The sequence below is a fragment of the Pseudomonas sp. NBB genome (assembly GCF_032701105.1).
GTDB classification, from domain to species: domain Bacteria; phylum Pseudomonadota; class Gammaproteobacteria; order Pseudomonadales; family Pseudomonadaceae; genus Aquipseudomonas; species Aquipseudomonas asiatica.
In genome coordinates this window covers 2780764-2837064 of the sequence record NZ_CP103994.1, presented here as the reverse complement: position 1 = coordinate 2837064, position 56301 = coordinate 2780764, and the positions used below count along the sequence as shown (strand labels likewise).

At 63.3% G+C, this 56301-nt stretch carries 57 protein-coding genes and 1 pseudogene (1 of these 58 only partly in view); 18 read left to right on the top strand and 40 right to left on the bottom strand.

The genetic code is table 11. From position 1 onward, the window contains the following. The 3 genes from NY023_RS13325 to NY023_RS13315 form a co-directional block, all read right to left on the bottom strand. On the bottom strand, window positions 1-591 hold the 5' portion of the coding sequence (locus NY023_RS13325) for an EamA family transporter (RefSeq protein ID WP_023663280.1). The gene continues 294 nt to the left of window position 1, outside the view; 591 of the gene's 885 nt are visible here — the first part of the coding sequence; its start codon is at window positions 589-591; its stop codon lies beyond the left edge, outside the window. A gap of 146 nt (window positions 592-737) precedes the next feature. Then, window positions 738-1493: a class II aldolase/adducin family protein gene (locus tag NY023_RS13320; protein WP_038410432.1), complete on the bottom strand. Its 756-nt coding sequence runs from the start codon at window positions 1491-1493 to the stop codon at window positions 738-740. A gap of 23 nt (window positions 1494-1516) precedes the next feature. Beyond that, window positions 1517-2560 (bottom strand): ABC transporter substrate-binding protein, encoded by a 1044-nt coding sequence (locus NY023_RS13315; RefSeq protein WP_013972470.1) that lies wholly within the window; start codon window positions 2558-2560, stop codon window positions 1517-1519. Between the two features lie 176 nt (window positions 2561-2736). Between NY023_RS13315 and NY023_RS13310 the strand changes: the two genes are divergently transcribed. The 3 genes from NY023_RS13310 (at window position 2737) to NY023_RS13300 (ending at window position 6600) form a co-directional block, all read left to right on the top strand. Beyond that, entirely contained in the window at window positions 2737-4689 is a 1953-nt protein-coding gene (locus NY023_RS13310) for an FAD-dependent oxidoreductase (protein ID WP_013972469.1), read from the top strand. Between the two features lie 39 nt (window positions 4690-4728). After that, the gene (locus NY023_RS13305; RefSeq protein ID WP_013972468.1) at window positions 4729-5328 is read left to right on the top strand and encodes a helix-turn-helix domain-containing protein; all 600 of its coding nucleotides are present in this window, start codon (window positions 4729-4731) and stop codon (window positions 5326-5328) included. 69 nt (window positions 5329-5397) lie between these two features. Further along, a complete protein-coding gene (locus NY023_RS13300) occupies window positions 5398-6600 on the top strand; it encodes an NAD(P)/FAD-dependent oxidoreductase (RefSeq protein ID WP_013972467.1) in 1203 nt (400 codons plus the stop codon). Between the two features lie 165 nt (window positions 6601-6765). On the opposite strand, the gene NY023_RS13295 is transcribed toward NY023_RS13300, so the two are convergent. Then, window positions 6766-7377 carry an FMN-dependent NADH-azoreductase gene (locus tag NY023_RS13295; RefSeq protein ID WP_003258995.1) on the bottom strand — a complete coding sequence of 204 codons (612 nt, stop codon included), beginning with the start codon at window positions 7375-7377 and terminating at the stop codon, window positions 6766-6768. Between the two features lie 133 nt (window positions 7378-7510). On the opposite strand from NY023_RS13295, the gene NY023_RS13290 reads away from it, so the two are divergent. Together NY023_RS13290 and NY023_RS13285 are read left to right on the top strand one after the other, a co-directional pair. After that, on the top strand, window positions 7511-8413 hold the full coding sequence (locus NY023_RS13290; RefSeq protein ID WP_013972466.1) for a LysR substrate-binding domain-containing protein: 903 nt from the start codon (window positions 7511-7513) through the stop codon (window positions 8411-8413). Next, on the top strand, window positions 8406-8765 hold the full coding sequence (locus NY023_RS13285; RefSeq protein WP_044047029.1) for an MmcQ/YjbR family DNA-binding protein: 360 nt from the start codon (window positions 8406-8408) through the stop codon (window positions 8763-8765). The genes NY023_RS13290 and NY023_RS13285 overlap by 8 nt, the downstream gene beginning before the upstream one ends. Window positions 8766-8886: 121 nt before the next feature. Here the strand turns inward: NY023_RS13285 and NY023_RS13280 are convergent, their stop codons facing one another. After that, window positions 8887-9300, bottom strand: coding sequence for a DUF1294 domain-containing protein (locus tag NY023_RS13280; RefSeq protein WP_044047028.1), 414 nt, complete (start codon window positions 9298-9300; stop codon window positions 8887-8889). After that, the gene (locus NY023_RS13275; RefSeq protein ID WP_003258998.1) at window positions 9293-10123 is read right to left on the bottom strand and encodes an undecaprenyl-diphosphate phosphatase; all 831 of its coding nucleotides are present in this window, start codon (window positions 10121-10123) and stop codon (window positions 9293-9295) included. Before NY023_RS13275 ends, NY023_RS13280 begins: the two co-directional genes overlap by 8 nt. Before the next feature lie 299 nt (window positions 10124-10422). Here NY023_RS13275 and mcpP point away from each other — a divergent pair. The 12 genes and pseudogenes from mcpP to NY023_RS13220 all read left to right on the top strand — a co-directional run. After that, window positions 10423-11136: pseudogene (gene mcpP / locus NY023_RS27740) on the top strand (methyl-accepting chemotaxis protein McpP); the annotation flags it as partial. A gap of 186 nt (window positions 11137-11322) precedes the next feature. Then, entirely contained in the window at window positions 11323-12057 is a 735-nt protein-coding gene (locus tag NY023_RS27735) for a methyl-accepting chemotaxis protein (protein WP_404940922.1), read from the top strand. A 295-nt stretch (window positions 12058-12352) separates the two neighbouring features. Beyond that, window positions 12353-12919: a nicotinamide riboside transporter PnuC gene (gene pnuC, locus NY023_RS13265; protein ID WP_013972462.1), complete on the top strand. Its 567-nt coding sequence runs from the start codon at window positions 12353-12355 to the stop codon at window positions 12917-12919. Further along, entirely contained in the window at window positions 12916-13485 is a 570-nt protein-coding gene (locus NY023_RS13260) for an AAA family ATPase (RefSeq protein WP_013972461.1), read from the top strand. Before pnuC ends, NY023_RS13260 begins: the two co-directional genes overlap by 4 nt. Before the next feature lie 298 nt (window positions 13486-13783). Next, window positions 13784-14218 (top strand): hypothetical protein, encoded by a 435-nt coding sequence (locus NY023_RS13255; protein ID WP_013972460.1) that lies wholly within the window; start codon window positions 13784-13786, stop codon window positions 14216-14218. 1 nt (window position 14219) lies between these two features. Continuing rightward, the gene (locus NY023_RS13250) at window positions 14220-14798 is read left to right on the top strand and encodes a hypothetical protein (protein WP_013972459.1); all 579 of its coding nucleotides are present in this window, start codon (window positions 14220-14222) and stop codon (window positions 14796-14798) included. A 48-nt stretch (window positions 14799-14846) separates the two neighbouring features. After that, window positions 14847-16298: a hypothetical protein gene (locus NY023_RS13245; RefSeq protein ID WP_024087028.1), complete on the top strand. Its 1452-nt coding sequence runs from the start codon at window positions 14847-14849 to the stop codon at window positions 16296-16298. Between the two features lie 62 nt (window positions 16299-16360). Next, on the top strand, window positions 16361-17041 hold the full coding sequence (locus NY023_RS13240; RefSeq protein ID WP_013972457.1) for a C39 family peptidase: 681 nt from the start codon (window positions 16361-16363) through the stop codon (window positions 17039-17041). Between the two features lie 46 nt (window positions 17042-17087). Next, complete coding sequence (locus tag NY023_RS13235) at window positions 17088-17840, top strand: hypothetical protein (protein ID WP_013972456.1); 753 nt, start codon at window positions 17088-17090, stop codon at window positions 17838-17840. Between the two features lie 46 nt (window positions 17841-17886). Then, window positions 17887-19167, top strand: a complete 1281-nt coding sequence (locus NY023_RS13230) for a transporter (RefSeq protein ID WP_039612958.1) — start codon at window positions 17887-17889, stop codon at window positions 19165-19167. A 135-nt stretch (window positions 19168-19302) separates the two neighbouring features. Further along, complete coding sequence (locus tag NY023_RS13225) at window positions 19303-21504, top strand: LTA synthase family protein (protein WP_013972454.1); 2202 nt, start codon at window positions 19303-19305, stop codon at window positions 21502-21504. A gap of 94 nt (window positions 21505-21598) precedes the next feature. Beyond that, window positions 21599-22327, top strand: a complete 729-nt coding sequence (locus NY023_RS13220; protein ID WP_044047027.1) for a DUF899 domain-containing protein — start codon at window positions 21599-21601, stop codon at window positions 22325-22327. 145 nt (window positions 22328-22472) lie between these two features. Here the strand turns inward: NY023_RS13220 and ureG are convergent, their stop codons facing one another. The 9 genes from ureG to xerC form a co-directional block, all read right to left on the bottom strand. Further along, entirely contained in the window at window positions 22473-23096 is a 624-nt protein-coding gene (ureG, locus tag NY023_RS13215) for an urease accessory protein UreG (protein WP_010953755.1), read from the bottom strand. A gap of 11 nt (window positions 23097-23107) precedes the next feature. Beyond that, complete coding sequence (locus NY023_RS13210) at window positions 23108-23782, bottom strand: urease accessory protein UreF (protein ID WP_013972452.1); 675 nt, start codon at window positions 23780-23782, stop codon at window positions 23108-23110. After that, entirely contained in the window at window positions 23782-24327 is a 546-nt protein-coding gene (locus NY023_RS13205; RefSeq protein WP_013972451.1) for a HupE/UreJ family protein, read from the bottom strand. Before NY023_RS13205 ends, NY023_RS13210 begins: the two co-directional genes overlap by 1 nt. Before the next feature lie 17 nt (window positions 24328-24344). Continuing rightward, window positions 24345-24848, bottom strand: coding sequence for an urease accessory protein UreE (gene ureE / locus NY023_RS13200; RefSeq protein ID WP_013972450.1), 504 nt, complete (start codon window positions 24846-24848; stop codon window positions 24345-24347). 10 nt (window positions 24849-24858) lie between these two features. Continuing rightward, a complete protein-coding gene (ureC, locus tag NY023_RS13195; RefSeq protein WP_013972449.1) occupies window positions 24859-26562 on the bottom strand; it encodes an urease subunit alpha in 1704 nt (567 codons plus the stop codon). Next, complete coding sequence (locus tag NY023_RS13190) at window positions 26559-26876, bottom strand: urease subunit beta (RefSeq protein ID WP_015270155.1); 318 nt, start codon at window positions 26874-26876, stop codon at window positions 26559-26561. Before NY023_RS13190 ends, ureC begins: the two co-directional genes overlap by 4 nt. A gap of 19 nt (window positions 26877-26895) precedes the next feature. Beyond that, window positions 26896-27198, bottom strand: coding sequence for an urease subunit gamma (locus tag NY023_RS13185; RefSeq protein ID WP_003256923.1), 303 nt, complete (start codon window positions 27196-27198; stop codon window positions 26896-26898). A gap of 9 nt (window positions 27199-27207) precedes the next feature. Beyond that, window positions 27208-28041 (bottom strand): urease accessory protein UreD, encoded by an 834-nt coding sequence (locus NY023_RS13180; RefSeq protein ID WP_013972447.1) that lies wholly within the window; start codon window positions 28039-28041, stop codon window positions 27208-27210. Window positions 28042-28434: 393 nt separating this feature from the next. Next, window positions 28435-29349, bottom strand: coding sequence for a tyrosine recombinase XerC (gene xerC / locus NY023_RS13175; protein ID WP_013972446.1), 915 nt, complete (start codon window positions 29347-29349; stop codon window positions 28435-28437). Window positions 29350-29563: 214 nt separating this feature from the next. Here xerC and NY023_RS13170 point away from each other — a divergent pair, with 214 nt between their 5' ends. Next, on the top strand, window positions 29564-30745 hold the full coding sequence (locus tag NY023_RS13170; RefSeq protein ID WP_038409578.1) for an NnrS family protein: 1182 nt from the start codon (window positions 29564-29566) through the stop codon (window positions 30743-30745). Window positions 30746-30794: 49 nt separating this feature from the next. Here NY023_RS13170 and NY023_RS13165 read toward each other — a convergent pair whose 3' ends face one another. The 25 genes from NY023_RS13165 to NY023_RS13045 all read right to left on the bottom strand — a co-directional run bounded on the left by NY023_RS13165 (window position 30795) and on the right by NY023_RS13045 (window position 56266). Further along, complete coding sequence (locus NY023_RS13165; RefSeq protein WP_013972444.1) at window positions 30795-33056, bottom strand: ATP-dependent DNA helicase; 2262 nt, start codon at window positions 33054-33056, stop codon at window positions 30795-30797. Further along, window positions 33053-34702, bottom strand: a complete 1650-nt coding sequence (locus NY023_RS13160) for a VRR-NUC domain-containing protein (RefSeq protein WP_013972443.1) — start codon at window positions 34700-34702, stop codon at window positions 33053-33055. Before NY023_RS13160 ends, NY023_RS13165 begins: the two co-directional genes overlap by 4 nt. A 145-nt stretch (window positions 34703-34847) precedes the next feature. Further along, a complete protein-coding gene (locus NY023_RS13155; protein WP_013972442.1) occupies window positions 34848-36155 on the bottom strand; it encodes an MFS transporter in 1308 nt (435 codons plus the stop codon). Window positions 36156-36253: 98 nt separating this feature from the next. Further along, complete coding sequence (locus NY023_RS13150) at window positions 36254-37471, bottom strand: fumarylacetoacetate hydrolase family protein (protein ID WP_013972441.1); 1218 nt, start codon at window positions 37469-37471, stop codon at window positions 36254-36256. A 20-nt stretch (window positions 37472-37491) separates the two neighbouring features. Continuing rightward, on the bottom strand, window positions 37492-38550 hold the full coding sequence (locus NY023_RS13145; RefSeq protein ID WP_013972440.1) for an Ldh family oxidoreductase: 1059 nt from the start codon (window positions 38548-38550) through the stop codon (window positions 37492-37494). 34 nt (window positions 38551-38584) lie between these two features. Further along, window positions 38585-40126 carry a UxaA family hydrolase gene (locus tag NY023_RS13140; RefSeq protein WP_013972439.1) on the bottom strand — a complete coding sequence of 514 codons (1542 nt, stop codon included), beginning with the start codon at window positions 40124-40126 and terminating at the stop codon, window positions 38585-38587. Between the two features lie 304 nt (window positions 40127-40430). Next, the gene (locus NY023_RS13135; protein ID WP_049798447.1) at window positions 40431-41417 is read right to left on the bottom strand and encodes a LysR family transcriptional regulator; all 987 of its coding nucleotides are present in this window, start codon (window positions 41415-41417) and stop codon (window positions 40431-40433) included. Between the two features lie 112 nt (window positions 41418-41529). Further along, window positions 41530-41736, bottom strand: coding sequence for a hypothetical protein (locus NY023_RS13130; protein ID WP_013972437.1), 207 nt, complete (start codon window positions 41734-41736; stop codon window positions 41530-41532). Beyond that, window positions 41726-42034: a hypothetical protein gene (locus NY023_RS13125; protein ID WP_044047026.1), complete on the bottom strand. Its 309-nt coding sequence runs from the start codon at window positions 42032-42034 to the stop codon at window positions 41726-41728. The genes NY023_RS13130 and NY023_RS13125 overlap by 11 nt, the downstream gene beginning before the upstream one ends. Before the next feature lie 121 nt (window positions 42035-42155). Continuing rightward, window positions 42156-42362, bottom strand: a complete 207-nt coding sequence (locus NY023_RS13120; protein WP_044047025.1) for a hypothetical protein — start codon at window positions 42360-42362, stop codon at window positions 42156-42158. A gap of 24 nt (window positions 42363-42386) precedes the next feature. Further along, on the bottom strand, window positions 42387-42599 hold the full coding sequence (locus tag NY023_RS13115) for a hypothetical protein (RefSeq protein WP_080563780.1): 213 nt from the start codon (window positions 42597-42599) through the stop codon (window positions 42387-42389). 235 nt (window positions 42600-42834) lie between these two features. Next, window positions 42835-43347 (bottom strand): DUF2514 family protein, encoded by a 513-nt coding sequence (locus NY023_RS13110; protein WP_013972433.1) that lies wholly within the window; start codon window positions 43345-43347, stop codon window positions 42835-42837. Beyond that, the gene (locus tag NY023_RS13105) at window positions 43344-43784 is read right to left on the bottom strand and encodes a structural protein P5 (protein WP_044047024.1); all 441 of its coding nucleotides are present in this window, start codon (window positions 43782-43784) and stop codon (window positions 43344-43346) included. The genes NY023_RS13110 and NY023_RS13105 overlap by 4 nt, the downstream gene beginning before the upstream one ends. 340 nt (window positions 43785-44124) lie before the next feature. Next, a complete protein-coding gene (locus NY023_RS13100) occupies window positions 44125-44901 on the bottom strand; it encodes a hypothetical protein (RefSeq protein WP_148265642.1) in 777 nt (258 codons plus the stop codon). Window positions 44902-44905: 4 nt separating this feature from the next. After that, window positions 44906-47110 (bottom strand): hypothetical protein, encoded by a 2205-nt coding sequence (locus NY023_RS13095; RefSeq protein ID WP_013972430.1) that lies wholly within the window; start codon window positions 47108-47110, stop codon window positions 44906-44908. 56 nt (window positions 47111-47166) lie between these two features. Further along, a complete protein-coding gene (locus NY023_RS13090) occupies window positions 47167-50226 on the bottom strand; it encodes a host specificity factor TipJ family phage tail protein (protein WP_013972429.1) in 3060 nt (1019 codons plus the stop codon). After that, the gene (locus NY023_RS13085) at window positions 50192-50599 is read right to left on the bottom strand and encodes a hypothetical protein (protein WP_044047023.1); all 408 of its coding nucleotides are present in this window, start codon (window positions 50597-50599) and stop codon (window positions 50192-50194) included. Before NY023_RS13085 ends, NY023_RS13090 begins: the two co-directional genes overlap by 35 nt. 2 nt (window positions 50600-50601) lie before the next feature. After that, a complete protein-coding gene (locus NY023_RS13080) occupies window positions 50602-51081 on the bottom strand; it encodes a DUF1833 family protein (protein WP_013972428.1) in 480 nt (159 codons plus the stop codon). Next, entirely contained in the window at window positions 51078-51530 is a 453-nt protein-coding gene (locus tag NY023_RS13075; protein ID WP_044047022.1) for a hypothetical protein, read from the bottom strand. Before NY023_RS13075 ends, NY023_RS13080 begins: the two co-directional genes overlap by 4 nt. A 26-nt stretch (window positions 51531-51556) precedes the next feature. Next, complete coding sequence (locus NY023_RS13070; protein ID WP_172402806.1) at window positions 51557-51703, bottom strand: hypothetical protein; 147 nt, start codon at window positions 51701-51703, stop codon at window positions 51557-51559. A 74-nt stretch (window positions 51704-51777) separates the two neighbouring features. After that, complete coding sequence (locus tag NY023_RS13065) at window positions 51778-52089, bottom strand: hypothetical protein (protein WP_044047021.1); 312 nt, start codon at window positions 52087-52089, stop codon at window positions 51778-51780. After that, window positions 52086-54995 carry a phage tail length tape measure family protein gene (locus tag NY023_RS13060; RefSeq protein ID WP_044047020.1) on the bottom strand — a complete coding sequence of 970 codons (2910 nt, stop codon included), beginning with the start codon at window positions 54993-54995 and terminating at the stop codon, window positions 52086-52088. The genes NY023_RS13065 and NY023_RS13060 overlap by 4 nt, the downstream gene beginning before the upstream one ends. Before the next feature lie 56 nt (window positions 54996-55051). Beyond that, window positions 55052-55381 (bottom strand): superinfection immunity protein, encoded by a 330-nt coding sequence (locus NY023_RS13055; RefSeq protein WP_044047019.1) that lies wholly within the window; start codon window positions 55379-55381, stop codon window positions 55052-55054. 55 nt (window positions 55382-55436) lie between these two features. Next, window positions 55437-55613 carry a hypothetical protein gene (locus NY023_RS13050; protein WP_013972424.1) on the bottom strand — a complete coding sequence of 59 codons (177 nt, stop codon included), beginning with the start codon at window positions 55611-55613 and terminating at the stop codon, window positions 55437-55439. A gap of 167 nt (window positions 55614-55780) precedes the next feature. Further along, window positions 55781-56266 (bottom strand): hypothetical protein, encoded by a 486-nt coding sequence (locus NY023_RS13045; RefSeq protein WP_013972423.1) that lies wholly within the window; start codon window positions 56264-56266, stop codon window positions 55781-55783. Between the last annotated feature and the right edge of the window lie 35 nt (window positions 56267-56301).

The following is a 56301-nucleotide window of genomic DNA, read 5'->3' as shown; positions in this document are numbered from 1 at the left end:
GCCGATGCGCTCCGGCCCCTCCAGCCACCAGGACAACGCAAGGAACGGCAGTGGCGGGATCAGCCCGCCCCAGATAACCAGCGCCACCAGGTCAACCGAGCCAAAGCGCCGGGTGATGATGTTGCCCATGCCCCACATGGCGCCGGCACACAGGGTCAGTACCAGCGCCAACATCGGTACATGGCCGCCGTCTTCGCTGCCGATAAGCGCCAGGCCGCTGGCGGCCACCAGCAGCCCCAGTACGCTGGCCAGGCGCAGCCGCTCGCCGAGGAACAACGCGGCGAAGCCGAGGGTGAAGAACGCCTGCGATTGCAGGATCAGCGAGGCCAGCCCTGGCGGCATGCCGCTGTACATGGCCTGGAACAGGAAAGCGAACTGGCCCAACGAAATGGTCGCGCCGTAGGCGATCAGCCAGCGCCAGGGCAACTTCGGCCGCTTGACCAGCAAGATCGCCGGGAACGCCACCAACAAGAAGCGCAATGCCCCCAGCAACATCGGCGGCAAGCCATCGAGGCCAACCTTGATGACCACGAAGTTGACTCCCCAGGCGACAATCACCACCAGGGCGATGAGCAGATCCTTGAGTGGCATTGCGACATCCTTCTTCAAGCTTTCTAGACATATTTCGTTACAGCATAAGGCTATTCCTTTGACAGGGACCAGCACAGTTGCGGCCCAGAGGTGCGCAACAGTGACTGTTATCGTGCAAGGGTTGCCGAGGTGATTGGTGGAGCGCGTCAGCTCCGGTATCCAGGTGCAACCTTTTCCAGCATCCGCAACAATGCCGCCCATGCCAGCTGCAACGCATCCGGATCCGCCAGCTCGCCCTGCTTCAACCCCCGTCCCGGATCATTGAACTGCCGCTCGGTATGCCGACACACTTCGGCCGGCGGCAAAATCACCTGCCCCGCACTCTGCGCCGCCAACTGGATCTCGCAGGCCTTTTCCAGGTAGTACATGCGCAGGAATGCTTCGGCCACGCTGCGCCCGGTAGTCAGCAGGCCATGGTTGCGCAGAATCATCACTGGCTTGTCGCCCAAGTCGGCTACCAGCCTTCGCTGCTCATCCATGTCCAGCGCAATCCCTTCATAGGCGTGGTATGCCACCTTGCCATAAAACTCCATGGACATCTGGTTGAGCGGTAGCAGCCCACATTCCAGCGCCGCCACCGCACAACCTGCCCGGGTGTGGGTGTGCAACACACAATGGGCATCCTCGCGGGCAGCATGGATGGCGCTGTGGATGACGAAACCGGCCGGGTTGACCGGGTGCGGCGCCGCTTCAACCGGCCGGCCCTGCAGGTCGATCTTCACCAGGCTGGAGGCCGTGATCTCATCGAACAGCAAGCCGTACGGATTGATCAGGAAGTGGTGCTCCGGCCCCGGCAGGCGCAGGGAAATATGGGTGAATATCAGGTCGCTCATGCGGAAATGGGCGATCAGCCGATAGCAGGCGGCCAGCTCCTGGCGCAGGCTTTGTTCCGTTGTGGTCATCATCGTTATACCTTTGCAGTACGCTATTTGCTGGCCCACGCATTGAAGCGCTGTTCCAGCTCTTCGCCATGGTCGACCCAGAATTCCACATTCATCGCCAACGCCCCCTGCAGGTTCTGCGGCGAAGTAGGCACCCAGCTGGCCAGGGACGAGTCTAGCTTCGCCGCCGCCTGGGTGTTGGTCGGCCCATAGGGAATCTGCTGCACATAACGCACCTGGGTGTCCGGCTGGTTGGCGTAGGCAATCAGCCGCTTGGCCTGGTCGACATGCCGCGAGCCTTTGATGATCGCCCAGTAATCCATGCCATAAAGGCTGCCAGGCCAGACCACCGCCAGCGGGCTGCCCTGCTGGGCCGCCACGGCGATGCGCCCGCTATAGGTCGAGGTCATCACCACATCTCCCGCCGCCAGCCACTGGGCAGGTTGGGCGCCGGCGTCCCACCACTGGATATACGGCTTGAGCTCGCTGAGCTTGGCAAAGGCACGCTCGACCCCTGCCGGGGTGGCCAGAACCTGGTACACATCCTCGACCTTCACCCCATCTGCCATCAGGGCGAACTCCAGGTTGTACACCGCACGCTTGCGCAGGCCGCGCTTGCCCGGGTACTTGTTCACGTCCCAGAAGTCGGCCCACGATGCAGGCGCCTGCGCCAGCTTGCTGCGGTCATAGGCAATGGCCACGCTCCATACCAGCGCGGCCGAGCCGCAGGCCTGTGCGGCATCGGCAATCAGTTCATCCGCATGGCCCATGCGCTGCCAGTCCAGCTGCTCGTAGATGCCCTCGTCGCAGCCACGCATCAGGTCAGGCCCTTCGATCTGCACCACATCCCAGTCGACATTGCCGGTGTCGGCCATTACCTGGATCCGTGCCATCTCGCCGTTGTACTCGCTCTGGATCAGCTTGCTGCCATCCTGGGCACTGAACGGTTTGAAGATCGCCTCGTCCTGAGCTTTCTGGCCGGCACCACCATAGCCGACCACCACCATCTGCGGTGCCGCTTGCGCACTGCCCAGGCCCATGGCCAGCAACGCTGCGCAAAGGCTGCTTACACGTGGGAATACCTGCATCGTAGTTGCCTCCTGCCGGTGCCCGAGGGGCCCGTTTTCTTGTTGTTGTGAGGTCACGCCCTCGCCACGAGGGTGAGAAAAACCTAGTCGCCGATCAGTAAAAAAACAAGTTGATTTTTTACTGGCGCTACACTTTTATAAAAAAACAAGAACAACATCGCACCGGAGCCGCCTGTATGCAGACCGCCTTCCCTCATCTGTTCGAAGCCTTGCAGATCCGCGGCAAACGCTTGAAGAACCGCATCATGTCCACCGGACACGACACCTGCCTGCCTACCGACAACCTGGTCAACGACAAGCTCATCGCCTACCAGCGCGCCCGCGCCGCCGGTGGCGTCGGCCTGATCGTGCTGCAGGTGGCCGGGGTGCATGACAGTGCTCGCTACACCTCGCATGTGCTGATGGCCACCGACGATGCCTGCATCGACGGCTACCGCCAGCTTGCCGAGGCCTGCCATGAGCATGGCACCGTGGTGCTGTCGCAACTGTTCCACCCCGGGCGGGAGATCATGGAGTCGGCGGACGGCTTGCTGGCGGTGGCCTACTCGGCGTCCGCGGTACCCAATGAACGCTTCCGGGTGATGCCGCGCGCGCTGGACCAGGCGATGATCGACGAGATCGTCCAGGGCTATGCCAGCGCTGCCCGCCGCCTGCACCAGGCCGGGCTGGATGGCGTTGAAGTGGTGGCCAGCCATGGCTACCTGCCTGCGCAGTTCCTCAACCCGCGGGTAAACCAGCGCTCGGATGGCTACAACGGTGAGCTGGAGCAGCGCCTGCGGTTCCTGCGCGAAGTGCTGGCCGCCGTCCGCGCGGCTACCGACGAGCAGTTCATCATCGGCCTGCGCATCAGTGCCGACGAGCGCGACAGCCAGGGGCTGAGCGAGGACGAATCGCTGGCCGCAGCGGTTGCCTTGCAAGGCCAGCTCGACTACCTGCACATCGTTGCCGGCACGTCGGCGTCCCTCGGCGGCGCCGTGCATATCGTGCCGCCGATGGCCATTCAACCGGCCTACCTGGCCCGTGAGGCCGGCACCTTCAAACAACACCTGGGCATCCCGCTGTTCGTCACCGGGCGTATCAACCAGCCCCAGGAAGCCGAACTGATCCTGGCCCGTGGCCAGGCCGACGTCTGCGGCATGACCCGCGCGCTTATATGCGACCCGCAGATGCCCAACAAGACCGAGCATGGCCAGGTCGAGGACGTACGTGCCTGTATCGCCTGCAACCAGGCCTGCATCGGCCATTTCCACCGCGGCCTGCCCATTTCCTGCATCCAGCGACCGGAGACTGGCCGCGAGTTGCAGTACGAGCAACTGCCACCCACCACCCGCCCCAAGCGCATCCTCGTGGCCGGTGGCGGGCCCGCAGGCATGAAAGCCGCCGCCGTGGCCGCTGCGCGCGGGCATCAGGTCACGCTGTACGAGGCTGGCCCGCAGCTCGGTGGCCAGGTGCTGCTGGCCCAGTTGCTGCCACGGCGCAGCGAGTTCGGTGGCGCCAGCACCAACTTGCAACGGGAAATGGCCCTGGCGGGCGTGGAAGTGGTGCGCAACACCCGGGTCGACCGCGCACTGGTCGAACGGGAACGCCCCGACCTGGTGATCGCCGCCACCGGTGCCACCCCCTACTGGCCGGCCTTCGAGCGCACCGGTGATCTACAGGTGGTGGATGCCTGGCAAATACTGCGCAGTGAAGCAAAACCGGGCCGCTCGGTACTGGTGATCGACTGGCGCTGCGACTGGATCGGCCCCGGCATCGCCGAACGCCTGGTACGCGACGGCCACCAAGTGCAGCTGGCGGTCAATGGCACCCATTGCGGCGAAAGCCTGCCGCTGTACGTGCGCGACCAACTGGCCGGCGAGCTGCATCGCCTGGGTATTCCCATCACACCGTATGCCCGCCTGTATGGCTGCGACGACAACACGGTGTACCTGCAGCACACCGCCAGCGGCGAGCCGATGATCTTCGAAGGAATCGACACCCTGGTACTGTGCCAGGGCCATCAACCGGAAGACCGCCTGGCAACGGAGCTGGCCGGCCTGGTCGAGGTGCGCCGCATTGGCGACTGCCTGGCGCCGCGTACCGCCGAAGAAGCGATTCACGATGGCCTGACGGTTGCCTGGGCGCTCTGAGGCTGTACATACTGCGGCTTTTACGATGGACCGACATGCATGAGCCAACTCCCCCAGCCCCCCGCCAGCGAAGCCGGGGGCGCCGCGCCGCAGTTTCTCGGCAGCCGCATTCGCGGCCTGCGCAAGCGCCGTGGCATGACCCTGGCGGAGCTGGCCGCGCACAGTGAGCTGACCGCCGGCTACATCAGCCAGCTGGAGCGCAACCTCTCCTATCCATCGATTCCGGCGCTGTTCAACATCGCCCGCAGCCTGGGGGTGACCATCCAGTGGTTCTTCGCCAGCGAAGCCATCACTGCGCCCGAAGACCAGGGCTATGTGGTACGACGCAACAGCCGCCTGAGCGTGCATTACGAAGACGGTATCGTCGATCAACTGCTCACGCCCCAGCCCAACCGTCAGCTGGAAATCCTGCATTCGCGCTTCCCTCCGGGCAGCTACAGCCAACAGAGCTACAGCCACGACGGTGAAGAGGCCGGCTACATACTCAACGGCAGCTTCGAGCTGTGGGTGGGCGAGCGGCATTTCCAGCTGGGTGAAGGGGACAGTTTCAGCTTCTCGAGCCAGGAACCGCACCGCTACGGCAACCCCGGTGAAGTCGATGCCGTGGTGATCTGGGTGATCACGCCGCCAACATTCTGAAGCATGCTCGCTCCCCAATATCCAGCAACAGGGTCTACCTTGTTAACCGAACTTTAGAGGAGCACAACCATGAAGCAGATCCTGATCATAGGCGCGGGCTTTGCCGGCCTGTGGAGCGCGCTCAGCGCCGCCCGCCAGCTTGACCTCCATGGCCGCAAGGATGTCGAGGTCACCTTGCTTGCACCCCAGGCCGAGCTGCATGTGCGCCCGCGCTTCTACGAACCCGACGTACATACCATGGCCGCGCCGTTGCAGGAGCTGTTCGATGCCGCCAACGTCCGCTTCGTGCAGGGCACGGCCTTTCATATAGATGAAGCGGCCCGCCGTGTGGGCTATCGCACCCGCAGCGGAACCCAATGCACCCTGCCCTACGACCGCCTGATCATGGCCTGCGGCAGCGTGCTCAACCGGCCCGACATGGTCGGCATCGAGCATGTGTTCGATGTCGACAAGCTCGACAGCGCCGCGCGCCTGGAAACCCACCTGAAGTCACTGGCCAACCTGCCCGACACACCGGCGCGCAATACCGTGGTGGTGGCCGGTGGAGGTTTTACCGGCATCGAGACCGCCACCGAACTGCCGGCCCGCCTGCGCGAAATCCTCGGCGAGGACGCGGCATTGCGCGTGGTGGTGGTCGACCGTGGCGCGAGGATTGGCGTGGCCCTGGGTGACGGCATACGCCCCGCCATCGAGCAGGCCTCAGAGGCCCTGGGCGTGGAGTGGATCTGTGGCGCCACGGTAGCCTCGGTCGATTCTGCCGGCGTGGTGCTGGACAACGGCCAGCGCATCGACGCCAGCACGGTGATCTGGACCGTGGGCTTCAAGGCCAACCCGCTCACCGAACAGATCAGTGGCGAGCGCGACCGCCAGGGCCGCTTGCATGTCGATGGCAATCTCAAGGTGAAAGGCAATGATGCCGTGTACGCGGCGGGTGATGTGGCCTACGCCGCCTGCGACGAGGCTGGCAATCATGCGGTGATGTCCTGCCAGCATGCGATTCCGCTGGGGCGTCATGCGGGCAACAATGCGGCGGCCGAGCTGATTGGCGTGGCACCGAAGACCTACAGCCAGCCCAAGTACGTGACCTGCCTGGACCTTGGGGCCTGGGGGGCGGTGTATACCGAAGGGTGGGAACGCACGGTGTCGCCACCGGAGGACAAGGCCGAAGCCAAGGTGTTGAAGGCGCAGATCAATACAGTGTGGATCTATCCGCCGGCGGCCGAACGTGCTGCGGCGCTAGCAGCGGCTGACCCGGCTATTCCAGTGGCCTGAGGTTGATTGTGGGAGCGGCCTTGTGTCGCGAAAGGGCCGCGTAGCGGCCCCAGGATGTCAGCGTTTACACCGAGATCTCTGGGGCCGCTTTGCGGCCCTTTCGCGACACAAGGCCGCTCCCACAGAGTTCGCGCAAGCCTTTGAAGCTTGCGCAAGACAGCAGGATCAGGCAGCAGCAAACAGCTCGTTGGCAATCTGCGCCTGGGCAGCATCGATCGCCTGGCTGCGGTGCTCAGGGCCATAAGCCAGGCCATGGGCGCGGACGATTTCCAGGTCGGTGATGCCGATGAAGCCCAGGAATACCTTGAGGAAGTCCTCATGCCCGGCGCCAGTCGGCTGGCCAGCGTGCAGGCCACCGGCGGTGGACACCAGCACTACCTTCTTGTTGCCGCACAGGCCTTCCGGGCCGGCTTCGGTGTAGCGGAAAGTCTTGCCGGCGACGGCAACGCGGTCGATCCAGGCCTTGAGCTGGGTCGGCACGGTGAAGTTGTACATCGGCGCACCAATCACCACGGCATCGGCAGCCAGGAACTCTTCCAGGGTTTCCGCGCTCAGCTTGGCTTCGAAGGCCTGGGCTGCGTCGCGCATGTCTTCCGGGGTGCCAGCCGCTACCAGGGTAGCCGCGGAGAAGTGGGCGATGGCGTCAGCGGCCAGGTCGCGGTACACCACTTCCACGCTCGGGTCGGCGGCTTTCCAGGCTTCGACCACTTCACGGCTCAATTGGCGGGAGGCGGAATTGTCGCCCAGGATGCTCGAATCGATGTGCAACAGTTTCATGGGATTCTCCTGTGAATGAAGACCGCGACATTGGGCGATCACGATGGGGAGAATCCTACCGACATCAACAATGGCTGATAAGGCAGCAAAAATGCGTTAGTTTGTCCTGCTGGTGGAACAGTGAGACATTCCCATGCAAGACCTCAACGACCTTTTCTACTTCGCCCGAGTAGTCGAAGCCGGCGGTTTCGCCGCAGCCGGCCGCCAGCTGGGCATCCCCAAATCGCGCCTTTCGCGGCGTATCGCCGAGCTAGAAGAACGCCTGGGCACGCGCCTGCTGCAACGCACTACACGGCAACTGAAGCTCACCGCAGTGGGCGAGCGCTACCTGCACCACTGCCAGGCCATGCTGCTGGAAGCCGAAGCCGCCGACGAAGCCGTGGCCAGCATGAGCAGCGAACCGCGCGGGCGCTTGCGGGTGTCGTGCCCGGTGGCATTGGCCCACGCCTTTCTGCCGGATGTGATCAGCCGCTTTCTCGCGCAGTACCCGCTGGTGCAACTGGACATGGTGCTGCTCAACCGCCGGGTCGACCTGATTTCCGAAGGAATCGATGTGGCCCTGCGCGTACGCGACCTGGGCGATGAAGACCCGGCCCTGGTCACCCGCCGCCTGCGCCAGGCGCAGATGCAACTGGTTGCAGCGCCCGGTTTCGCCGACCACATCCGCGAACCGGGCCAACTGGCATCATTGCCGGTGCTGGGCGCTGCCGAGGCGGACCGGCTGGTACACTTCCGCCTGTTCGGCCCCCACGGCAAACAGCAGGAAATCGCCCTGGAACCGCGCCTTGCCATTGATGATTTCGTAGTACGTAATGCTGCTGTACGGGCAGGCCTCGGGTTTACCGCGCTGCCCAGCATGTTCTGTGAAGAAGAACTGGCGCGCGGCGAACTGGTGCGCCTGCTGCCGGACTGGTCGCTGCCGGGTGGCTACCTGCAGGCGGTGTACCCGCACCGGCGCGGCTTGCTGCCTGCGGTACGGGTATGGATCGACCACCTGGCGGCGTCGTTCGAGGCCTGTGGAGAAAAGTATGTCTGAGCGAAACATGAGCGAAGCCCAGGTGGCAGCGTTCTGCCTGAGCCTGCCGGGTGCACGGGAAGACTACAAATGGGGCGGCATCCGGGTGTTCTCCGTGGCAGGCAACAAGATGTTCGCGGTGCTCGACCTGGCGGGTGCGGGGTTATCGTTCAAAGTGGCCGACGAACTGTTTCTTGGCTACTGCGACCGCCCGGGGGTGCGGCCTGCGCCGTATCTGGCACGGGCGCGGTGGATCAGCATGGCATCACCCTACCCGCTGGGGCGTGATGAACTGTGTGATCTGTTGCAACGCTCGCACCAGCTGGTGGTGCGGCGGTTGCCAAAGCGGTTGCAGGTGGGATTGCTATTGTGAATTCCCTGTGCAGGCCCTTTCGCGGGTAAACCCGCTCCCACAGGGTTCTCCACTGGTCTGAAGTCTTGTGCTGTACCTGTAGGAGCGGGTTTACCCGCGAAAGGGCCGGCACAATCACATATCAACTGAAGGGCAGATACCGCCCGCCAAGAAACAGCCAGTCCGCCCAGAACACCTGGTGCACCAGCACAATCCCCCAGAACACCAGCTGGTACGACACCTTGCGGGTCTTGTGTCGATACATCTGCTGCGCCAGCAGTGCACCAGGCCAGCCGCCCAGCAGCTCACTGGCATGCAGCACCTTCTCGGGCGTACGCCAGGCCTGGGTACGCGCCTGCTGTTTATCCTGCCAATACAGCAGCAGGCTGATCAGGCTCATTGCCGGGTACAACGCCAGCGGCCACCAGGCTTGGTCGACCCAGGCCATGCGCGCCGCGCCCAGGGCGGGCAGCAGGCACAGCAGGCCCAACAGCAGCAGCTTCAGGCGCACATTACGTACGCCCTCTACCCTTTGCCCCCGTGCCACCTCAGCCATGGGCCGTCGCCCAGTCGACCCAGCCGAACTGCCAGGTCGCCAGAATCAGCAGGCCAAAGGCAATGCGATACCAGGCGAACGCCGCGTAGCTGTGGTTGGCAATGAACTTGAGCAGGCCACGCACGGCAATCATGGCAAAGATGAACGAGGTCACGAAGCCGATGGCAAATACCGGCAGGTCGCCGGGCTGGAACAGGTCGCGGTACTTGTAGCCCGAATACACCGCCGCACCGACCATGGTCGGCATCGCCAGGAAGAACGAGAACTCGGTCGCCGCCTTGCGCGACAGGCCGAACAGCAGGCCACCGATAATCGTCGAACCGGAGCGTGAAGTGCCCGGGATCATCGCCAGGCACTGGATGAAGCCGATCTTCAGCGCGTGGCTCCAGCGCATGTCGTCCACGTGGTCCACCTCCACACGGTGCTCGCGGCGCTCGGCCCAGAGCATGATCACCCCGCCCACCACCAACGCAGCCGCCACGGTGATCGGGTTGAACAGGTATTCGTGGATCAGGTCGGCGAACAGCACGCCCAGCACCACTGCCGGCAGGAACGCCAGCAACAGGTTACCGGTGAAACGCCGCGCCGTGGGCTGGCTGGTCAGGCCGAAGACCACGTCGAAGATCTTGCCGCGAAACTCCCACACCACCGCCAGGATCGCCGCCAGCTGAATGATGATGTTGAAAGCCATGGCCCGTTCGCCACCAAACCCGATCAGGTCGGCGACGATGATCTGGTGACCGGTACTGGAGATTGGCAGAAACTCCGTCAGCCCTTCGACCACGCCTAAGATGATTGCCTGGAAGGCAGTCCAAAAATCCATCGTTCCCCCGATAGAGCACTGCTCGTTGCAGGCCCCTTGTTCTTGATTTGCTTGAAATTGCCGCGCGCGGCCCGGCTGTTTTACAGCGACTGTTGGGCGTAATGCCAGTAGAAAAGTTCACGCCGCCTAAAGGTTTCATCTTGCGCGGCCGAAATCCTAGCAGAGCGCCTTCGCAATCACCTTGTACAAACTGCTGCAGACTATTGAATGGATAGCACTTAGCCATTAGTCGTGTGGGGGCCTCGCGCAAAGCATGCTTGGATGCGCCTGAATAAAAAGAACAATGCGGGAGCTGTGGTATGAAAACCCTGAGATCGATGTCTATCAGCCGCCGTCTGTGGCTGATCCTTTTGGTGGCGGTGGCCATGCTGGTGGTATTGGGCCTGCTGATGCTGCGCCAGATCCACGGTGACCTGTACCAGGCCAAAGCGGAGAAAACCCGCCACGTGGTGCAGACCGCAGCCGGTGTGCTGGCCTATTACCAAGGGCTGGAGGCAGCCGGCACGCTCAGCCGTGAAGCGGCCCAGCAACAGGCGCTGCAAGTGGTGCGGGCGCTGCGCTACGACCACGATGACTACTTCTGGATCAACGACCTGGGGCCGAAGATGATCATGCATCCGGCCAACCCCAAGCTCGACGGCCAGGACCTGTCGGCCATCCGCGACCCCGACGGCTTTGCCGTGTTCAACGAGATGGTCGCCCTGGCTCGGCAGCAGGACGCCGGGCCGGTCAACTACCGCTGGCCCAAGCCCGGTGCCAGCGAGCCGGTGGCCAAGACGTCCTACATCCAGCTGTTCAAGCCCTGGGGCTGGATCATCGGCTCAGGCGTGTACGTCGATGACGTGCAGGCCGAATTCACCCGCCAGTTGCGCGACGCCTCGCTGGTGGGCGTGGCCATCGCCCTGCTGATGGCGCTGGTGGTCATGCTGATTGCGCGCAGCATCGCCCGCCCGTTGCAGGAAGCAGTGCAGGCCATGGGCAACATCGCCAGTGGAGAAAGCGACCTGACTCGACGCCTGGATACTCACGGCCGTGACGAAATCACCCACCTGGGCGAGCACTTCAACCGCTTCAATGGCAAGCTGCAAGGCGTGGTCGGCCAGTTACAAGGCGCGGCCCATGCCCTGGCCCGGTCCGCCGGGCATGTCGGCGACAACGCCGGTGCCGCGCAGCAGCACAGCGCCCAACAGTCGCTGCAGATGGACCAGGTGGCCACTGCGGTCAACGAAGTGACTTACGCCGTGCAAGACGTGGCCAAGACCGCCGAGCAGGCCGCTGGTGAAATGCGTACCGCGCAACAGCAAGTGGCACACGGCCAGGAGGCCATTCACGGCAGCCTGGCGCAGATCGACCGGCTGTCGCTGACCATCGACCAGGCCGTGCAGGTGATCCGTGAACTGGCCGGGCACAGCACGCGCATCGGTGGTGTACTGGATGTGATCCGCTCCATCGCCGAACAGACCAACCTGCTGGCGTTGAATGCGGCCATCGAGGCGGCGCGGGCCGGAGAGCAGGGCCGTGGCTTTGCCGTGGTCGCCGACGAGGTGCGCCTGTTGGCCCAGCGCACGGCGCAGTCGACTGCCGAGATCCATACCATGATCGAGCACCTGCAAAGCCAGTCGGACGCTGCGGTCAAAGCCATCGACACCAGCAGCGAGGCCTCGCGCCAGACGGTCGAGCAGGCCCGCGAGGCCGGTGCCAGCCTGGATGCCATCAACCAATCACTGAACAACCTCACGGCGTTGAATGCCTCCATCGCCAGCGCCACCTTGCAGCAGTCGCACGTGGTAGAAGAGATCAACCGCAACGTGCTGGATACTGCCGGGTTGTCTCAGCAGACCGCCGATGCGGCGCGGCAGTCCAGCGATGCCGGGATGGCGCTGGGGCAGCTGAGCGAAGAGCTGGAGCAGTTGTTGCGGCAGTTCCGCGTATAAGGCCAAGCCCCAGTGGGAGATGGCCAAGCCCTTTGGGCTGCGCTGTCGCCTAGATAACTGAAATTGCAAGCAATCCGCGTACCCTGTGGGAGCGGCTTTAGCCGCGAAGAACCCAGCGCAGTGCTTGGCACCGGCTGCGCCGGTGTTCGCGGCTAAAGCCGCTCCCACAGGATCCCTGCTGACTCAAAGTTATGTGCAGTCCTATGGGAGTGGCCCCAAAGGCCCCAACGCCCTACACCTTCTTTGGCCGACCAGCTACAATCGCGCCCCTCCTCGTAGTCTCCAAGGATCGCCGATGTCCGGCCTTGAACTCATCGCCGCCGTCCTCGGCGTCACCGCTGTCTGGCTCACGGTCAAGCAGAACGCCTGGTGCTGGCCCATTGGTCTGGTCATGGTGCTGATCTATGGCTGGCTGTTCTACGAGGTGAAGCTGTACTCCGGCATGTTGCTGCAACTGGCCTATGCCATCCTGCAGGTCTACGGCTGGTGGCAATGGAAGCGCCCGGGCCATGCTGAAGACGCCCGCCAGGTCACCCGCCTGCAGCGCCCGGCATTGCTCGTCGGTTTGGCCGGCGGGGTGCTGTTGAGCGCCACCTTGGGCGCGGCGATGGCAACCTGGACCGACGCCGCCCTGCCCTGGCTGGACGCCACCCTGACCGGCTTCAGCCTGGTGGCACAACTGTGGATGGCGCAGAAGCGCCTGCAGTGCTGGCCGCTGTGGGTAGTGGTAGATATCGTCTACGTGGGCCAGTACCTGCACCAGCAGTTGTACTTCACCGCCGGTTTCTTCGCCGTGCTCACACTGATTGCCGTGCGCGGCTGGCTGGAATGGCGCCGTGACCCGGCGTTGGTGCAGCCATGAGCGCGGCACAATCCATGAAAGTACTGGTGCTGTGCGGCCCGGAATCCAGCGGCAAGAGCTGGCTGAGCGGTGTGATCCAGGCGCATTTCGGCGGCGTGGTGGTGGCCGAATACGTGCGCCACTTCATCGATCAGGAACGCCGCGACACCTGCTATGCCGATATCCCTGCCATCGCTCGTGGTCAGCTGGCCTGGGAAGACCAGGCCCGTGAGCAGGCACCGTCGCTACTGATTCTCGACACTCACCTGCTCAGCAACATGCTCTGGAGCCACGCCCTGTTCGGCGACTGCCCGGCCTGGCTGGAACAGTCGTTGCTGGCGCGGCATTACCACCTGCACCTGCTGCTGAGCCCGCAAGGCGTGGATTGGGTTGCCGATGGCCAGCGCAGCCAGCCCGAACTGCGCGACCGCCAGCGCTTTTTCGACGACAGCCTGCACTGGCTGCAACGGCATGAGCAAGCGTACAAAATAATTGAGGGCAATTGGCCACAACGCCAGTTGCTGGCACTGCAAACAGTCGCTAAGCTCATTGATAGCAATACGCCATCCTGCCCCACCGAGTGTTAACCCACTGACACACCCTTGTGGGGCGAAGCCCCTGAAAACATGAGGTCTTGCGGGGCGTCGAAAGTAATGTCAAGGCGCTGAAACACTCTTGCAAAAACCCTTCCAATCAAGGCCAGCACTGACTTTGCCTGCACCACTCGCGGCTGCCTGTTTCAGCCCTGAGACAGAATATGCCGCAGCTTGTCATGGTGCCTACCTTAACCTTTTGATCTGAAACCGCTTCTCGAAAGCGGCACACCTTCTGCTCCGTCGTTCACATCGCTGAACAGGGCCAGCGCTCATTGAAGGAGTTGCCGTCGTGAGGAAAACTGACAAACGCCTTTATCACCTGCTGCTGATGGGCTATGTGCTGGGTTCGTTGAGCCTGACGGCCCAGGCCGACAACGGCATCATCGTGATAACCCGTGATGTGCAGACACGCAACGCTATGGTCCCGCCGTTAAGACCCGACCCCAACCCCACCACCGTCAATGCCAATCCTTCCGCTCACATCCTCAAGCAAACCAACGAACTGAGTGATGGCGACTTCGCCAACATCAGCAGCGGTGCGGGCATCAGCACCCTGATTACCCAGCAGACCAACAACCTGGGCGGCAACCTCAATAACCAATCCCAACTGCCCAACCTGGCCGGTGGCCGCGGTACAGGCTCGGGAAATGGCATCTCGAACATGGTCAACTCGAGTGTGCAGCGCGGCCTGGCGCCGCTGCAGATCCTGACCGGAGGCAAGTGAGATGAAGCACACGCTGCTGATCCTGGTCACGCTGTGCAGTACATCGGCCTTCGCGCAATCCCCGGTCCCCGTGATCAACAACGCCGACATCGACAGCTCGGGCAGCCGTTACCAGGGCAACCTGTCGGTCAACCAGGCAGCCGGCGACCTACAGCAACAGGCCAACGCGCGCGCCTTCGCCGCAGGGCCCGAGGCTGGCGCCACCACGCAGATCCGCCAACGGCTGAACGCCCCCGCAACTTCCGCGATGGACGCGCGCTCGACCATACAGGGCGACGCCTTCAGCAACGGTAGCGGCGCCCTGGGGGTCAACCAGAGCGCCGGCGCCAACACCCAGCAAGCGAACGCACTGAGCATCAGTCTCGGTGCCCAGCCGCAAAGCATCGACGACAGCGTCCTCATGCAACAGAACGTGGCGCTGCTCAACAACTCCGGTCCGATTGACACTTCAACTGGCAATCGCCAGGTCACCACCAGTGACCAGGCCTTCACCGGTAGCCGTGGAGTGATTCAGTTGAACCAGAGTGCCGGGGTGGGAAACCGAATGGCCAACACCTTGAGCATCCGGGTCGCGGATTGACCCATCCAGTTAAGAACAACACTTAACCTAAAAGTACGGAGAATCACCATGAAACCCTCGATGGCAATCAAGCCTCTGGTTTTCGCAATTGCTGCGGTCATGGCTGTTGCTGTACAAGCTGATCAGAACGACCGGCGTGGCGGGCACCACAATGGTCACCACAATAACGGGCATCACACCCCTCCTCCCACCCGGATCCCTGTTTATGCCACAGCCAACGCCATGGACAGCCAACGCAGCACGGGTAACACCATCACCAACCAAGGCACCATCAACGAAGCCGAAATGAGCAGCTCGGCCACAGGTGCAAGCGGCAACGTGGGTGTCAACGTGGCAGCCGGTAACGGCAACCAGCAGGACAATGCTGCGGCTATTGCCAATGCATCGTCCGAGTCCAGCCTGGACAACAGCTTCGTGTTCGGCACCGCCGAAGCCACCGCTGACGTTCGCCAGTTCAGCAACAACAACCGTGTCGACAACTGGTCCACCCAGAACTCGGCAGTCATGGCCGGCTCGGCCGATGGTGCGGAGGGTAACGTCGGCATCAACATCGCTGGCGGCGACCTGAACCAGCAGAAGAACACCATGGCCATCGCCAACACCGGTGCCCCGCTGGGCAATGCCACTGCCACCGCCTCTGCCGACCAGAACGGCCCAGGCCTGACGGTGAACAACGGCGCCGACCGCACCTACCGGGTGGATACGCTGACCATCACCACCACCAAGAGCGGTTCCAGCTCGCGTGAGGGCACGTTCAATTCGACCGACGACCGCAGCTCGTCATCGAGCTTCAGCGTGGCCGGCTCGCGAAGTGCCAGCTCCAGTGGCTCCAGTGGCTGGAACTCCAGCGGTTCGAGCAGCATGAACGCCAGTGGTTCGCACAGTTCCACTGCCAGCGGCTCCAACAGCTGGAACGCCAGTGGTTCGATGGCCGGCAACGCCAGTTCGTCCAGCAGTGCCAGCCTGAGCGCCTCCTTGGCCGCGGCAGCCGATGCGACCCGCACCACGACCACCGATTACGGCCGTCACGAGCGCACTCGCACCGACAGCTTCGATGCCTCGCTCAATGCATCGCTCAATGTGGATGTCGACCACTCGCGGGAAAGCTCTTACGACAAGTCGTTCGAGAAGGCATTCGACTCGTCGTATGACAAGGCTCGCCAATCGAGCTACGAGAAGTCTCGCGACTCCTCGTATGAGAAGGCTCACGAGTCGTCCTATGCCAATGCATCGGAATCGGCGTTTGAAAAGTCTGGCGAGAAATCGTCTCAATCGTCGAACGACGTGTCGAAGAGCTACAGCGAAAGCAGTGCCTACGACTTGAGCAATACCGTGTCCTTCCAAGTGCTGACCCCTACCGGATGGGCAAACCCTGTTACCAACACTGCAACCCTTAGTGGTTCGGTGAATGGCGGCAGTGGCAACCTGGGCGTGAACGTGGCAGCCGGTGTGGGCAACCAGCAGAGCAACTCGCTGGCCATCTCCAACACCTCGTTCTGATCGCTGTGCTTGAGGCCCCCTTCGGGGGGCCTTTCTTCAACAGAACCGGAAGGCATCCGATCATGCGCATCATTGCCCTGGCGTTTTTGCTGTGCCTGGCCAGCATGAGCGAAGCTGCACAAATGCCGCTGTCCGTCCTGCCGGGCGGCGCTGTGGTGTTCAAGCCCATCCAGAGCATACGCGAGCGCAAGTTCGCCGACCTGGTGCAACAGAAAACCGACTTCAGCTGCGGCGCCGCCGCGCTGGCCACCATCCTGCGCCAGGCCTACTGGCTGGATGTGGACGAGCAACAGATCATCGAAGGCATGCTGGCCCACGCCGACCAGGACCTGGTGCGCACGCAAGGCTTCTCGATGCTCGACATGAAACGCTACGTGGAAAGCCTGGGGATGCGTGCCCGCGGCTACCGGGTGGCACCCGAGACCCTGCACAGCGTGCGCATCCCGGTCGTGGTGCTGATGGACGTGCGCGGCTACAAGCACTTCGTGGTCATGCAGAAGGTCGACAAGGGTTGGGTGTATATCGGTGACCCGGTACTGGGCCACAAGCGCTACAAGGTCGAAGATTTTCTCAAGGGCTGGAACGGCATCATCTTCGCCGTCATCGGCCAAGGCTACGACAAGAACAACATCCTGCTCGACCCGCCCCTGCCGCTGACCGCCAAGGGCCGGGTGAACAACTTCACCCCGGTGCAGGATGCAGAGCTGCTGGACTTCGGTTTCATCAAAAGCGACTTCTTCTAACGACTCTTGCAACGACAAGGAGCACGAGGCTCCGGGGAGCACCCCAATGAAGAACCCATTCTGGCTCGCGATCGCATGCCTGGCTGTCAGCCTTCCCACCCATGCCGAAACGTTCAAGCCCATCGAGCTGAAGGACCATGAGTTGGCGACCCTGCGTGGCCGCTACGTGATGCCGGGGCGGATCGTGAGTTTCGGCATTGTCATGTCCAGCACCTGGCAGAATGCCAAAGGGGACGTGATCGGTGCCACGAGCACGATGCAGATTCAGCAGTCGACCATCAAACCGCAATTCTATGTGTCGTTGATCGACGAAAGCGGCACTGGCACAGCGTCAGCTGGATCCACCGCACCAGGTACCGGCACCGTCACGGGCGGTGCCGGCCTCAACACCACAGAGGGTGTTACCCAGGTGGTACGCGCCGCTGGCGACAACAACACCGCCTACAACGATGTCGCCATCAATGTCTCCAAGGCCAACCAGGCGCCCACCGCGCAGCCACAGGGCCAGGCACTGGCCAACGGCCAGACGCTGACGGGCGAAAACGGCGCAGGTGCGCTGAGTGTGTCTGCCAGCGGCGTAGGGGTGCGGTTCAATATCAATGCCAGCAACAACCAGGGCAGCAGCGTACAGCGCCTGGCGCAGGGTGGCCTGATGCAGAACTCGACGCTGCTGGGCAATGGCAACCGGGTGAACAACGTCACCACGCTCAATGTGGTGATGCGTGAAAGCGTGCCTACAGCCGCGTCGCTGAACGGTAGCCTCGATCAGCTCAAAGGTCTTCGCACATTCGGATACTGATCTACGCTGAGTCTCATCAAAAGTAGTCGGCAGGGACGGCAATTCCATGCACCGATCTTTATCGCTCAAAGCTTTTGTGTGTTTGACCACTTTGGCCCCGGCCACATTGCTCTACGCCGCCTCCGACCCACAGGTTGAGGCTCTCAAGCAGGAACTGATGGAACTGAAACGTCGCTACGAAGCCCAGCAGCAAGCGCTGATGGTGCTGGAGCAGCGCGTACGCCAGGTCGAGGAAACCCCGGCAGCACCACCGCCCAAACGCTTGGTCAGGTCCCCGGCCGAAGGGGTCAAGGGCGCACAGACGGTGGCATCGGGTGCACCGGGCACCACCGGCAGCTCCTATGGTCAGGCGCTGACCGCCGACGCCGAACCGGCACAGAGCGTGTCCAACCTGTATGACGAGGCCAGCGGCTTCTTCGGCGGCGGCAAGTTCAGCTTCGAGACCGGTGTCACCTATACCCACTACGATACTCGGGCGCTGGTGCTCAACGGCTTCCTGGCACTGGACTCGATCTTCCTCGGCAGTATCAACCTTGACCGGGTGAAGGCAGATAACTGGACCCTGGACATGACTGCCCGCTACAACCTCGCCCAGCGTTGGCAGTTCGACATCAACGTCCCGGTGGTGTACCGCGAATCCACCTATTCTTCCGGCGGTGCGGGGGGAGCCGGAGCGACCACCTCGGACGAAACCGTAACCCGCGACCCGGAAATTGGCGACGTCAACGTCGGCGTCGCCTACAAGTTCCTCGACGAAGACGAGACCTGGCCTGACGCCGTCGCTACCTTGCGTATAAAGGCACCGACCGGCAAAGACCCGTATGGCATCAAACTGCGCCAGGTCGAGGGCAACGACAACCTGTCGGTACCGGAAAGCCTGCCGACCGGCAACGGCGTCTGGTCTATCACGCCGGGCATCTCGCTGGTCAAGACGTTCGACCCGGCCGTGCTGTTCGGCAGCCTGTCGTACACCTACAACATGGAAGACTCGTTCAGCGACATCAGCCCACAGGTCAACAGCAAGGTGCCCGGCGACGTGAAGCTGGGCGACTCCTGGCAGATCGGCGGCGGTATCGCCTTTGCCCTGAACGAGAAGATGAGCATGTCGTTCTCGGTGTCCGACCAGTTCGCCCGCAAGAGCAAGATAAAGCCGGATGGCGGTGACTGGCAGTCGATTTCCAACAGCGACTACAACGCAGCCAACTTCAACATCGGCATGACCTTCGCCGCCACCGACAACCTGACCATCGTGCCCAACCTGTCCATTGGTCTGACCGATGACGCGCCCGACTTTTCCTTCAGCCTGAAATTCCCCTACTACTTCTGATACTTGCCCTCGGCCGGGCCCGCGCGAAGGGGCCCGGCTTTGGTTACCAGTCTTGTCCCGGACCGCCTTCCATGCCACGGCCTGTTATCATCAAGCACAGTTGCATGACGATTTAATGGCAAAAGGGATGTTTTCGTGAAGAACCTGTCAGACCACCCACGTACCCGGCTTGTCGCCCTGGCGACCCTGGTACTGGTGATCCCACTGGGTACGCGCGCCATGCTGGGTTGGTCCAACCCGCTCGGTTACCTGTCCGACCTCGCACTCGGCAGCCTGCTGGTCTTGCTGCTGCACCGTCGGCCGTGGTGGTTGGCGCTCCCCGTATTGCTGGCCTGGGCGGCCCTCTGGGTGGCTTCGGCCGAACTGGTCAGCGCGGTCGGCCGTTTGCCCACCAGCGCTGACCTGACATACCTGCTCGACCCGCAGTTCATGGAAAACTCGACCGGTGGCGGCCTGGCACATGCCTGGCTGCCCTGGATCATGGGCACCGGCCTGCTGGGCTGGCTGGCCATCGCCTGGCGCAGCCGTAGCCAACGCAGCCAACCGCTGCCACGCAAGGCCTGGGCCATTCCGCTGCTGCTGTTTGGCGCCCATTGGGGCAGCCAGCAACTGGTACCTTCCGACGCCGACCAATGGCGGCAATACAACCTCACCCACCAGTTGCTTTCGGCCGGGGCCGGCAACCTGCAGCGCCAGGTCGAAGGCTGGATGGGCCGCACACAAACCTTCACCCCTCTGGCCAGTACCGGCCTGACCCAGTCCGACCTGCATGGCCAGCGGCTGCTCGCCGGGCCAGGCAACGCCCGCAACCTGCTGATCATCACCGTGGAAGGCATCCCCGGGGCCTACCTGCGGCCCAACCGCCAGGCCCTGCACAGCCGCTTCGACGAAGAGCTGATGCCAAAGCTCAGCCAGTGGGCCGAGCGCGGCATGAACACCCCGGACTACGTGCTGCATACCCACCAGACCATCCGTGGCCTTTACGCGATGCTCTGCGGTGACTATGACAAGCTGGCCAACGGCACGCCCAAGGGCATGGAACTGCTGACCCAGAACGAACGCAACCAGGCCTGCCTGCCAGCGCAGTTGCGCCAGGCCGGTTTCACTACCCACTACCTGCAGGGTGCCGGCCTGCGCTTCATGGCCAAGGACCGCATCATGCCGCACATCGGCTTTGACTCGGTGCACGGCCAGGAGTGGTTCCGCAACAAGAACTACCTGGACTTCCCCTGGGGCAAGGATGATCGCTCCTTCTTCGAGGGTGCGCTGGACTACGTCGGCCAGCTGCAAAAGCAGGACAAGCCATGGATGCTGACCCTGCTCACCGTGGGCACCCACCAGCCCTACTCGGCGCCGTTCGAGTACATGGAGCGCTACGACACGCCGAAACAGGCGGCAGTCGCCTACCTGGACGATGCACTCGGTGCATTTCTCGACAACCTCGAACGCCAGGGCGTACTCAAGGACACCCTGGTGGTAGTGACTTCCGACGAGTCCCACGGTATCGACGGTGTGCGCCTGGCCTCGTCCTGGGGCTTCAACCTCACCCTGGCGCCGGAGCAGGCGCAGTTGCCACGGATCAAGCGGGGCACCTACGGCCATATCGACCTGGCCACCTCGCTGCTCGACTACTTTGCGCTGCCCATCCCCATGGCGCTCGGCGGTCGCTCGCTGTACCGCGATTACGACAGCGGTCGTGAAATGATCTCCTACACCAACGGCATGCTGCGCTATCACGACGGCCGGGGTGTGTTCACCGAGTGCGACTTCCAGCAGCGCTGCCGGCGTTACGCCAGCGAGGGCTTCATCGCCGACCAGGCACGTTACCTTGGCCCCGGCGACAACCTGCTGGGCCAGCAGATCGGTGCCCTCGCCGGGGTGCTCGACCAGTCCCTGCTGCAGACACCGCTCAACCTGCGTTACCAGTTCGGCGGCCCATCGCCGATCCAGCTGCGCAAGCGCATCAAAGATGACTGGGCCGACAACCTGATCGGCGCCCAGTACCTGGAAATGCCCGAGGGTTCGCATACCCGCGTACGGGTCAAGGTACGTTCACTGGACCCCAAGCGCGCAGCCTATATCCAGCTCAAGGCCAAGCAGCTGGAGCAGGACGTACCGCTGGGCTTGCCTTACGAAGTGAAAGTCACTGCCGACGAGCCGCTGGAGATGGAGTTCAGCTTCGACAACCCGACAGCGCGCAAGGCGTTTTCCTTCCATTTGCTGGGCTATGGTGGTGGCCAGGTGGAAATCAGCGACTTCAGTGTGATAACCGCACTGCCAGGGGAAGACGAAGCAGCGGATGAGCTGACCGAAGGGCATATTGCCCATTCGGGCTGAACGGTACCACTCATCGCCGGGCCGCCGCGACCTGTCGATTCAACCCGCCCGTGCTCGACTAGTGTGTGAATCCCCCCAATGTGGAGATAACACCATGAGCACGAGCGAAAGCAGGCACCCGGTGGTTTCCCGCAGCCAGTGGCTGACGGCCCGCCGGCAGCTGTGGCTGCACGAAAAGGCCTTCACCCACCACCGCGACGCGCTGTCCGCAGCCCGTCGCGCCCTGCCCTGGGTCAAGGTGGAGCACGACTATCGCTTCCAGGGACCGGACGGCGAACTGAGCCTGGCCGACCTGTTCGCAGGCCGCAGCCAACTGCTGGTTTACCACTTCATGTTCGCCGAAGGCTGGAGCGAAGGTTGCCACGGCTGCTCATTCCTGGCCGACCACTTTGACGGCGCCAACCTGCACCTGGCCCATCACGACGTGTCGCTGGTGGCGGTGTCGCGTGCGCCGTATGCCGAGTTCCAGGCATTCCGGCGGCGCATGGGCTGGCAGTTCCCCTGGTATTCGTCACATGGCAGCGGCTTCAACGAGGACTTTGGCGTCAGCGTCGGCAGCGAGGGCCAGCGGCAGTACAACTATGAGCCATATGAGGGCGATGAAAGCGAGCTTCCCGGGCTGAGTGCGTTCTACCGCGAGCAGGACGGCAGCGTGTACCACACCTACTCGACCTATGCCCGCGGGCTGGACATCCTGGTCAACACCTACAACTTCCTCGACATCGCGCCACTGGGGCGCAACGAGGCCGGGACCATGGACTGGGTGCGGCACCATGACCGTTATGACGGGCAGCCGGATAAACCTCACTGCTGCCATACATAACGTGAGGCAACATATATCCCTGTGGGAGCGGCTTTAGCCGCGAAGAAGCCAACGCGGTGGGTGGCACCGGCTGCGCCGGTGTTCGCGGGTAAACCCGCTCCCACAGGAATTGCGCCATGGTCAAGACTGCGTTCAACCCGTTACATCACCCGCGCACACCCAGCATCCCGCGCTCGACGATGAAGTCGATCACCGCCTGCAGCCCCTCGCCCTTCTTCAGGTTGCTGAAGGTCCATGGCCGCTGCGGGCGCATGCGCTGGGTATCGCGCTCCATCACTTCCAGCGAAGCCCCCACATAGGGCGCCAGGTCGGTCTTGTTGATCACCAGGAAGTCCGACTTGGTAATCCCTGGTCCACCCTTGCGCGGGATCTTCTCGCCTTCGGCCACGTCGATCACGTAGATAGTCAGGTCGGCCAGCTCAGGGCTGAAGGTGGCACTCAGGTTGTCACCGCCGCTTTCGACAAAGATCACCTCGAGGTTGCCAAATTTGCGCGCCAGTGCTTCGACCGCCGCCAGGTTCATCGAGGCGTCTTCACGTATCGCCGTGTGCGGGCAGCCGCCGGTTTCCACGCCGACGATGCGCTCCGGCTCGAGGGCCCCGGCTTCGGTCAGGATGCGCTGGTCTTCCTTGGTGTAGATATCGTTGGTGACCACTGCGATCTGGTAATGGTCGCGCATGGCCTTGCACAAGGCTTCGAGCAGCGCCGTCTTGCCGGAGCCGACCGGGCCGCCGACACCGACGCGCAGGGGTTGTTGATAGCTTTGCATGCAGGCAGTCCTCAGGAACGGAACAAACGGGTGTATTGGGTTTCGTGTCGCGATGAGGCAATGGCCAGCAACGGCAGGCCGCCGCCAAGCTGGTCATCGCCCAGGCCCAGTGCCTGGTCGAGGGCCGCGGGCAGCCCTGCCCCCAGGTCGCGCAGCAAGGTCTGGGCGGCCTGCTGGCCGAACGGCACCAGCTTGACCCCGGCCATTACCGCGCCCTCCAGCCAGGCAAAACCGTGGCCCAGGGCCAACTGGCGCAGAGGGATCGCCCAATGCGCAGCCAGCCAGGCCATACCGCCCAGCTGGGTGAGTTCGAGGCTGGCCCGCCAGGCCGGCGCCTGGCCCAGTTGCCAGCCGTCCAGCAGCCGTGCCAGCGCCGCGCCGCGCTGCTGTTCTTCCAGGCGCAGCTCGGCGGTTTCACGGTTGGCCAGCAGAAAGCGGCTCCAGTGGCAGAAGGCTTCGGCGTCCTCGGCCTGGCAGGCGTGGTACAAGCGCGCCAGCACCGGCCAGTCGAGGCAGGCCAGGGTGTCGTCGATCTGCTCGCGCTGCCAGGCAGCGAAACCATCTACGTCCCGTACCCAGCCCGCCTCGACCGCCCATTCCAGGCCTTGCGAGTAGGTGAAGCCACCCACCGGCAAGCCAGGGCTGGCCAGCTGCAGCAGGCGCAACAGCGCCAGGTCGCTGTCCATCAACCAGCCAGTACCAGCGCGGCGCCGGCCAGCAGGCCGCCGCCAAAGGCCTTCTGCAGGCCGCTATGCCTGCGCAACAGGCAACCGACCGCAAAGCCGGCCGCCAGCAACAGGCCGCTGACCGTGACGAAGCCGGCGCTGAACTGCCAGAACGCGCTTGGCGTGGCTTCCACGCCATGGGCCCAGCCATGGAACAGGGCGAACACCGGCATGGCCATTGCCAGCAGCAGCTGGCGGCTGGGCAGCAGCACTGCACCCGCAGCCACCAGCAGCGACAGGGCGATCAGGGTTTCCATACCCAGTACATCGCCGAACAGGTGGCCGCACACCGCGCCGCCGAACATCGCCGCCAGGGTTGCCAGGGGTAGCGTCAGGCTGCGCCGGGTCAGCGCGGCGAGCACACCGGTGCCCAGCAGCATCAGCAGGTGGTCAAGACCGGTCAGCGGGTGCAGCAGGCCGTCCTGCAGCGGGTTGGCGTCGTGCCCGGGGTGGGCAAAGGCAGGCAGAGCCAGCATCAGCAGAAACAGGGCGAAAGTCTTTTTCATCGGTTGCTCCAGGCAGTTCAGGAATGGGCAGGCAGGCGCACGAACGGGTGATCGTGGCCGTGGGTGTGGCTATGGCTGTGGCTGTGCGGTGCGCTCTGATAGGCGCCCGCTTCAGGCTCGAACGGTGCCTGTTCGGCCTCTACCGTCAGGCCCAGGCCACGCAACATGTCGTCCAGCACGTGGTCGTGCTGGAAGCGCAACAGGCCGGGTTCGATCTGCAGCGGCACATGGCGGTTGCCCAGGTGATAGGCCGCGCGGGCCAGCAGGTGCGGGTCGGCGCAACGCACCGTGGACACCGCTTCGGGCGCCGCCAGCACACGGATCAGCTGGGTGCCCTCGGCATCGGCCAGCAGTTCGCCTCCGCGCAGCAGGTGGCCGCGTTCGAGCATCAGCCCGGCCTCGCGACCATCATCCAGGGTCACCCGCAGGCGGCTCTTGATGCGGCTGTCCACGTCCAGGGTAACGGTGCCGGTTTCGCCCAGCGTGCCGGGCTCGGTGATACGGCGGGTCAAGACAATCATCGGTGCTCCTTCAGAACAGGAAGTAACGCTGGGCCAGCGGCAGTTCGCGGGCCGGTTCGCAGACCAGCAGTTCACCGTCGGCACGCACCTGGTAGGTCTGCGCATCGACCTCGATCAGCGGCTGCAAAGTGTTGTGGACCATGTCGGGCTTGCGCACCCGGCGGCAGCCGTGGGCCACGCCGATCAGGCTGCGCAGGTTCAACTCCTCGGCCAGGCCACGGTCCATCGCCGCCTGGGGCAGGAAGGTCATGCGCGTGGCATGCCGCGCCGCGCCCAGGGCGCCGAACATCGGGCGGTAATGCACCGGTTGCGGCGTGGGGATGGAACCGTTGATGTCCCCCATGGGCGCGGTGACGATCATCCCGCCCTTGATCACCAGGGCCGGCTTGACCGCAAAGAACGCCGGTGCCCACAGCACCAGGTCGGCCAGTTTGCCGACTTCCACCGAGCCCACTTCGTGGCCGATGCCGTGGGTCAGTGCCGGGTTGATGGTGTACTTGGCGATGTAGCGCTTGACCCGGAAGTTGTCGCTGTAGCTGGTGTCCGGCGCCAGTGGCCCGCGGCGCAGCTTCATCTGGTGGGCCACCTGCCAGGTGCGCAGCACCACCTCGCCAACCCGGCCCATGGCCTGGGAGTCGGACGAAGTCATGGCAAAGGCGCCCATGTCGTGGAGAATGTCCTCGGCGGCGATGGTTTCGCGGCGGATGCGCGACTCGGCAAAGGCCACGTCTTCGGCGATGCTCGGGTCCAGGTGGTGGCAAACCATGAGCATGTCCAGGTGCTCGTCCACGGTGTTGACCGTGTACGGCAGGGTCGGGTTGGTCGAGGACGGCAACACGTTGGCCTGGCCTGCCGCGCGGATGATGTCCGGGGCGTGACCGCCACCAGCACCCTCGGTGTGGAAGGTGTGGATGGTGCGGTCGCCGATCGCCGACAGGGTGTCTTCGATGCAGCCGGACTCGTTGAGGGTGTCGGTGTGGATCGCCACCTGGATGTCCATTTCCTCGGCCACGCCCAGGCAGCAGTCGATGGCTGCTGGTGTCGAACCCCAGTCTTCGTGCAGCTTGAGGCCCACGGCGCCCGCTGCGATCTGCTCGCGCAGCGCTTCCGGCCGCGAGGCGTTGCCCTTGCCCAGCAAGCCGATGTTGATCGGCAGGCTGTCGGCGGCCTGGAGCATGCGCGCCAGGTACCAGGGGCCGGGCGTGCAGGTGGTGGCGTTGGTGCCGGTGGCTGGCCCGGTACCGCCGCCGATGAAGGTGGTGACACCGCTGTTTAGCGCCTCGTCCACCTGCTGCGGGCAGATGAAGTGGATGTGCGAGTCGACACCACCGGCGGTGACGATCTTGCCCTCGGCCGCGATCACCTCGGTGCCGGGGCCCACTGGCACGTTCACGCCCGGCTGCACATCGGGGTTGCCAGCCTTGCCGATCACCGCGATACGCCCGTGCTTGATGCCGATATCGGCCTTGACAATGCCCCAGTGGTCGATGATCAGGGCATTGGTCAGTACCAGGTCCATGGCTTCGGCAGCCAGCATCTGGCCCTGCCCCATGCCATCGCGGATGACCTTGCCGCCACCGAACTTTACCTCTTCGCCATAGATGGTGAAGTCGTGCTCCACCTCGACCCACAGCGCGGTGTCGGCCAGGCGCACGCGGTCGCCCACGGTGGGGCCGAACATGTCGGCATAGGCCTGGCGGGAAATGCGGCTCATGCCCTGCCCTCCAGCGCGCCCATCACCTTGCCCTGGAAGCCGTAGACCTCGCGCTTGCCGGCGTATGCCACCAGTTGCACGGTACGCGCCTGACCAGGCTCGAAGCGCACGGCGGTACCCGCGGGGATGTCCAGACGAAAGCCCAGCGTAGGCGCGCGCTCGAACACCAGCGCCTCGTTGACTTCGTAAAAGTGGTAGTGCGAGCCGACCTGCACCGGCCGGTCGCCATGGTTGGCCACGCTGACGCTTACTGTCGCGCGGCCGCTGTTCAGCTCGATGTCGCCGGCGGCGACCTGGATTTCACCTGGGATCATGCGGGGCTCCTGGGCAATTTCAAACGATGGGGTCATGCACGGTCACCAGCTTGGTGCCATCCGGGAAGGTCGCTTCGACCTGCACGTCGTGGAGCATTTCGGCGATGCCAGGCATTACCTGCTCGCGGCTCAATACTTCACGCCCCAGGCTCATCAACTCGGCGACGGTGCGGCCATCACGGGCGCCTTCGAGCACGGCGGCACTGATCAACGCCACCGCTTCCGGGTAGTTGAGTTTCAGGCCACGGGCCAGGCGCCGCTCCGCCAGCAGCGCGGCGGTGAACAGCAGCAGTTTGTCTTTCTCTCTCGGGGTCAGCTCCATGGCGCTCTCTCAGGTGGCCCAGATACGCGGCGGGCAGGCCGGCAGGCCGAGGACGGCCGGGCGCAGCACATGCCACAGGCGTTGCAGGGTGCGTTGCAGGTGTTGGTTGTCATGGTCGAGCACGCGGATCACCAGCAACGACCCGAGCAGGGTCGCGCCGGCCGGGTTGGCCATCTCGTCGAGCAGCGGGCGCACCAGATCCAGCACGGCCTGGTCGGCGGGTGCGGCGCAGAAGGTGGCCAGCAGCGGATGCCCGCCAAGCTTGCTCAGGCGCCCGCCTTCGACGCGCAGGCGCTCGTGCAGGCCCACTTCGTCGGGCAGTTCGATGTGCAAGCGGCTGTCGAGGGCTCCGTGATCGAACCGTTCGCTCATCACCGGGCGCCCCAGGCACAGGGTTTCCCAGGCCAGCAGGCGCGCCCCCGTTTCGAGGGTGAAACGGCTGTCGAGGCTGGCGCGGGCGCCGGAGAAGAAGATGCTGTCCTGCGGCAGCCACTCCAGGGTGCTGTCGGCGCCCAGGTGAAAACGCTGGACCAGCCGCGCGGTCGGGCCGATGCTGCGGTAGAACTTGCTGGCGCCGGGCATGGTCAGCAGCGCGTGGCTGCCCGGCTCCAGCTGGATATCCAGCTCCAGGCGGTCGCCAGCGACGATCCCTCCGGGCGGGTGCAGCACGTAGACATGGCACGGTGCACCTTCGGGATAGAATGGCCGCTGCACCAAAAGAGGTCCGAAATGCCGCCACGCACCAAGGCGGGTCACCTTGTCGCGTTTGACGAAACGCAACTGCAGGTGAGCGCTCCAGCCGGCATCGTCGTGTTGTTGTTCGATCTGCTCCGCGAGCGACATCCTGCGGCCCCTGAAATCCGTGGCCTGCTGGCCGTTTAGAGTGGCAGGCACGCACGGCTATGGCGTGCGCGCCCTGACCACTCGATCAAATTCGCAGGCTGGATATAGCAGGTTGCGGGCCAACTCCGCAGGTGGACGAAGATGAAGGATTTGCCATGGCCGCTCTGGCATCGGGCATAGAGGGAGATGGCGCACAAGGCAGGGGCGTGCTTCGGCCCTGTTTCGGTGCTGGGATCTCAAGGCAAAAATTACCCGATGCTGCGACACGGCCTCTGTGGGAGCGGGTTTACCCGCGAAGAATCCAACCCAGTGCATGGCACGGGCTTCGCCCGTGTTCGCGGGTGAACCCGCTCCCACAGGGTTAGAGCAAGCCCTTTATACAGCGACAAGGCCTCAGTAATCGAAGCGGTCCACCGCACGCCGGCGTTCGTTGTCGTCACGCCGGTCATAGATGGCGGTGGTCTGGATATTGGCGTGATGCGCCAGCTTCTGGGCAATGGACAGGTCGTGCTCTTCGATCACCCGGGTGATGAACGCGCGACGGAAGTCGTGCGGCATGATCTTCACGCCCACCTGCGCACCACGCTGGCGGGCGATGTAGTAAATGGCATGCTTGGTGATGCGCGCCCGGGTGATATGGCTGCCACGGCGGATGCGGTTGAACAGGAACGGGTCGTCTTCGGCCCCTGCGGGCAAGTCCTGGCGGCGCAGGTCCAGCCACGCCTGCAACTTCTCGAACGCCCATGGCGGGGCGTACTTGATCAGCTGGCGGTTGCCCTTGCCCAGCACCTGCAGGCTGCGCGCCTCGAAGTCGACCTGGTCCAGGTCGATGTCCACCGATTCCGACTTGCGCATGCCGGTGCCGTACAGCAAGGCGATGATGGCCGCGTCACGCACACCCTGCGGCCGTGAGTCGGCCGCGCACACATCCATCAGCTCGCGAATCAGGCTGCGGCGCAGGTTGCGCCCCGGCGGCAGGCGGCTGCCGGTGGCCGGCTTGACTTCGCGAATGCGCAGCAACTGCTCGTGATCGATCAGGCCCTGGCGCCAGGCTTCGTTCATCACACCGCGAATGGCGTTGACGTACAGCGACGAGCTGTTGGGGGCGTAACCATCCGCACGCAGCGCCGCCACCAGGGCGATCACATGGCCGGGCTCGAGCCGATGCCAGGGCACATCGACGATATTGCAGTCGACAAAACCCAGCCGATCGGCGGCGTCCTGAAGGATGTAGCGCATGGTTTGCTGGCTGGATGGGGCCAGGCGGGCCATGTACTGCAGCAGCGGATTTTTCGAGAGGTCGGACAAAACGTGAATCCTGTAGCGAAGCGTTGGCCAGCGGCGAACCGGCCAGACCCTGAAGCAAGTCAATACGACATACAAACAGGTCCAAATAACAGCGGAATACACATGTCATTCGGACCCGGAGAAGTGCCATCACCTTGATATACAAGGGGTTCGGAGCTGGCACGGATCGTGATCTTACCCCAATTGAGCCCACTGAACGAACGAAGGTCAGCCCATGCTTGTGCAGCCGATCGATTCACGCCCACGCCAGGCCGTCTGGGGCCTGGGTTTCCGCCCATTCTTCCTGGGTGGCAGTTTGTTTGCGCTGCTCGCCTTGCTGTTGTGGGGCGGCGTACTGGCCGGTGCGCTGGAGCCCACGCCCCCCGGCGGCATGCTCGCCTGGCACCGCCACGAAATGCTCTATGGCTTTGCTGCCGCCATCATCGCGGGTTTCCTGCTGACCGCCGTGCAGAACTGGAGCGGCATCCCAGGCTTGAACGGGCGCGCGCTACAGGGCTTGTTCCTGCTTTGGCTGCTGGGCCGGGTGAGCTGGTTCCTGCCACTACCGGGCAGCGTGCTGGTAGTGATCGAGGGCAGCTTCCTGCCGCTGGTGGGGCTGGCGCTGGCACGGCCGATCGTGCAGCGGCGCTTGCGTAACAACTACCCGATCGTCGGCCTGGTGCTGTTGATCGCCGCCTGCCAGTGGCTGACCCTGGTCGGCTGGCTGCGCCAGGACGAATTGTGGCAGCGCCGCGGGGTGTTTGCCGGGTTGTGGCTGGTGGCCGCGATGATGACCGTGCTTGGCGGGCGGGTGATCCCGTTCTTTACCCGGCGCGGCCTGGGCAACATGGCACCGGCCCCTGCCCGCCCCTGGCTGGACCGGGCCTGCCTGCTGCTGAGCGTGGCGGTACCGCTGGCCTTTGCTTCGGGTTTGGCCGATACGCCGCGTATCGGCCTGGCCGTGCTGTTCGGCACCTTGTTTGCCCTGCATACAGCCCGCCTGGCCTTGTGGCATGACCGCGGCCTGTGGCGTGTGCCCCTGCTGTGGTCGCTGCATCTGGCCTATGCCTGGATTGCCATTGCCTGCCTGGGCATGGCGCTGTGGCATGCCGGGGTGGCGCTGGGCCCGAGCCTGGTGACCCACGCCCTGACCGTGGGCGCCATGAGCGGCTTGATCCTGGCGATGATGGCACGGGTCAGCCTGGGCCACACCGGCAGGCCGCTGCAGGTGCCGACCAGCATTGCCTGGGCCTTTGCCTTGATCCAACTGGCGACGCTGGCGCGGGTGGTGCTGCCGCTGTTCACGCCGCTGGGGGTGAGCCTTTCGGTGGTGTGCTGGAGCCTGGCGCTGCTGCTGTTCCTGCGCCACTACCTGCCCATCCTGCTGCGGCCACGGGCTGACGGTATGCCGGGCTAGCCTTGATGCCTAGATTGGGGCCGCTTTGCGGCCCATCGCCGGGGCCGCGTTAACCTCCCGGCGCCGGCCACCACCCCGGGAACATCTGCTGCACTCGGGGTTCGGCGAAGCGCTCGTCGATCAAGACCAGAACTCCACGGTCCTGGTCGCCCCGGATGACCCGGCCTGCCGCCTGGATAACCTTGCGCACGCCCGGGTAGAGATAGGCGTAATCGAACCCCGCACCAAACTGCCGCCCCAGGCGCTGCTTGAACTGCTCGTTGACCGGGTTGACCTGGGGTAGCCCGAGGGTGGCGACAAACGCGCCGATCAGCCGTGTGCCCGGCAAGTCCACCCCCTCCCCGAATGCACCACCCAGCACCGCAAAGCCCACCCCACGGCCATCCGCCACAAAGCGATCGAGAAAGCCCTGGCGGGCCGCTTCGTCCATGCCCGGTTCCTGGGCCCACATGGGTATCTGTGGATGCCGCTCGGCCAGCAGCCCGGCCACCTGTTGCAGGTACTCGAAACTGCTGAAGAACGCCAGGTAATTACCCGGCATCCGCTCGTACTGCCGGGCAATCAGCTCGACGATCGGCGCCAGCGAAGCCTGGCGTTGCTGGTAGCGGGTGGATACGTGGCTGGCAATGCGCACCTCCAGCTGTTCGGCGCGAAACGGCGCGGCCACTTCCAGCCAGGCGGTATCGACCGGCATGCCCAGCAGGTCGCTGTAGAAATGCCGTGGGCTCAGGGTGGCGGAGAACAGCGTCACGCTGCGCGCCGCCCGCATGCGTGGGCCCAACAGACGCGCCGGGGTGACATTGCGCAGGCACAGGGTCGCCAGCCGCCGCTTGCGTGGCCCTTGGCGCTGACTGATGTCGAACAGGAAGTGCTCGTCGAACAGCTCGGCGACCCGGCTGAACTGCAACGCCTGGTAGAAGAACTGCAGCACCTGCGGGTCCATTTGCGCGGGTGCCTGGTTCATCTTTTCCTGGATCAGCCCGATGCATTGCTGCAGGGCACGCAGCAAAGCATCTGGCAGCGACTCGCTGGCCTGGTACGGCGCGCGCTGCTCCTTGTAGAGGGCGTTCCACTGCCGGTTCAGCCGGTCCAGCGCACTAACCAGCCCAGGCGGTTTGCTCTGGCGCAGGGCCTGCAACTGCCCCTGGTCGAGGCTGGCGCTGTACATGCCGCGGCCGCGCTCGACCAGGTTGTGCGCCTCATCCACCAGCACCGCGACCCGCCACTGGTTGGCCTGGGTCAGGCCGAACAACAAGGCATGGGCATCGAAGTAGTAGTTGTAATCAGCCACCAGCACGTCTACCCAGCGCGCCATCTCCTGGCCCAGGTAATACGGGCATACCTGGTGCGCCAATGCCACTTCGCGCAGCTGGGCGCGGTCAAGCATGGGCAACGCTGCCGCCGCAGCGCGCGCGGCCGGCAGGCGGTCGTAGAAGCCTGCGGCCAAGGGGCAGGATTCGCCATGGCAGGCCTTGTCGGGGTGCTCGCAGGCTTTGTCGCGGGCGATCAGCTCCAGCGTGCGCAAGGCCGGCTGCGGCGTGGCATGGGTGATCTGGCGCATGGCATCCAGGGCCAGGGCCCGGCCCGGGGTCTTGGCGGTGAGAAAGAACAGCTTGTCCAGTTGCTGCGGCACCATGGCCTTGAGCAGGGGGAACAAGGTACCGAGGGTCTTGCCAATTCCGGTACTGGCCTGGGCCATCAGGCAACGGCCGGTACTCACGGCCTTGTACAGGGTTTCCGCCAGTTGTCGCTGGCCCTGGCGGAACGCCGGATAGGGGAAGCCCAGCGCTTGCAGGCCCTGGTTACGCTCGGCCAGGCGCTGCTCCTGCTCTTGTGCCCAAGCCAGAAAGCGTTGGCACTGGGTTTCGAAGAAGGCCTGCAGTTCGGCTGCCGTGCAGTGTTCACTGATCAGCGTCTGGCCATCGCTGTCCACGTCCAGGTACACCAGCGCCACCTCGATGTCCGGCAGTTGCCGAGCCTGGCACATCAACCAGCCATAGACCTTGGCCTGCGCCCAGTGCAACTGGCGATGGTTGGCCGGCTGGCGCGACAGGTCGCCACGGTGGGTCTTGATCTCTTCCAGGCGGTTGCAGGTGGGGTCGTAACCGTCGGCGCGGCCACGCACTTTCAGGGTTTCGAACTGGCCTTCGAGGGTAATTTCCGACTCGTAGCCCGCGGCGCGTCGCGCCACCACGCGCCGATGCCCTTCGATCCCCTCCTGAGCGGTGGGTGATGGGGTGAAGCGCAGGTCCAGGTCGCCTACCTTGGCGCTGAACTCGCACAAGGCCCGTACCGCCACGCTATAGCTCAAGGCGTTTCGCTCCAGCGTACATGGCACACCGCGACAGGCAAACCGTGCGCCCGGCAGAACTCCAGCCAGCGCAGCTGGTTGTCCTGCAGGCGGTCGCCGGGCCCCTTGACCTCGACCATGCGGTAGCGGCCCTGTTCGGGCCAGAACTGGATCAGGTCGGGCATGCCGGCGCGGTTGTTTCGGATGTCCTGCAGCAGGCGCAGGAAGCACTGTTTCAAATGGGCCGCCGGCAGGCAGGCCAGGGCTTGCTCAAGCAACTCTTCGCTGAGCACGGACCAGAACACGAACGGCGACTGCAGGCCTTGCTTGGCGGTGTAGCAGTCGAGAATCGCGCTGTGATGGCTGCCATCGTCGAGTCGCCCCAGGCAACGGTCGAACAGAGTACTGCGGCGTTGCTGGAAATCACCGTCGTGCAGGTCCTGCGGGGCGGCCTGGAATGGGTTGAAGAAGGCGCCAGGCACCGGGGCGAAGATCGCCTCCCAGCACAGCAGGCCGAACAGGCTGTTGAACAGCGTGTTCTCCACGTAATGCACCGGCCCACCGGCTTCGGCCAGGTACTGGCGTACCGCCTCCTCCACGCCCAGCGCTGCCTGTTCCCGGGGCAGCTCCAGCTCGATCAGTTCCAGCGGCGCGACACGCTGGCGCCGCTGTGGCGGGCCACCGAGCTTGCGTGCCAGGCGTGGCAACATGCGTTCCAGCGCCTGCACTTCCAGGGCGTTGGCCGGTGCCGCGGCCAGTTGCAGCGCCAGCGCATGGGCTTGGTGCCACTGCTCGCTGCGCTCCAGCACCCGCACCTGGCGGATGCGCGCCTGGGCGTGGCTGCACTGCGTGTACACAGCCATGGCCTGCGCCCAGTCGCCCAGACGCTCGCATTGCTGGCCCAAGGCGAATTGCAGGCGCGCATGGCGCCGGGCCAGCCATGGGTTGTCGCTGTGCAGGCCCTGCATGGCTGCCAGGATCGACAGCGGGTCGTCGCCTTGCTCAAGGCGCTCGGCGCAACGGTGCAAGGCCATGGCCAGGTCGACTTCGGCACGTTGTTGAAGGGCACGCGAATCGGGGCTGAACGGCACCTGTTCGTAGCGCAACAAGCCAAGGTCGGCGAGGACGAAGTCCGACCAGTCCTGGTACAGGTTGCCGAAGAACAGCAGGCGCATGCGGTCGCACAAGGGTTGCAGGCACCAATGGAGGATGCGCATGCCGCTGTCCGGGAACCACTCGGCCAGTGAACGGGCTTGCAGGCCCAGAGGTTGCAGCTGTGCAAGCAGGTCATGCTTGGCGGCGCGAGGGCGGCTCAGCTGTGGGGCAAAACAACGGGCAAATTCGTCCTTGCGCAACAGGGCGAACAGTTGCTCCAATTCCAGTTGCGCGGGCTCCCGTACCCAGCCGAGGGCCAGCAACGGTTGCAGGGCCTGCCCGGTATCGCCGATTTCGGCATAGTCGAGCCGATCGCTGCGAAACAGCTCGCCCTTGCGCATGACCATGCGCACCATCAGGGCCTGCGCCGGGGCGTCCAGTTGGCTGAAGGTGTGGATGAAAGCGAGTTCCTGGTCGTCGAGCAGGTCTTCGTAGCGCTGTTCGACCCACAGCAGCACCTGGCGGAAGTTGTGCAGGTAGTAGAACGGGTCGTCGACGGAATGGGCGATCACGGGCTGGGGTCAGGCGGCTGGAATGGATACTGGTTATACATACAGACCAGTATGCCTGGCAAGTGCCGTGGGTCGCTCAACAATTGGCTATCGGCTTGGGGGCTGCCTTGCGTCGCGATTGGGGCGCAAAGCGCCCCCCCGGAATTCACACCTGTTCCGTCGCCCCGATTATCTCCGCCGCCTTGACCTTGGCACTGCCAATCGGCGCCTGCAGCAGCAGGAAGTAGGCCACCGCCGAACACAGCGCCACTACCGCACTGATCATGAACGCCGTGGTGAACGAGCCCGAATACTGGATGCTGAAGCCGGTGACGATCGGCGCCACCGAGCCGGCAATGTAGCCGCCGAAGTTCTGGATCGAGCCAAACGAGGCCACGCGCTGGCTGTCGACGATGGTGTTGACGATCATCCAGGCGGTGGCACTGGCCATGTTGATGCTGAACAGCGCCAGGCACAGCAGGATGATGCAACCGGTCAGGCCGGTGACGAACGACAGCGGCAAAGTGAACAGCGCCGCCAGCACCAGGCCGGTGATGACACTGAACTTGCGGCTGGCCAGCACGCTCATGCCGCGCTTGACCAGCAAGTCGCAGAAGCGCCCGGCAACGATCGTGCCCGCTGCGCCAAAGCCATAGGCCAGCGACACTACCCAGGCAGTCTTGTACAGGTCCAGGCCGTGCTCACGCTCGAAGTAGCCAGGCAGCCAGGTCAGGTGCAGCCAGAGCATGTAGATCACGCCCATGAAGCCGAGCACCGCGCCCCAGGTACTGCGGTGCTTGAACAGGTCGAGCCAGCCGGCGAAGTACGAGGCCTTCGGCGCATGTGCAGTGGCTGCAGGCACCTGCTGCCCACTCGGCAACGGCTTGCCCTCGGCAGCAAGCTCCGCCAGGTAACGTGCCTTGCTTTTGTAGAAGGTCAGCCAGCACAGCGCCAGCACCACGCCGATCACACCGGTGATGATGAACATGCCGCGCCAGCCGAAGTTGACCATGAACAGCGTCAGCAAGGGTGGCGCCAGGCACGGGCCGAGGCAGGTCGAGGACCAGACCACGCCGGTCGGGGTACCGCGTTCATTGGCATCGAACCACTCCGACAGGGCCTTGGCCGCCGACGGGAACATAGGCGCCTCGCCAATCCCCAGCAGCACCCGCAGGCCCATGAAGCCGGCGAAGCTGTTGACCATGCCGAACGCTGCCTGGGCCAACGACCAGCCCAGCAGCGAAGCGCCGAGGGCGATCTTGCTGCCCAGACGGTCGATGATCATGCCCATCGGCAGCTGGGCAAAGGCATAGGCAATGGAGAACGCCGACAACAGGATGCCCATCTGCGACGGGCTGATCATCATGTCTTTCTGGATCGAGGTGTTGGCGATCGACAGTGCACTACGGTCCAGGTAGTTGACGATGCCGATCAACAGCAGGAACACGACGGTGATGCGTTGGTACTTCTTCATAGGGTTCATGTGATGACCTTTATTATTATTGTTGCCGCGCTGTCAGCGCCTTGGCGGTCCTTCGTTCAAGCTGCGCCCTCCCTGACGCAGCGCGCCGCTCAAGGCTGGCGCGCGGTGGTTGCAACTTCCAGCAGCCCGCGTCGGCCGAGGCTGTCGATCAGCGCACGCAGGCCAAAGTGCCACTGCGGTGCCAGGTCGCTGGTGGTCACGCGGTTGCACAGGGTACCCAGTCGCGGGTTGCTGATGCTCACCACATCGCCCGGCTTGTGGGTGAAGCCGCTGCCCGGTTGGTCGCGGTCCTGCTTGGGGGCGAACAAGGTACCGAGGAACAGCACCAGGCCGTCGGGGTACTGATGGTTCTCGTTGAGGGTTTGCTGCACAAGGTCCTGCGGGTCGCGGCTGATCTGGCGCATGGAGCTGCGGCCGGCGAGGATGAAACCGTCTTCGCCCACCACCTGCAAGTCCACCTCGGCGGCGCGTACGTCATCCAGGCCGAAGCTTTCGTCGAACAGGCGCAGCAGCGGGCCAAGCGCGGTGGAGGCATTGTTGTCCTTGGCTTTGGACAGCAGCAAGGCGCTACGGCCTTCGAAGTCGCGCAGGTTGACGTCGTTGCCGAGCATCGCACCCTTGATGCGACCATCACTCGACACCGCGAGCACTACTTCCGGCTCGGGGTTGTTCCAGCTCGACTTGGGGTGGATACCGATGTCGGCGCCGTGGCCGACCGCCGACAGCGGCTGGGCCTTGGTGAACACCTCGGCATCCGGGCCAATACCCACTTCCAGGTACTGCGACCACAGGCCCTGCTCCACCAGCACCTTGCGCAGCGCTTCGGCCTGGGCCGAGCCCGGCACGATCTGCGACAGGTCGGCGCCGATGCGGCTGGCCAGGGTGTCACGGATGGCATCGGCCTTGGCCGGGTCGCCCTTGGCCTGCTCTTCGACCACGCGCTCCAGCAGGCTGGTGGCGAAGGTCACCCCAGCGGCCTTCACCGCCTGCAGGTCGATGGGTGCCAGCAGCCATGGCTGGCGCGGGTCGCGTCGGGCCGGGTCACTGTTGCCCAGCAAGGCTGGCAGCCCGATCAGTGGCTCGGCCAGCGGCAGGCCGCGCAGGTAGGCCACCGGGTCGGCCAACTCCAGCAGGGCCGAGACGGTGGCTACATGGGCGCTGATGTCGTGCACGGCACCGGCCTTCACCAGTACCACCGCAGGGCCCTGCTCCGGCAGCCAGACCCGCCCTACCCAACTGCCGCTGTCGAACGCGCTGGCATCGTGATTCAGTGGCAGCGGTCGCTTGCCGTTCGCTCGATCAGTCATGTGTGTACCCTTACTGTCATTCATTGGGAAAGTGCCGGCAGTTGCAGCTGCCCGGCCAGGCGGTCAAGGTCGGCCACCAGCTGTGACGAAAGGCTTGCGCCCTGCTCCAGGGCCTGGCGGCGCAAGGCAAGGCCAGCCTGCCCAGGCAGGCGCACCGGGCGCTCGGGGTCGAGTGGCCGGCTGGCCAGGACCAGCCGGCCGAGGAAGCTGGTTTCGTCGGTGAACGCTTGCAGGCCGCCGAAGAAACGCGGGTCGATGACCACGGCGGTGGCCGAGGCACCCCACTGGTCTGGTGCGTCCTTGCGGCCATGGCCGGCCAGCCCCGAGGTCAGGGCTTCTACCAGCAGCGCCAGGGCGAAACCTTTGTGGCCGAAAGCCTGGCCACCCAAGGGCAGGATGCTGCCTTGCGGGCTGGTGAAGAAGTCGCGCGGGTCGTCGCTCAGTTGCCCGTCATTGCTCACCAGCACCGGGTGCGGCAGGCGGCTGCCGGCGTCGCGGCACTGGCCGACCAGGCCGAGGGTGACGGTGGACATGCTCACGTCCAGCAGAATCGGCTCGCCCTGGGTCGGGATGCCCGCGGCAATCGGGTTGGGGGTGTACACCGGGTCGACGCCACCATGGGCGCAGACCAGCCCTACCGACGGGTCCGAGGAATACAGCATGGCTACCAGGCCCTGGTCGGTGTAAGGCTTGAGGTAGGCTGCCAGGCAGCCGATATGCGCGGCACGGCGCACAACGGCGATACCGATACCCTGCAAAGTGGCGCCCTTTGCCGCGCAGTCCAGAGCACGGCTGACGCAGTACGGCCCCAACACGTAGTGGCCATCGAACAGGCTGGAAATGCCACTGTCCGACACCTGCTCCAGTACCTGAGCGCGGGCCTTGACCTGGCCGCCGAGCATGCCGTCGATGTAGCGGCTGACCAGGTTCAGGCCATGGGTGCGATGGCCCAGCAATTCGCCTTCGAGGAGTACCCGGGTCACTACCTGGGCGACTTCGGCGTCGGCACCGGCCTTTTCGAACAGCCGCTCGACGAAGGTGGTGAGCGTTTGCACGTTGTAATGTGTGGCTTGAGTCATTGCGGTTGCCTCGGAAATGGGACAGGGCTGGCGATCAGGTCACGGCACCGATCTGCCAGGGCACGAATTCGTTCTGCCCGTAGCCGTGCAGCTCACTCTTGCTGCGCTCACCGGAAGCGATGCGCAGCATCTGTTCGAAGATGAACGCGCCGCGCTCCTCGATGCTGGTGGAGCCGTCGGCGATGCCGCCGCAATTGACGTCCATGTCTTCTTCCTGGTGCTCGAACACCCGGTTGTTGGTGGCCAGCTTGATCGACGGCGCCGGGGCGCAGCCGTAGGCCGAGCCACGGCCGGTGGTGAAGGCAATCAGGTTGGCACCGCCAGCGACCTGACCGGTGGCCGAAACCGGGTCGTAACCGGGGGTATCCATGAATACCAGGCCCTGGGCGTGCACCGCTTCCGCGTACTGGTACACATCGACCAGGTTGCTGGAGCCAGCCTTGGCCACCGCACCGAGGGACTTCTCGAGGATGGTGGTCAGGCCCCCGGCCTTGTTGCCGGCCGAGGGGTTGTTGTTCAGCTCGGCGTTCATGCGCTGGCAGTAGTCTTCCCACCAGCGGATGCGGGCCACCAGCTTTTCACCAACCTCGCGGCTGACCGCACGGCGGGTGAGCAGGTGCTCGGCACCGTAGATTTCCGGGGTCTCGGAGAGGATTGCGGTGCCGCCGGCGGCCACCAGACGGTCGACGGCATTGCCCAACGCCGGGTTGGCGGTAATGCCGGAATAGCCATCGGAACCGCCACATTGCAGGCCGACCACCAGGTGCCGTGCACTGACCGGCTGTCGCTGCACCTGGTTGGCCTCGGCCAGCAGCGCCTTGACCTGCTCGATACCGGCGGCGATGGTTTTGCTGGTGCCGCCGATACCCTGGATGGTGAAGGCGCGCAGCTGGGCGCTGGCCTGCAGGCCCTGGGTTTCCAGCAGGCTTTCGATCTGGTTGGTTTCGCAGCCCAGGCCGATGATCAGCACGGCAGCGAAATTGGGGTGTACGGCGTACCCGGCCAGGGTGCGGCGCAACAGGCCCAGGGCTTCACCGCTGGGGTCCACCGCACAGCCGGCGCCGTGGGTCAGCGCCACCACGCCGTCGATGTTCGGGTAATCAGCCAGCACTTCAGGGTGGATGTCGCGGCGAAAATGGTCGGCCACGGCCCGGGCCACGGTCGCCGAGCAGTTCACCGAGGTGAGGATGCCGATGTAGTTGCGGGTGGCGACCCGGCCATCGGTGCGCACGATGCCCTGGAACTGTGCCTCGCGGCCGGGCTGGCTGCGGGTGTCGACACCGAAGGCGTAGTCACGGGCGAAATCGCCCATCTGCACGTTGTGCACATGCACGTGTTCGCCGGCGTCGATGGCCTGAGAGGCAAAACCGATGATCTGCCCGTAACGGCGCAGGGGCTGGCCCTGCTCTACACGCTCGGTAGCGAGCTTGTGGCCCGAGGGGATCGGCTGACGCACGGTAATCGCCTCGGCGTCCAGGCGCATGCCTTGCGGCAGGGCCTGGCGGGCGATGAGCACGTTGTCCAGCGGGTTGAGGCGGATGACGGCAAGGTCACCGGATTTGGCAATCAGTTGCATGGGACCTCTCAGGGCGGTGCGGCTGGCTTCTTGTTATGGCTGCGACCACTGTAAGAAGCCTTGGGCAACATTCCCAATGAGATGATCCGATCGTGCGATAACCTTGGGTTATCAAAAGTAGGTATCAGAGCGCGTTTATCAATCACTTTGAGGGCCATTGGGGCCGCTGCGCAGCCCTTCGCAGGCAAGCCAGCTCCCACACCGACTGCATTGACATCAAGCCATGCGCTGTCCCTGCGGGAGCAACTGTCTTGCTCAAATTCCACAAGCTGGCGCGATCGCTGTGGGAGCGGCCCCATGGGCTTTATCTCTGTTCCTGCTGACGGCGCCGCGCGCCCTCCAGCAAAATCTCGACAAACGCACGGGCCGAAGCGCTCAGCGGCTCGTCCTTGCGGGTAACTACGCCGTACTCCAGCGCCGCCAGGTGCAAGGGGCTGCGCAATTCTTTCAGTTGGCCGCTGGCCAACTGCGCGGCAACCATCGAGCGCGGCAACATGGCGATCATCGGCGCCGCCTGCAGCAATTGCAGGAACATCGGCATGGAGATGGTTTCAACGCTGTCGGCAGGCGTGGCAATGCCGGCAATCCGGAAGGCCTGCTCCAGGCGGTTGCGGATCGGCGTGCCCACCGGGTACAGCACCCACGGCCAGTCGCCCAGCGCTGTCAGCGGCGTGCTTTCCAGCTGGTTGAGCGGGTGCTCGCTGTTGACCACCAGGCTGAACGGTTCCGGCTCAAGGGGCTGAAAGTCGAACAGCTGGCTGAAGCGTTCTTCGGTGAAGCGGCCAATCATGATGTCGAGCTTGTTCTGCTCCAGCATGGTCAACAAGTGATCGCTGGAATGCTCCACCACTTCGATCGACAGCAACGGGCTGCGCGCCTTGATCGCGGCGATGGCCTGCGGCAACACCAGCGCGGTGGCGGCAAAGATCCCGCCAACGCGGATAAAGCCGTGCCCGCCATTGCGCAGGCGGTTTACCTGGTCGACGAACTGTTGCGACTCGGCCAGCGCGCCTTGGGCATAACGCACCACATATTCGCCCAGCTCGGTGGGTGGCATGCTCCGCGGCAGGCGCTCGAACAGGGCGAAGCCGAACTGCTCCTCAAGGTCACGCAACATCTTGCTCAGTGCCGGCTGGCTCAGGTTCATGCGCGTGGCGGTGGCGTGCATGTTGCGGGTGCGCGCCAAGGTGTCAATCAGCACCAGGTGCTTGTAGCGGATCCAGTTGCAAAAGCTTGCGTGACTAAGTTGCAGCCCTTTAACCACGGGGGCTGCATCGTTTCGGAAAGACATCCTTTAGGTCCTATTGGGGCCTGAATGGGTCGATAATGCCAGCTTTATGACAACTCAACTATTCCAGCCCCCGGCGTTCTGCCGACCGATTCCCCTTCCTTTATATAGCTACTCACAGATCGGCGCCTTCCAGCGCCCACAGCCTGGCCGACTCGACGATCTCCAGCATGTCGACCAGGTCGCCATCATCGACCTCTCGCCGCCGGCGTGCGGCATAGGCCATCTCATCGAGCACTGCCGCGCGCCCATCAGGATCAGCCACCAGGGCAACCTGGTCGTTCAGCTCGGCCAGCCAGGCGCCCGGCAGCTCAGTTGCCATAGTCGCCCACCGCCCGGCACCACCACGACTGGGCGTAAAGGGCACCGTCGATTTCTTCAACCCCGTTGATGTTGAGGCCGAGCTGGGCCATGCCATTGAGCTTGGCGTCGTGCAGCCGGGGGATGATGTCGGGACCGGGGGACGGGTTGAACACCCACGCCTGGGTCGAAACCCGGCCGAGTGGCTCGCTGTGGTGATCGCCGATGTGGATGTCAGCCCGCAGGGGCTGGATCTTCCTGAGCTGATCGGAAGGGATGGCCACGCCATTCACGCGGCGGCGAACGAGGAGGAAGTACATGCTGCACCAAATACTGTATATGGATACAGTATTTCAGCATCAGGAAACGCAAGCGCGCCAGTACCGCTCGGCGGACTATGCTTGGTTGCTCAGGCAGGAGGTCGACGCGCATGTGGCCCAATTAGTGAACCGGGCCAGCAAGGCCGCCTAACGCTTTGAGTTGGTAGTCGGTGACCGCCTGGAACTGTGACTCAGCGATCAGGCGCAGGCGCTCCACCTCCTCCGCCGACTCACCCGAAGCCTGGGCCTCGTGATAACGCTTCATGGCGTCCACGGCGTCGGTGTACATGGGATGGTCAGGAAAAAGGATCGGCGGCTTACACTTCATCGGGGTTCCATCCTAAGGACGTCATCACTGAATGGTAGCCGGTGCGCGTCCTGCTTGGATCAACTGATAATCGAGAACCGCTTGGTATAGCGAATCCGCCAATAGGCGTAGGCGCTCGGCCTGTTCAGGCGGCGCGCCATTGTCCTGGGCTTGATGGTACTCCCGCATGGCGTCGATGGCTTGCTGAATAAGCGGCTCGCCGGCCTTGACCATTCCTATAAACGAGCGCTTGTCCAATACCGTGCCCTGAGCAATTGAAGGATAGAGTATAGGACGCGTTGAGGGTGGATAGAACTGGAACCACTAATGACTCCGAGATCGAGCGCTGGTATTATCCGGCTACGCTAGCTTGCCATTCATAGGGACCAAGGTAGCTAGAAGCCCTGGACACCAGCATCCAGGGCTTCGTTTTTTTGGGTGATGGGTAGCCCCCCTTCAACCTGTATTTCGTTCTAGCGAACATATCCAGGCGCTACGGTGTCTTCATCCGGTCAACCAAAGCCTCGCACGCCAGGCCGGCTATTCGGCTTCGCTCAAGCGCTGTCGCGAGGTCTCCCGCCATTCGGTCATACTCTTCAAGCAATCCCCCGAGCACCACGACGGCAGAGGTTCCTGCCTGGCGCTGCTGGGTAGCGATGGTATCGCAGGTGGCTCGGTGGCCGGCGCGCAGTCGGGCGATTTCCCCGCGCAGCCCGTCAGCAGCAGACTCAGCATCAGCGGCGCGGCCTTGGGCCAGTTCCAGTTTCTTGCGTGCACTCTCACCCTCCTCGTCCGCCACGGTTTGGCGGCGCTGTTCTTCGGTTCTTGCCTGAGCGGCTGCGCGCCGGTCACGCTCGGCCACCTGCAGGCGGTAGTCGGCCAACTCGATGCGGGCAGCGCCGGTTTCGCCCTGCGCCACCACCACCCGGTACTGCTGGCCGCCGGTGACCATCACCAGGGCGATCAGCCACCAGCACCAGGCCGGCACTGCGCCAACCCAGGTCACGCCAGCGCCCTACGAACGCCCTCATCGATAATCGACTGGCCGTACAGGTTGCTGCCGTTCTCGTGAATGATGATGCTGACCACCATCCCGCGAAGCGTGGCTGGGTCCTTGATGTTGATTGGGTCGGTGGTGCGTACACCCAGGCGCTTGGCCACGGCCCCGGCGTAGGCTTGGGTGTCGTTCTCGTTGCTGGGCGCCCAACGGCTGATGGTCTCGAGCACGGTGTCGATGCCCTTCCCGCCAACGCCGGGCATGCCGTCCTTGCCTCGGTAATTGATGAGCAGTTTTCCCAAGGCGCGAATACCGTTTTCGGGGGTGTCGAAGATGGCGAATCGGCCGCCAGGCTCCTTGCCTATCTGGCCCTGCCAGTTGTTGCGGGGGTTGAAATCAATGTTGCCGGGGTTCCGGTTACGGACGCCGCGCGGAATGGTAGTCATGGGTTTTCTCCAGGCGAAAAAAAGCCCGCGCTGGGCGGGCATGGATGTGTCTTTTCAGTTACCCAAACGTCCAATCTGCATTCATGAATCCACGAGACTGGCTATGAAAAATGGATTTTTTGCGCTCGGGATGGCGATATGCCTCCTTGCAGGTTGCTCTCACTTCTCGAATAGCACTTATGGGAGCGCTTCCGGCCCACTAAATATCGCGTGTGATGACACCCCGCCGAACCAACCTGGCTGTTATAGCCGGCAGCACCAAGAAGGACTTCTCAACAAGCTGGTTGATTCCATCCGCGAAAGGAGTTGATGGTTGCCAGCAATCCCTCCATCGTGGTCATCAGGCCGCGGCGGCAGCCTCAAGCAGCATCGACTCGAACGCGACGAGGTCCTCGCCCTTTAGGGCGGTCTCGAATGCTGCGAAGGCATTGGTAGACATCGCCCGTGTGGCGATGGCCCGGCCAGTACCAGCGGTACGCATGCCGCCCATCATCAGTTCCTTGTGCAAACTGACGGTCTTTATGGCGGCGACTGTGCTCGAATACATTTCAATGCCGTTGTAGCGGATGCTTAGCTTCCCTGCTCCGCGGTCGAACACGATCACCACAGCGGTCAGCTTGTCAGCGCTCAGCTTGATGGGCCAGGTGGCAGCAACCGACGAAGCGATGGCAATTGTTCCGAAGACAAAGGAAGCCAGGCCGGTTGGACTGACGTCAGAGTAGACCCCCCACGGCGCCGGAACAGAAGTGTTCAGCTCGGTTTCGGTGAAACTGCCAAAGGTGAGGTCCAGGCCGCACACGCAGCCGACCGTGAACGATCCGGAGGTATCGAACCCTGGCATCACCAGAGTGTTCGCCAGGGCACTGATCTTGTAGCCCTTCTTGCCGTTAACCATCGTGACGAAGTTAGCGCCTGGCTGCGACACGCCGTAGCTCGGAATGACGCCATCAGTTACGCGATCGAGGATGGAGCCAGATGCCACGTCCCAATCAAAAAGGCCTGGCCAGTGTTTGAGCCCTGCAATGTTGGCGACGTTGATTTCCGCCTCCGACACATCGAGTTTAGGCAGACCAGGAACCGAGGCGGAGCCTGGGAAGGTCAGAATAGAACGAGGCATATTTTCAAATCTCCAGGGCAATCGAGAAGGCGCAAAGCCAGTTGTAGAGAGGCGTCATGTCATAGCGCGAGAAGTCGCGAAGATCGGTATCGCGGACGCAGCCGCGGCGCCCGTTTCCGTTTTGCGGCGAGCTCAAGGTGGGCTGCAAGGCGTAGGTCAGAACCGTTCCCGTAGCGATTGCTGCGGTCGCGGTGATTACGATGGAAACCCCGTCCTCGCCCAGGGATACGGTTGAGATAGTGCCTGCGGAAATCTGGAAACCAAGGTTGCCCGGGTCGCTGACGATGGTCGTGTCGAGGGCCAACTTCCCGATCGGACCAGGAGTGCCTGAATTTCCGCTCGGCAGGTTGTTCAGCTGCAGGGTGATTTTGGACCCCGACACTGCTGCCGACATGACCTTGAGCGGCTGCCACTTCCCGCTGACTTGTGTCAGTCGCTCGGCGCGGGCCTCCAGTTCTCCCATCTTCACGTAACCAGCGGCAAGCATGTGGTAGGTGTCGAAGTAGGGATAGGCATACTTCGGTCCGACCATAACAATGCTCGGGTTCTCGTTGTGAGCCTGCAGCTGGGCCAAAGGGATCTGCGGAATGGTCCCAGGGTCGCCGGTCAGCATCTGCGAGATGAACGCGATCGGCGGAACCACTTGCCCAGTTATTGCGGTGATATCGGCCTGGTAGTCGGCAATCCACTCAGCCTGCATCGCCACGTACTGAGCCTGCGTGGTGCTGCTCTGGCTCTCGCCATGAACGATCGAGATGCTTGGCACTACATAGTCGAGGCCCATGCTCTCGGCAATCGACTTGGCGGTGGTTACCTGGGAGATGGCGTTGGTATAAGTGGCGGTTCCCTTCTTGATGCCGGCGTAGGCGGTGCCACCCAGTGCCGATACGCTGTAGAGCATTTGCGGCGACACCGAGCTTGTCCGCTCATGCCATTTGCGCATGGCCAGCATGTACGACGTTGCTGGGGTTTCGCCCAGCACTCCTGCTACATATTCGCGAACAGCCTCGAAAGCCGTGGTGCCTTCCCATGCAGCCGGTCTCGGGCCACCGGCCAGGGTCCACAACTTATCCGCGTATCCGGCCGGCGCCTTTGGCGAAACCAGATTGCCCCGGATTCCCTGGATGACAAACTCGCCATTAGGGTCCGGCACGATGCCGCGGGATCCCAGGGCGAGGCTCTGCCCGGTCGAAAGCTTGTGCAGGAGCACCTTTTCGTCGCGGAACAAGCGCCCGTCACGCATGATGGTATGCGGCTGGAAGGTGCTTCCCGATGACTTGATGGCCCTGACCATGCCGAATGCAACTGCCTGAGCAGCGATCCAGGTGCCGGCCTGGGTAAGTTGCGAGGCGCCGAGAGGGTCATAAGCCCAAACCTGCCCATCTGTGATCAGCGCGAACCGGTTGGCCGCCAGAGGCAGGCTCTGCTCGGTGATGAGCTTGGCGTCGTAGGTGACTTCTGGTGTTACTGCGGTATCCGCCCCTCCAGTCTTCAGCATTACGGATTCGCCAGATACCAGCACCACCGGCTCTGGATAAGCTCGACTACGCGGACGCAGCAAGGAACGCAGTGTCGGGATTGGGGTTTTGCCGAGGACCGGAACGGTGCCTTTTGTTTTGGACGGGCCACGCGGCACCTTCTTGTGCACACCAAACAGCATTTGAGCTCCTGCCGCACCAAAAATGAGAGGTTCGTCGCCACTTACCTTGCCTCGTGGGCGCTTTTTGACGCTGACCTGCTTCCGGAGCGCCTCGACAGTGGTACTCATGGCCGGCTGATCCGCTAGCCGCACCCAACTGTGGGTTCCGGCATCCCACTGATACCACCCGTTCTTAGTGGCGTCAGGGTCGCTGCCAACAATACCGACAATGCCGTCGTACTTCGGAATGACAGCCTGAAGCTCGGCCAGAGTGTCCTTGTGCAAAGTGTTGAAATCGTCGCCCAGGCTGGCTGCGGTTTCCTGCATCTCCTCGATGGCAGCATCCGCCGTCGAGTTGACGGCCTCCTTGGCTGCCTCGACAGTTGGGTCTATCTGGGCCTTGGCGTCGATAACAATGTTGTGAAATGCCTGAACCGTGTATCGATCTCGTTCGAAACGATCTTTGGCAGTTTCCTCCAGGCTGTTCATGAGCTCGTCGAGTATGAGCGTGTTATCGTTCAGGTCCCGCGGGTCATTGCTAGGTGCCGGGTTGTTTGTGTTGTAGCGCATGGGATCTCCGGGCAAAAAAAGGCCCGCACTGGGCGGGCTTGCTCGACAGGGTCCGGTCAAGCCGGCGGGAATTGGTCGTCGTAGGTGTAAACGCGGGCATCGTAGGGCATGCCCTTCATGGACACGTTCCCGTTTTGACCGGGGTCAGAACTAGTGATCAACACCGGATATGCCCATCTGGATGCAGGCCCAAACAGGATGTGCGGCGGCTCCAGTGGGCCATCGACTACGGGCATGAAGTCGAGCGCGTCTACACGGACCGTGTACTGATCCACCTGCGTGGCGGTCCACGGCCCAGACAGCGTGCCGTCCAGCTTGCGCACGCCAATCAGGTGCTCGCCGCCTGCGCTGAAATCCAATGGCTCTGATGCGATCAACATGGTCCCCAACCCGGTAACCTGGAAGTCCAGCAAGATTGCACTCTGGCACCGCTTTGGGGCGTCATCTGCGACGGCTGCGAAGCTGAGGTAGCCGCTGTTGCTGCCATCCATCTCAGTTTCCCAGGTGTATGTATCGGTTCGGAACTTCTGGTGGCCGCGCCGGCGCATGCCGATGCGCCAGGCCCTGGTCCTGTCGCTGATTCCAGGCATTTTGACCTTCTCGACCTTGTTGCCCAGGTCACCGGGCCAACGGCACTCGACCGTCTCCCATGCCCAAGTGGTGCGCGAGAAGAACTCCACATCCACGCCGTCGAAGTCGTTGACCGACGGCATGGAGCCGCTGATCTTGAGCATCTTGGTCATGTTTTGTGGTGAGTAGGTCTGAGTTTTCGGGCCGTAAGTCACATCGAACGCGGCGCGGGCGCTGTCACGAACCGGGCGCAGCAGGCCCCGGAAGGTCACTAGTTCCGCGAAGCCACAGGCCAGAGCGTTGTTCACCATGTCCTTGACGGTTATCGTCGAATCCAGCGTCTCGTCGTAGGTGTCTCCCCTGGCCACGCATAAATTATGAAATGCATGCCACTCCGGCAGATCGAGATCGTCATTGGTATATCCTCGCTGCTTCAGCTGGTGGATGCACCATGGCGCGATATCCCGCGTCGGCCCCTTGCTTGCGTCCATCAGAGGGATAATGCAGGTGGCCTCCAGATTGACTTGGCTTTCAGACTGGGCTGATAACCTGTCTCCCCCCCTGATGTTGCAGCTCATAACAGTTAGGCCGGGATAGCTTATGGGAGAGTTCAGCATGCGCCCACGTAGGTCTGTCCAAGTTGCGTCATCCCGGGCTTCATCGTCGATTCTGCCAGGGCGATCTTTGTACAGCTTTCGCACGCGAGCCTCTGCACGCATGGCGTAGGGAAGGAAAATCCGCTCGGTGAACCCTTGGGCGTCTAGCGAGCCGCCAATTTTCTCAAGCTCTATGACCGTCCAAGCCCCTGCAACGTCCATATCGCGGTACTCGAACACATAGTAGGTCGGGATCTCGTAAATCTGCCCTTCCCGACCGATACCCGCCAGGCCATTGGCGTAGGTGACAGTCCACTCCAGCTCGGTGACCTTCTCGTTTTCAGGGCAGCAGGCGAACGGGCCGCGGTAACCGCCCTGCAGGTTCGAGGCGTCCAGCGTGATAAGCCCGTTGACTGTCTGCATGTTGCTGAAGCCAGGCCAGCCTGCATCGGTCGAACCTGACGAGGTCAGCCGCTCTACCTCGATGAGGCTGGTGCTGAACGCGGTGATCCGGTACCGCAGACCGCGCGGGCCGATAGTCGCCAGGCCTTGGCCAAGTGCAAGGCCCGCCACAGGCGCGCCGCCGTCGTAATCCAGCGTCATTTCAGCTGGCTGCTCAGGTATTGCGCTGGTCGTTGCCGTCCCTGTCGCTCCTACTGGGGATGATCCGAGGATGGTTGAAGCACCGGTGGCCGTGATGGCCTGCCCGGCAAATGGCGTCACCTCAACGAAGCGTACACGCCCGCTGCTTTGCTGCGCCTGGAACGGCTTGCCACTGAGCTGGGTATTCAGCGCAGATACCAGTCCGGCGAGGTCGGTCGTTGCCGTGTTGAGCGTGATCGGGTAGGTAGATCCGCCACGCACCAAGTTGAATGTGAGTGGCGTGACGTTGAAGTCATACCGCGTTGGCGCGGCCGATCCGGTCAGCGTGGACGCGGTACCAGGGTTGGCCGGCACTGCAGGGCTGTATGGTGTGTAGCTGTTCACCACGTACAGGCCGGCGTTCGCGCCAGCAACCTCGATGAGCATGCCAACCGTTGGATTCAGCATTTCCAGCGGGCCACGGATAATGTCGCGCCCTGCGCCGCCGTCGATCACCGTGTAGGTGTAGGGAGACAGCACCCGAATAATGATGCCGTTCGACCAATCGGCCGGGAACTGGCCTGAGCCAGCCGGAACGCTGATGGTGTCGCCAACGAACTGGTAGGCAGAGGCCGTGGCCGAACGGGTGAGCTCGGTAGCCATCGTCAGTTCCAAACCGGCCGAACCGCTCGAGCTGGCCCCTACCTCTGGCACGTTGAACCAGTTGATGTGAGCCGGATCTGCCGAAAGGTCAGCGCCTGGCGGGTAGATCGTGAACGAAGCGTCTGCGCCGAGGGAGATCAGAGGGGTCTCCCCCACCTTCACCTTAGTCGATGGGACTTCGTATTCGCCCTCGCCGATGTATAGCAGCATTTCGACGCGCTGGTCACGAGGAGCCAGGTGATATCGGCGTGGCTGCGTCAGATACGACGGGTAAACCCGCTGGTGGCCGGCGATCTGCCGCACCGGGTCGCCCAGCTTGACCTTGTTGCCCTTGGCGCTGGCTTCCATCAGGGGGTCGCCCTGCTGGGTTCCGGCGCTGGATGGCATGCCGGGCATCTTGGGCATGATCGACTTCAGCACCGCCTTTGCGCCTTTGAACAGGGCGAAGGTAATGGAGAACGGGTCGGTACCCTTCGGCTCGCGGTAGATCTGCAGTAGGTCGGAGGGCTTGAACTTCACCTTGTGCCACAGGTGCTGCTCGATCACCTCGTCGTTCAGCACGGCACTGATTGGCGGGCTATCCCGGCGCTCGTAGGACGGAGCCTGGCCTTTCAGCCACTCCTCGATCGTCATGCGGCGGTCGGTCTTCCAGGTGCCGAGCGGCGCCGTGTCAGACAGCTTGTTCGGATAGAACTCGACGGTCACGGTAATACACCACCTTTGGGTGAGCGGCTTCGAACTCGCCGGTTGTCCGGAGGCAGGCGCCACCGGGGTTTGTGTCCAGAACCTTCAGCCGGCCTTCGCTCAGGAGGACCGTGCCGACATGCAGAAGCGCAGTTCCGCGAAGCACCGCGGCAATGGCTCCAGGCTCTGGGGCGCACTCCTCCATCGTCTGGCGGAGGCTGCGGTAGGCCTTGGTGTTTTCGCGGATCTTGCCCTTTCCTACCGCCCCCAAGGACGGGAGCCATGACAGCCCAAACAGGTCGTGACGGATCGCCCGGCACATCCCCCAGCAATCGAAGGCAATAGGCCCCCGTGCGCCCTCGCGATACGGGGCGCGCATGAATTTCTCGATCATGGTCAGATGTACTTCAGGCCGGGTGCCAGGGATGTGGTCAGGATGGTGCGGAGACCGTTGGTGTTGAGCAGATCGAAGAAGCCTGCGGTGAGCTTGGCGACGTCGTCCTCATACTCCCGGCTGAGCAGCGTCATCCGGTACCGCTCTTGCGGGAACGTCAGGTCTTCGGCCAGGTAGCGACGGAAGGTGATGATGAAGCGGTCGTCGGCCGCCTTGGCCTCCTCCACGACTTCCTGCACCTCGCCGGTCACGTTGTCCAGACCGAGCACCAGGTTCTGGAACGCGCTGTTGTCGTTCTTGGGAAGGGCAAGGTCCATGGCCATCGCGATGAAGGTCAGCGTGCGGCCGTCCTCGGTGGTGCACACCCGGTCCTCCCAGCCCGAGCAGTACAGGTGGGAGACGGTGCCGCCTTCCTTCCTGGCCTCGATGGTGTCGACCAGTTCGCCCCTGCCCGAGGCGTAACACTCCTCGATCAGGCTCATGCTTCAGGCCACTCCACGTTTATCGCCACATCGATGATGTTTTTGTTGAACCAGTACTCGGGGAACTGCTCCCAGCCTTCGGGAATCAGCGGACGCTGCTTCAATTCGGCGTTGATGGAGTACCGCCAGCGCTTCACCTGGGTCAGCTCAACTTTCCCGTAGATGCCGATGAAGTGGATCTGGTAGGTCGTGAAGCCGGAGGGCAGCTGGAGCGGCATCTCGAACCACTCAAGCCCATCATTCAGCGTTCGCGCATACCACGCCTCGAAGAATGCCGCCTCATCCTCTTCAAACACGAAGTTGAACGTCAACTCAGACGGCACATAGCTATGCACCTTCCGGTATCGGCGGCGCCCGGTGACCATCGGCGTCGATCGCATCGGGTCAACGGTCGTGTAGCCATAGCCATCCTGCAGCGGAAGTGGCAATTCTGCCGGGTATTGAATCATTGCCGTTCCTCAGCTGAGGTTTGCGTTTAGGTGAGCGGGCTGAGGCCCAGCGCCTCCTCGATGCGAGCGAGCCGCCTTTGGAGCAGAAGCTCTTTCTCATCAGGCTGGGCTGGTAACTCTGGGGAAGAGACGAGCCCTTCGTCTTCATCCGTCTCGGTTTCGCTGGTGCTCATGCCCTACTCCGTCAAACCATGCCCATAAAAAAAGGCCTCACTTGGAGGCCTTTCGTATTTCCGCTATGGATTGGCTATTTACCTTCACTCCACTTTTCACGGAGAACGCCGCCCGGTCCGCACAAGCGCCCGGCCGACTCCAGGCACCGCTCCCTCCAGTGCTTTTCGCTAGCTCGGATGGCGAAGGCGATGTCAGCCTCGACAGGCCCATCGTGCAGGCACACGGCCAATGACCTGCCGAGCATCTTCCCTACCATGTCGAGTTTCGCCCGAACCTCATGCATCGGCACCTCGCCGTGAAGCTCGCCCACGCCGAAGTAACCGCAGAGAAAGCGGGACATCTCTTCGCCGAACTTTTCCTTGTCGAACTCAATCTCGCTCATCATGCACCTTGTCTTTTCCAGCCATATGCGCCTTCGCCGGCATCTACGAACTGACCATAGCCTGTAGCGATTTGGTTGGAAAGGTGGTCCTCGACTGCTTGGATGATCACCTCAAGATCTCCGTTGGAGCTCTGCCTGGTCTGGACCTGGCTGGTGCTGTAGTTGTGGATGACCACGTTCTGCTGCGCCGGTGCGACTTGCATCTGCCCGCCAGAGGCCGCTACAGGCGAGCTTCCGCCCGATGCAACCGATACCCGCTCGTTCGAGTTGATCGCCTCCAGCAGCGCCCGGTTGCGCTTGGTGGCCGCGGCATTCACCACGAATTCGCCATCGCTCAGGCGGGCCATGATGCTGTCGGAGGTGCCGGTACCGGCGCCGGACACGTACCCACCGGTGGCGAAGCCAGGGATCACGGCCAGGCTGGACGCCAGAGCCGTGGTCGAGGTCAGTGCGGCCGCTGCAGGAACGGAGTTGGCGCCCAGAGTTGCCAGGGATGCCATTGCCGCCGCCGGCGCCCAGGCCGTGGCCGTGGTACCAGCCAGGATCATGCTCTGGCCGGCCGCAGCGGTGCCGAGAGTGGCGTTCAGCGCAGCATTCAGCGCCATCTGCACGCCCATCTTCACGAAGCCCGCGAGGATGTCGCGAACCACGTTCCCGGCGATGTCACCCAGGTTGCTGAAGGACAACTGCCCGGACATGATCGCGTCGGTGATGTCGGTGGAGATGTTGTTGAACGCGCTGGAGAAGATCGACTCGGTTTGCCCGGCGATGTCGCGCGCCTGGTTACCGAAGTTCTGCACCGCGGCCGTCCACCCGTTGATCGGGTTGAGCATGGCCTGGTCGATCTGCGCCCATCCGGCCTGCATCGCTGCAAGCTGCTGAGGCAGGAACTCGTTGATGGCATCGATCTGGCCTTGGAGCGCCTGCCGCTGCTTCTCGTCCGTGGCGTTGGCCAGCTCGGTCTGCAGTTGCAGCAGGCGGTCGTTGGTCTGCATCTCCAGATTGAGCCGCTGCTGCATGCGCGACGCCTGCAGGTCGCCCATGCCGATACTGGCGGCATCAAGCTGGTACTGTGCCTGCTCGTTCACCAGCTGGCGCTGCAGCTGGGCACGGTACTGCTCGACGGCGGTCAGGCCTTGTGCACCCTTCAGTGCCGCCGCGTAGTTGATCGAGGCCTGGGCCAGCGCCTTGCTGTACTCCTCCTGGGTAATCTTGCCCTTGCTCAGCGCCAGATCGAGCTGGGTTTGCTCTTTGGTAAGCGCCCGGGCGGCCTGGGCTGCTGGGTCGTACTGGCCATACAGACGCGCGAAGGTGTTTTCTGCCTCAGCCACGCCACGGTTGACGTTCTTCGGTGCGTTCTTCTTCGCCTCGCGGGTTTTGATGTCCGCGATTTCCTGCTCGATGTTCTTGCGGGCCTTGGCGTAGTCGGCCTCTTCCTTCGCGCCAAACCCACCGTTTTTTATGGACTCTGCCTTTGTCTTGTCCAGGTCCTTTAGGTCGTCCTGCAGCTTCTGCGTCTGCGTCCTTGCAGATTTCGCCAAGTCCGCAAGCTGCTTGGACGTTTCTATCCGGATCTGCTCTCGCGTGGTGATCTCTGCCTCAGCCTTGGCAGCAGCGGCTGCCGCTCCGCGCCGCTCGGTGATCAGTTTGATCTGCTCGCGCAGCGCCTGATTGGTGTTGTCACCGAAGCTGAACAGGTTGGATAGTGCTCCAACGAAACCGCCTTCCTTGCGGGTGTCCAGAATGCGCTGAGCAATCTCCATCTGCTTGGCGTCATCAGGGAAGAGCTCACCCTTCACTTGGCTGTAGGCGTTGCTGATAGCCGTTCCGATGTCCTGCCAGTCGCGCTCAATCTCCGACAGGGATTCCCGATATCGCCGGAGCCGTTCTTGGGCATTCTTGTTCAGCGACTCGCTCAGGGTGTCCAGCGCCTGTTGGCGCTTGCCTTGCTCGTCAAGTCCACGGATGACCTCATACTGCGCTGCGGTTAGCAGACCATATTCCGAACTGATCTTCTGAGCAGCCTTGGTGGCATTGTCGCCAAGGTCGCCGAAGGCCTTTCCGACGTCCGCCGCACTTTGCCCGGTGAACTTGCTCACCGCCGTTGCGGCCTGGGCAAGGTTCCTGAACTGGATTTCGCTCGTACGGCCAGCCGCGGCTAGGGCGGTAACTGCATCTTTCGCGCTAGATAGGCTGCCCGTTAGGCTGGCAGCAGACTTCGCAATCTCGGCCAGTGATTCAACTGTCTGACCGGAGTTCGCCCCGCCCTGGAACAGGGATGCGTTGAATGCGCTGATCTGCTTCTCAACGTCGTAGAAGACCACCCCAAGCGTTGCAGCAGCTGCGGCGGCTACCGTGAGCGGATTGATCAGATCAAGGATGTACCCACCCATTGCCTTTGCTGCGGGCCCAACCCCGCCGAACATATCCTTGAGCTGACCACCCTGCTGCAGGAATACAGTAAGGGGTGCCTGGCCGGCCTGGAGGCTTACCGCGATATCAGTGAACTGCGCAGGTAGGCCGCGCAGGGCCGCCTGGTAGGCCTTAGCGGACATGCCAGCCCTGTTCATGCCGTCCGATGTGTCGCCCAGAGCCTCGCGCATCGTGTTGATGCGATTGGTGTACTCCACGAAGGTGTCACTCTCGACAACGCCGGATTTCTTGAACTTGGCCAGCTTCTCCTGCATGTCATCCAGGCGTCCAAGAGCCGCCACGGTCGGATTGATCTGACCGAGCAGTTGGGACAGTTCCTTTCTCTGCTCGTCTAGGCTGGACGAAAGCCCTTCGGTCGTTGAAGCTGCACCATCGCCAGCGCGCTCCATTTTCTCCAGCGAAGCCGTCAGATCGTCAGCGTTCCTCTTGGCGCTACGGGAATCGATCGTTATCGCAAGCCTTGATTCCTGCGCCATGTCTTTCTCCGGGCATAAAAAAACCCGCACTAGGCGGGTTCTTGGATGATTCGTTATCAGCTGTTGAGCAGCTTGGCTTTCTCTCGCTCGTACTCTTCTGGCGTGATATGCCCTTTGTCTTTCAGGGCAGCGAGACGCTCAAGTTTTCCGTATGCATCGGTTTTGGCTGGCTGACTCGGAGCTGATTCTTTACGGATTGCAGATGCAGACCAGATCAGAGCTGCCAGCCAGCCAATGCCGGTCCACCCCAAGAACAAATCCAACAGGAAGATCGAGGTGCCATTGGGGTGGCCTCGCTTCGCAGCAATAAAGGTTGGAAGGAAGTAAATCGCGAAGGAAGCCGCGAGCAGAAATAGTCCCGCAAGCGGGCTTGAGCCATCGTTCATATCAAATCTCCCTGATTTGTGCTGAATTTATCACAATCCAGTGGAGACATGGCCTTCAACGCTTGGCGCTCTTCTGCCGCTCCTGCTCCTGCTGCTCATCCCACCGCCTCCGGAACTCGTCGTCCAGGGCGCAGATGGCGGTGTCGAACTCTTCGCGGCATATCACCGATGGGTAGCGGTCCAGGTACTCGGTGACCGCAGATGGTGCAATCGGTGCCGGCGCGCCGACCATGCCGACGTATTGCCGGGACCGACCTATGTGGCCGTAGGCCTCAAGGATCTCGGCGACCACATCGTCGATCTCGGGCGGCTCTTGGGCCTTCAGCCCGAGGCGCTCATGCTTCCAGCGCTTCTTCTCGTTCTCCGGCCCGGCCCAGTCCCTGCCCCAGCGATATGCCGCTACTGCTTTTCCGCGGTGGCCTGGGCCTGCTCCTCGATGCGTTTGGCGATGTCCAGGGCGGTGCGCAGGGCCAGGAAGTAGATGCTGGGCAGCTGCTCGATCAGGGCCTTGCACAGCTGCGGGGTGTACTTGGCGGGCTCGCCCGGGCGCTCCTCGACGTCGATGCCCTGCCAGTCCTTGATCAGGTGCTTGGTAGCCAGGTCGATGAACAGGTCGTCGTCGGTTTCGAGCTCGACGTCGGGGATGGAGTCGATGGTGAAGCCAGCGGTGCCAACCCCGGCCTGCTGGTTCAGCGCGGCGAGGTGCCGGCGGATCACGGCTTGGTGCGACTTGTAGATCGGGTTGGCGATGGACGCGACCAGGATCGCGGCAGTGTCCGGACCCTTCTCGCATTTCATGGCCAGGCCGTCCGGGCCAACCTTGAAGTGCACCCAACGCTCGCCATTGATGTCCAGCTCAGGCTTCTTTGCAATGGTGATGCCCATGGTATTCCTCTGCGGTAAAAGGCCCGACGCACACC

Bases quoted from the DNA above. Each gene is read 5' to 3' on its own strand.
- NY023_RS27735 (WP_404940922.1), top strand. From the start codon at position 11,323: ATGGACCAGGTGGCCACTGCGGTCAACGAAGTGACTTACGCCGTGCAA.
- NY023_RS13275 (WP_003258998.1), bottom strand. From the start codon at position 10,123: ATGGATTTTTGGACTGCCTTCCAGGCAATCATCTTAGGCGTGGTCGAA.
- NY023_RS13155 (WP_013972442.1), bottom strand. From the start codon at position 36,155: ATGAAGAAGTACCAACGCATCACCGTCGTGTTCCTGCTGTTGATCGGC.
- NY023_RS13070 (WP_172402806.1), bottom strand. From the start codon at position 51,703: ATGAGCACCAGCGAAACCGAGACGGATGAAGACGAAGGGCTCGTCTCT.
- NY023_RS13190 (WP_015270155.1), bottom strand. From the start codon at position 26,876: ATGATCCCAGGTGAAATCCAGGTCGCCGCCGGCGACATCGAGCTGAAC.
- NY023_RS13135 (WP_049798447.1), bottom strand. From the start codon at position 41,417: ATGTCTTTCCGAAACGATGCAGCCCCCGTGGTTAAAGGGCTGCAACTT.
- NY023_RS13235 (WP_013972456.1), top strand. From the start codon at position 17,088: ATGAAGAACCCATTCTGGCTCGCGATCGCATGCCTGGCTGTCAGCCTT.
- ureG (WP_010953755.1), bottom strand. From the start codon at position 23,096: ATGCAAAGCTATCAACAACCCCTGCGCGTCGGTGTCGGCGGCCCGGTC.
- NY023_RS13315 (WP_013972470.1), bottom strand. From the start codon at position 2,560: ATGCAGGTATTCCCACGTGTAAGCAGCCTTTGCGCAGCGTTGCTGGCC.
- NY023_RS13185 (WP_003256923.1), bottom strand. From the start codon at position 27,198: ATGGAGCTGACCCCGAGAGAGAAAGACAAACTGCTGCTGTTCACCGCC.
- NY023_RS13180 (WP_013972447.1), bottom strand. From the start codon at position 28,041: ATGTCGCTCGCGGAGCAGATCGAACAACAACACGACGATGCCGGCTGG.
- NY023_RS13075 (WP_044047022.1), bottom strand. From the start codon at position 51,530: ATGATTCAATACCCGGCAGAATTGCCACTTCCGCTGCAGGATGGCTAT.
- NY023_RS13150 (WP_013972441.1), bottom strand. From the start codon at position 37,471: ATGACTGATCGAGCGAACGGCAAGCGACCGCTGCCACTGAATCACGAT.
- pnuC (WP_013972462.1), top strand. From the start codon at position 12,353: ATGTCCGGCCTTGAACTCATCGCCGCCGTCCTCGGCGTCACCGCTGTC.
- NY023_RS13125 (WP_044047026.1), bottom strand. From the start codon at position 42,034: ATGTACTTCCTCCTCGTTCGCCGCCGCGTGAATGGCGTGGCCATCCCT.
- NY023_RS13140 (WP_013972439.1), bottom strand. From the start codon at position 40,126: ATGCAACTGATTGCCAAATCCGGTGACCTTGCCGTCATCCGCCTCAAC.
- NY023_RS13280 (WP_044047028.1), bottom strand. From the start codon at position 9,300: ATGGCTGAGGTGGCACGGGGGCAAAGGGTAGAGGGCGTACGTAATGTG.
- NY023_RS13045 (WP_013972423.1), bottom strand. From the start codon at position 56,266: ATGGGCATCACCATTGCAAAGAAGCCTGAGCTGGACATCAATGGCGAG.
- NY023_RS13145 (WP_013972440.1), bottom strand. From the start codon at position 38,550: ATGACTCAAGCCACACATTACAACGTGCAAACGCTCACCACCTTCGTC.
- NY023_RS13065 (WP_044047021.1), bottom strand. From the start codon at position 52,089: ATGATGAGCGAGATTGAGTTCGACAAGGAAAAGTTCGGCGAAGAGATG.
- NY023_RS13250 (WP_013972459.1), top strand. From the start codon at position 14,220: ATGAAGCACACGCTGCTGATCCTGGTCACGCTGTGCAGTACATCGGCC.
- NY023_RS13130 (WP_013972437.1), bottom strand. From the start codon at position 41,736: ATGGCAACTGAGCTGCCGGGCGCCTGGCTGGCCGAGCTGAACGACCAG.
- NY023_RS13240 (WP_013972457.1), top strand. From the start codon at position 16,361: ATGCGCATCATTGCCCTGGCGTTTTTGCTGTGCCTGGCCAGCATGAGC.
- NY023_RS13285 (WP_044047029.1), top strand. From the start codon at position 8,406: ATGTCTGAGCGAAACATGAGCGAAGCCCAGGTGGCAGCGTTCTGCCTG.
- NY023_RS13220 (WP_044047027.1), top strand. From the start codon at position 21,599: ATGAGCACGAGCGAAAGCAGGCACCCGGTGGTTTCCCGCAGCCAGTGG.
- NY023_RS13230 (WP_039612958.1), top strand. From the start codon at position 17,887: ATGCACCGATCTTTATCGCTCAAAGCTTTTGTGTGTTTGACCACTTTG.
- NY023_RS13260 (WP_013972461.1), top strand. From the start codon at position 12,916: ATGAGCGCGGCACAATCCATGAAAGTACTGGTGCTGTGCGGCCCGGAA.
- NY023_RS13095 (WP_013972430.1), bottom strand. From the start codon at position 47,110: ATGCGCTACAACACAAACAACCCGGCACCTAGCAATGACCCGCGGGAC.
- NY023_RS13105 (WP_044047024.1), bottom strand. From the start codon at position 43,784: ATGACTACCATTCCGCGCGGCGTCCGTAACCGGAACCCCGGCAACATT.
- NY023_RS13055 (WP_044047019.1), bottom strand. From the start codon at position 55,381: ATGAACGATGGCTCAAGCCCGCTTGCGGGACTATTTCTGCTCGCGGCT.
- NY023_RS13320 (WP_038410432.1), bottom strand. From the start codon at position 1,493: ATGACCACAACGGAACAAAGCCTGCGCCAGGAGCTGGCCGCCTGCTAT.
- ureC (WP_013972449.1), bottom strand. From the start codon at position 26,562: ATGAGCCGCATTTCCCGCCAGGCCTATGCCGACATGTTCGGCCCCACC.
- NY023_RS13060 (WP_044047020.1), bottom strand. From the start codon at position 54,995: ATGGCGCAGGAATCAAGGCTTGCGATAACGATCGATTCCCGTAGCGCC.
- NY023_RS13305 (WP_013972468.1), top strand. From the start codon at position 4,729: ATGAGCCAACTCCCCCAGCCCCCCGCCAGCGAAGCCGGGGGCGCCGCG.
- NY023_RS13210 (WP_013972452.1), bottom strand. From the start codon at position 23,782: ATGGACAGCGACCTGGCGCTGTTGCGCCTGCTGCAGCTGGCCAGCCCT.
- NY023_RS13205 (WP_013972451.1), bottom strand. From the start codon at position 24,327: ATGAAAAAGACTTTCGCCCTGTTTCTGCTGATGCTGGCTCTGCCTGCC.
- NY023_RS13050 (WP_013972424.1), bottom strand. From the start codon at position 55,613: ATGGTCGGCGCGCCGGCACCGATTGCACCATCTGCGGTCACCGAGTAC.
- NY023_RS13245 (WP_024087028.1), top strand. From the start codon at position 14,847: ATGAAACCCTCGATGGCAATCAAGCCTCTGGTTTTCGCAATTGCTGCG.
- NY023_RS13100 (WP_148265642.1), bottom strand. From the start codon at position 44,901: ATGCCTCGTTCTATTCTGACCTTCCCAGGCTCCGCCTCGGTTCCTGGT.
- NY023_RS13310 (WP_013972469.1), top strand. From the start codon at position 2,737: ATGCAGACCGCCTTCCCTCATCTGTTCGAAGCCTTGCAGATCCGCGGC.
- NY023_RS13170 (WP_038409578.1), top strand. From the start codon at position 29,564: ATGCTTGTGCAGCCGATCGATTCACGCCCACGCCAGGCCGTCTGGGGC.
- NY023_RS13080 (WP_013972428.1), bottom strand. From the start codon at position 51,081: ATGAGCCTGATCGAGGAGTGTTACGCCTCGGGCAGGGGCGAACTGGTC.
- NY023_RS13295 (WP_003258995.1), bottom strand. From the start codon at position 7,377: ATGAAACTGTTGCACATCGATTCGAGCATCCTGGGCGACAATTCCGCC.
- NY023_RS13300 (WP_013972467.1), top strand. From the start codon at position 5,398: ATGAAGCAGATCCTGATCATAGGCGCGGGCTTTGCCGGCCTGTGGAGC.
- NY023_RS13120 (WP_044047025.1), bottom strand. From the start codon at position 42,362: ATGAAGTGTAAGCCGCCGATCCTTTTTCCTGACCATCCCATGTACACC.
- ureE (WP_013972450.1), bottom strand. From the start codon at position 24,848: ATGATTGTCTTGACCCGCCGTATCACCGAGCCCGGCACGCTGGGCGAA.
- NY023_RS13290 (WP_013972466.1), top strand. From the start codon at position 7,511: ATGCAAGACCTCAACGACCTTTTCTACTTCGCCCGAGTAGTCGAAGCC.
- NY023_RS13085 (WP_044047023.1), bottom strand. From the start codon at position 50,599: ATGATCGAGAAATTCATGCGCGCCCCGTATCGCGAGGGCGCACGGGGG.